We start from the raw sequence: 57,671 nt of genomic DNA on the forward strand, positions 1-57,671 counted from the left end.
CCAGTTTGAACGTTTTCATCGTGCCGAGCGTGGTAAAAACGGCCGAGGTCGTGATTGTACCGGTCATGGTGGTGAGGACTTAGTTCTCAAGGTTCCTGTTGGCACACGCGCTATCGACGAAGAAACTGAAGAGTCTCTCGGAGATTTAACTGCTCATGGTCAAAGAATGCTTGTGGCTAAAGGTGGTTTTCATGGGTTAGGTAATACTCGCTTTAAGAGTAGTACTAACCGTGCTCCAAGACAGAAAACTCTGGGAACGCCTGGTGAGGTTCGAAGCCTTAAGCTTGAGTTGATGTTGCTTGCCGATGTTGGTCTTCTTGGTATGCCTAACGCGGGTAAATCAACGTTTATCCGTTCGGTATCCAGAGCTACGCCTAAAGTCGCAGATTATCCTTTTACAACTTTAGTGCCTAACCTTGGTGTTGTTAACCCAAGACACGGTCAAAGTTTCGTTATTGCCGATATTCCTGGTTTAATCGAAGGTGCTGCAGATGGTGCGGGTCTTGGTGTTCGATTTTTGAAACACCTTGAGCGTTGTCGTGTGTTATTGCATCTTGTGGATATCGATCCGATCGATGGCAGTGATCCTGTCGAGTCGGCAAGAGCTATCGTTGGTGAGCTTGAAAAGCACTCACCAAAGCTTGCGAGCAAGCCACGCTGGTTAGTGATCAATAAAAAAGATCTGCTGCTCGAAGAGGAACTTCAGGAGCGTATCGACCATATCGTGAAAGAGTTAGAGTGGGAAGGCGAAGTCTTTACCATCTCAGCTTATAATCGTGAAGGGACCGAAGATCTTAGTTTGAAACTTGTCGACTTCATCGATTCACTTCCTGAAGAGGAAGCGGTGGATGTAGAAGCCGAAGTCGAATTCAAGTGGGATAATTATCATAAAGACAGTGATTCGTTAAACGAAGATTTTGACGATTCAGACGATGATGACTTCGATGACGATGACTATGATGTCGAAGTTATCTATCAAAGATAGTCGTTGTCTCCCTCTATCGATAATGTTTAATTGAGGCTATTTTTTTGAGACCATACTGTTCGAGATTAGTATGTACGCAGATACTCAAAATGATATAACCCGGCAGGTTGTCCGGGTTGCTCAACTCTTGTTGGCCTATGGCGCTGAATCGGAACTTGTCGAAGAGATAAGTCAGCGCTTAGGCTATGCACTGGGGCTCGCCGGTGTCGAAATATCCATCTCTTCAAACTCCCTCGTTTTAACCAGTCTGGTCCATGGTCGTTGTATTACGACGACTCGTCGTACTCGAGAGCATGGTATCAACATGACCATCGTCTGTGAGCTGCAAAGGATCTGTTTACTGACCGAAAAGGGCCTATACGGGCTCAACGAAGTCAGAAAACGTGTCTCACGCATAGAGCCCAGGACTTACCCCAAGCGTTATTTAGTGCCTATGATAGGGTTATCGTGCGCGAGTTTTTGTCACCTTTTTGGTGGCGATATAGCGGCATCTGTGATCACCTTTTTTGCTTCATCGATAGGGATGTTTGTCAGGGTCTCCATTGCTAAGCATCATTTTAACTTACTACTTAACTTTGCGGTCACGGCATTCGTTACCACCTTGATTGCTCAGCTTGGCTACCAGTTCTCTCTTACCGATACGCCTAAGCTGCCTATGGCCGCGAGTGTGCTGATGTTGGTGCCGGGCTTTCCCATGATCAATTCAATATCCGATATGGTGAAAGGGCATCTTAATGTCGGGATATCGAGATGGGGTCATGCAACGTTGTTGACTGTCTCTTCAGTGATAGGTATCACCATAGCTATGCAATTGGGGGGCTTGTTCTTATGATGGAACTTCTCTTAGCCTTACTCAACGATGCGTTTTTCTCAGCAATTCCGGCTGTGGGGTTTGCCATGGTGTTTAACGTGCCTAAACGCTTCTTGCCATACTGCGCAGTCGCCGGTGCGCTCGGCCATAGCTTTAGAACGCTTTTGTTGCATATAGGCCTACCGATAGAATGGGCGACATTCGCAGCAGCGGCTCTCGTTGGTTTAGTCACTATCGGTTTTGCTAAACGTCATTTAGCGCCACCCTTGATGTACGCCGTTGCGGCCATTATTCCTATGATCCCCGGAACCTATGCATTTAATACGGTGATAGCGCTCGTTCAGCTTACAGCTCAGTCAGAGATTAGCCCGGAATTGACCTCTGAGGTGATCAGCAATGGACTGAAAACGGTGTTTATTTTGGGGGCACTGTCTGTGGGATTAGCTATGCCGAGTCTACTCTACTTTCGTACACGCCCGGTCATTTAATCGATACCCAAACGACCTCGAAATGCAGGATTCAGCATGTCGAGAAGTGACAGAGTTCAAGGCATGAAATAGCGGGACTAGTTATTCTAATTTAATATTTTGTAACGCAGAAACATGTTGCTTCTCGCCTTGCCCTTCGGGAGTTCCCGTAGAATACCTGCACTGCGTTAGTGATATTGAAAAGGGACTAACCATTCTCTTCAATCACTACCTTGTTCACCTATCCTACGGGAGCTCTGAAACGAACATTTTGAAGTGGCTTGGGTATATACATTCAGTCTTTATTATTCTAAAAACAAAATTGGAGATATTATGAAAATTGCCATGATAGCGGCGATGGCTAACAATCGTGTTATTGGTAAAGATAATCAAATGCCCTGGCACCTTCCTGAGGACCTTAAACATTTCAAGGCGATGACATTGGGTAAACCCATTGTCATGGGACGAAAGACGTTTGAGTCAATCGGGCGTCCACTGCCTGGTCGTCATAATATTGTGATTAGCCGACAAGAGTCACTCAAAATTGAAGGGGTTACTTGTGTTTCCTCTTTTGAAGCTGCAAAAAAGGTAGCTGGTGATTGTGAAGAGCTGGTAGTTATCGGTGGGGGGCAATTGTACTCATCTTTACTCAAGGAGGCCGATAAACTGTACCTCACTGAAATAAACCTCGATGTGGACGGTGATACCTTTTTTCCACCATGGGACGATGCTAGTTGGGAGCTTCTTAGCAAAGAGACGGCAATTAATGATAAAGGGCTGGAATATAGCTTTATCAACTTGGTGAAAAGATGTTAAATTGTCGTAGTTGTTATGTTTCAATTTCAGGGTGGGGCATATAAAGATCATTGTTTGCTGCTCTACAGTATAAAAATAAATAATAATAAAGGAGTATCAGATGCGTCTGTTACCAACGACCCTTGCTGTGGTTATCGCAGCGTCTACTTTCTCTATTCCTGCACAAGCTAACGATCAGTTAGCGGCTAATATATGTAACTATGTGCAAACAAATGATAAGAACCGTTTACGTAAAAAATTAAAAGAAAACCGCGTAAAACTTCGCAATATCTATAGTGGTATCTCGTGTAATGGGGATAGCCTTCTTCGTACTGCGATGAAGAGTGGTTCAGATAAGGTAGGCACATTTGTCGCTAAACGCCTCTCTGTATCGGACTTAAAGGCAGCAGAAGCCGATGGAATGACGGTTGTGCAGTGGTCTGAGGCAAATGGACATAGCGGTAGTACGATTACGGCTGCAATTAACGAGCGTATAGCTGGCAGTTAGGCTTCAGAATTTCCATAAAAATGCCGGACTGAGTCCGGCATTTTTATGGAATAAACTTTTATGGAACAAAGAGGGTTAAACAGTAAATTCTCTCACCGAAGCTTGTAGCTCCTCGGCCAGTTGGGCCACTTGGTGACTCGATTGAGCCGTTTGTTCGGCGCCTGTTGAGGTCTCTTCAGAGATGGCTGCGATATGCTCAAGCTTCTCAGAAACCTGCTGACTGACAATGTTTTGCTCTTGTGCTGCGTGGGCGATATGAGTGCCTGAATCATGTGCTTGATGGACGGATTCACTGATGCTCTCGAGTGCAATGTTGGCCTGTTCGGTCTTATCGACACAAGAACTTGCCTGAGCACGTCCCATCTCCATGACAGAGACCGCTTCCTGAGCACCTTGCTGCAGTACCTCGATCATCTGCTGTATCTCTTGAGTAGAATCCTGAGTCCTTGAGGCTAAGCTTCTCACCTCATCTGCTACGACCGCAAACCCACGACCCTGCTCTCCGGCTCTGGCTGCTTCGATTGCCGCGTTGAGTGCCAACAGGTTAGTCTGTTCGGCAATGCCTCGAATAACATCGAGGATGGAGCCGATAGAGGCACTATCGGAGTGGACTTTATTGATCACAACCCCTGCCTTAGCGACTTCGTCGGCCAGCGCAAGAATCGTCTGTTTATTCTCATCGGCAATGGTTCGCATATGCAGCGCTTCGTCATCAGCCTGCTTAATCTGCTGCAGTGCATCATCGGCACTCGTGGTCACTTGCTGAGCACTGGAGCTTAATTCAGTCGTGGCTGTGGCGACTTGATCGACCTGACTCTTCTGCTCCTGAATACTGGCAGTCGTTTGCATTGTGATGGCTGACGTTTCTTCTGCCGCTGCGGCAAGCTGATTAGAGCGATCTAAGATCCCCTGGATCAAATTTCGTAAGCTATCAACCAATCGATTACAGTTTTTGGAGAGTTCGGCAAATTCATCATGACCGGTATCATCCAACTTATGTGTCAAGTTACCCGATGCAAGGATATTAAGGGCATTATTTACCTTGGCAAGAGATTGGGTGAGGGGACGAATAACTGCCACGCTCACAATAATAGAGACGATAATTGCCACGAGAACCAAGATTAGAGTATTGATGCTGGCAGAGTCGATATCACTAATGGCCTTAACACTCACCTCTTTAGAGACGGACTCTACTGCATCGGTTAAGGCTCTCATGTTCTGATTGAGATTTTGAGTATCTTTTTCGACTTGACTGAGCATCTGGTCTGTTGAAGACACAAAGTTCAATTGGCGTCCTTTTAAGGCTTGAATAGAGCCATTGCCTTCAAGCATCGAAAGCACTTTTTTTGCTTCGACATTGACCTCGGAAAGTAGGTCTTCGTCAATAAATTCTCCCCAATTACTCTTTAAATATTCAAGTTTATAGTCGATGTTCCTGATGAAGTAGTTTAGCTCCTGTGTGATGGTTTCATGTTGCTGCTTAGTACCACTATTCACTAAGTCGAAACTGGTACTGACAATACCACTTAAGCTATTATCAATATCACCTGCAGTTGCAGCAATTTGCTGCTCAACGGGATCTTTACTTATTTCAAGATCGATGAGATCCAATAAAAGAGAGGCCGTATCGTCAGCCGCCTCTTCAAGAGCTTCTAAATTAGAGGCTAAATTCTCTTGAGTCGCGAGCGCACTTTTCTTGGTTTGGATCATCTTCTTACCATCTGCTTCAAAACTTGAGTAGCTTTGACGCAAATCTGAAATAATCCTATTTAAATCAGTCTGTTTCTGTGCGCTTACGATATTAGATAGCGTATCTAATTCGTTGAAAAATGTTTGATTGTTTTTTGAATGCTTGGTTTCAATTGCCGGAATTTTATTCGATTTATCACTATGGTAGGCGGTTAGGAGTTGTGTCTCTTGAAGGGAAAGGCTCTCAACAAGATGGCCACTGGATTCGAGTGCCGGCAGGCTGAACTCTTGCAGTACCTGAGTACTCGTCTTGAGTTTACTATTGGTAAATAATGAAGCTCCCCCCAAAGCGATGAGTAACAGGGTGACAACACTAAACCCACCAATGACTCTAGTGGCGACATTCATTTTCATAGGGTACTCCAGTTATTATTATAATTCCTGTGCCAATCAGCTAGAGCTGTTGATCACGACTCCCTAGTAAAAAACTTTTAAAATTCAGGGCTTGGCTCTCTAGTTTGATTTTTATCGGCCAACTTCAGATTTAGTTTAACTCTTTTTTAACTTGTTTTGGGTTATTTTTTGATTGGATTCTAAATGCCAGAGAGTCAGATGCTCTCCCCAACAACAGCCCGTATCGAGAGCATGTATTGTACTTGACGGCACTTTGCCCATCACGGCGGCCCAATGTCCGAAGACTAATGTATGCGTGGAGTTAAGCAACCCTGGGTGCTCAAACCAAGGTGATAGATCGGGGTCTTCACACGCTGATGGAGGTAGCTTACAGTCAAAGTCGAGTCTCCCATCACTGTGCAGAAACCTCATTCGGGTCAGGGCATTGATGCAGTATATTTTACGCTCCAACTCAGACATGGAGTCGTGCCAGCAATTGGAACCATTAGTATACATATGACCGATAAGAGAGGTGAGGTAATCATCTGATCTGAGCGCTGCAGCGACATGATCCGCTTCCTCTCTTAAGGTTTCAAGACTCCACTGAGGAGGAACTCCCGCATGAGTCATCACCAGGTTGTGCTCAGGCAGCTCTTGGTAAAGTGGTTGCATTCGTAACCAGCCAATCAGAGAGCCAATATCGGGTGCAGTGAGTAATGGGCCGAGTTGGTCATTGGGGTTGGCTCTTTTAATTTTGGCATTAACCGCCAGAAGATGAAGGTCATGATTTCCAAGTACCACACGTCCTGAGCCTTCAAGTTCCCGAAAGTAACGTAGGGTTTCCAGCGAACCCGGGCCTCTTGCCACAAGATCCCCGACAGCCCAAAGCTGATCTGTTGATGGGTTAAAGTCGACTTTATTCAGGAGCAGCTGTAACTCTTCGAAGCATCCTTGAATATCACCAACAAAATAATGCGCCATCTATGTCGCCTCAAATAGGGTTAAAAAGTACATTTCAGTGAAGCATGCCAGGTACTGCGAGTCTGAAAGGAGGTATTTGCGCTTTAAAGCTCTCTCCTTCGCCGGTGAGCATGGTGTAGCTGCCTTGCATGATCCCCAAAGGAGTCTCCAGTACTGTGCCACTGGTATATTGATATGCACTGTCAGGTTCTATTGTTGGCGTCTCGCCAACCACACCTTCTCCACGCACTTCGCTATTATGGTTATTCGCATCGGTAATTGACCAGTAACGGCTTTTCAGTGTCACCGCTTTTTCGCCGAGATTAACGATAGTGATGGTATATCTGAACAGGTACCTTTCCTCAGTAGGGGAAGATTGATCTTCAATATATTCAGTTTTTACTTCGACCTTGATGGAGTCTTCTAGTGACGTCATGACTTTCCTTATGGCGAAAGAAAGGAGGGACTAAGCCCTCCTGAAATTTATGATTTTTAATCAATACTGATCAATAGCTATCGGCTATAGCAAGCCTATTTCCTGTCGATAACCAAGTTAGTCAGGGCTACATATTGCTGGACAGTGATCTGCTCAGGTCTGAGCGTAGCGTCGATCCCAAGATCAGCAAACTCTTCATCTGAGATCAGATGCTTGAGGTTATTGCGCAGCGTTTTACGGCGCATATTAAATGCCGTGGTTGTCAGATGTCTGAGCTGGTCGACATCTTTACATGGCCAAGGCTTTATCTTATAAGGCACGAGGCGAACCACTGCTGAGTCGACTTTTGGTGCTGGCGTGAAGCTATGTGGTGGCACTTCAAGCACTGGCATGACTTGGCAGTGATATTGCGCCATCACAGTCAAGCGTCCATAAGCTTTAGTTCCCGGGCTGGCAGACAGTCTAAGAACGACCTCTTTTTGCAACATGAAATGCATGTTTTCAATCTGTTCTGCAAACTCAAACAGGTGAAACATGAGTGGCGTGGAGATGTTATAAGGTAAGTTACCAAATACCTTCATCTGCCTGCCTTCTTCCACGAGCTGACTGAAATCAAATTTCAGTGCATCACCTTGATGGATGTCCAACTTGTGCTTCAGTGTTGGGTGCTCTTTGAGTCGCTCAACAAGATCTTTATCCAGCTCGACTACCGTTAACTTATCGATACCATTGGCTACCGGTTCGGTCAGGGCGCCGAGGCCCGGACCAATTTCAACCATCACATGATCATTATCGGGTGCAATAGCACCCACGATGCGGTTGATAACATTACCGTCGGTCAGGAAGTTTTGTCCGAAACGTTTTCTGGCTGTATGGCCTAAATGTACTTTATTACTCATTACTTATTTTCAACTACTCAGCATTGGCAGCCAAATCTATGGCTTTATTAAGTGCACAGACAAAGCTTCCAATGTCTGCTTGTCCGGTTCCGGCGAGTTCTAGTGCGGTACCGTGATCGACAGAGGTACGAATATAGGGAAGCCCTAACGTGATATTAACAGAGCTACCAAAACCTTGCGATTTAAGGACTGGCAAACCCTGATCATGATACATGGCTAAGATAACATCGGCATCTTCCAGATACTTTTTCTGGAAAATAGTATCTGCGGGCAATGGACCGACAATATTCATACCTTCGGCTCGTAATTCCTCGAGGGCCGGTATGATAGTGTCAATCTCTTCTCGCCCTAAATGTCCATCTTCACCGGCATGTGGGTTAAGCCCACAGACGTAAATTTTAGGTCGTTCAAGTGCAAACTTCTCAATTAAATCGGTATGAAGGATCTTCACGATTTGATGAAGTCTGTCGCGGGTTATTGCCTTAGATACATAGGCTAATGGAATATGGGTTGTTACTAAGGCCACATGTAAACCCGGTGCGGCCAGCATCATTACAACATCTTGGCAGTTTGCCTGATTGGCAAAAAACTCGGTATGTCCGCTAAACGGAATACCGGATTGGTTAATGATACCTTTATGCACAGGGCCTGTGACGACGGCATCAAATTCACCGTTCATGTTTTTTTCACCGGCATAGCGCAATGTTTCAACGACATAGGCACTATTTTTTTCATCAAGCTGACCGCATACCGATTCAGTGATGAGCGTAAAGGGAGCCAGTGTCAATGTGCCCGCTTCTTGAGCTTTAGGCTCCAGATTAGGCTGGTAGGGCTTTAGCTGAAGCGGAAGTCCAAGCTTTTTAGCTCTGGCGGACAAAAGTTCAGGATCGGCGCAAACAACTAGCTCAGCAGGCCAAGCCTGCTGAGCTAGTTGGATAACTAAATCTGGGCCAATTCCAGCGGGCTCTCCCGGTGTAATGGCAATTCGTTTAGTCGTCAATATGATTAACCTCGATTGAAATCAGCATCGAAAACTTCTATATACGCCTCAGATCTCATCTCATCCAGCCAGTTTTGTAGCTCTTCATTAAACTTTCGACGGAAGATAAGTTGGTGCGCCCGATTAGTATTAAATTTGTCTGTAGCATCCGTTTTTCGGCGCTCTTCGAGTTGTACTATATGCCAGCCGTGACTCGAACGGAATGGTTCACTGATCTCGCCAATTTCTAATGCATTCAAGGTTTGGGCGAATGCAGGAACATAAACGGAAGGATCGGCCCAGCCAAGTTCGCCACCTTTAGCCCCAGAACCTGGATCTTCAGAGTATTGACGGGCAAGGGCTGCAAAATCTGCATCGCCGGCACGTATCTGATCCACGAACTTATCAAGCATCGCCTTAGCTCTCTCTTCCGATAGGATTGGAGAGGGCTTAATTAGAATATGTCTTGAGCTGACTTCATCAACCTCTTTAGTTTGAAGTCCACGGGCATCTAGCACCTTGATGATATGAAAGCCTGCACCGCTTCGGATTGGACCAATGATGTCACCAGTCTTAGCACCACCCAATACTTCGGCAAAAAGCGTTGGCATTTCGTTGACGTTCATATAGTCCCAAACACCACCTTCGAGGGCCTTTGGACCTGCCGATGCGGCAATCGCAGTACGACGGAAATCATCGCCATCTTGGACACGTTTCAGTACCGTATTGGCGCGTTCACTCGCTTTTTGCAGTGCTTCACTGCTCGGGCTGCTTGGTACTTCAATCAGTATATGTCCGATTTGGAACTCAACTTGCTGCAGCCCTTGCTCTTCAATAAGTTTAACTAAGTTATTTATCTCTTGAGGTGAGACCTGAATACGGCGTTGAACCTGAATACGTTGTATCTCACCTAAGGTGATCTCTTCACGCAGCTGCTCACGGTATTGGCTCCAGCTCATTCCCTCTTCACCAATTTTCTCTCTCATCTGATCAACAGTAAGGTTTTGCTCTTTGGCAATATTACTGATGGTTTGATCCAGTTGGAGATCTCCGATATGCAAACCAATTCTGTCGGCCATTTGCATCTGTAATCGGGTCATGATCAAACGTTCAATAACCTGAGTTCTAAGCGCTTGATCTGATGGTAAAGCCTGTGCTGCTGAGCTGGCATTGGCTTTTACCGTCTTTAGCATACCGGCTATCTCACTCTCCAGTACAATACCTTCGTTTATCTGAACTGCAACACGGTCCAGGGGCTCTACTTTAGCTAGAACTGTGTGGCTCATTGCCAGGGTAAGAAAAGCAAAAATAAAATGTTTACAGGGTTTCATCAACAAAAATCCTTGGCATATTAACGTCTGGTGCGGCATTAAATGATGCCGGCTAAAATTCTATTATCAAGAGTTGGACTACAGGTCTAACTCATGGTTCATCGAAAAAGTAATTGTTTTACTAGTTTTTCAGGTAAAGCGGCTTTCGGTAATTAAACAGACCATCGTTAAGCATATCCGATACGCCTAATGGACCAGAGCCACCGAGCCCTTTTATTACAAAGTTGAGATATAAACCGCTCTCAAAAAGCTCTCTATTATCCAATACCGGATTATAATCCTCATCATAATTTGTCTTAATTCGATAATGATAACTTAAACGTATGGCCCAACAGCAGGATTCATACTGAAAGCCTGCGTAGGTTTCAACACTACGGCTCTCGTTAAGATCGTAATACCAGTTACCGACCAAGTAAAGACTATCATTCAGTGGCCATGCTCCCCGCATGCCCGCCTGTGAAATATTTACCGACTCGTTCGTGTTGCTGTTCAGCAGGTCGGGGACATAACGATAACTAAATTGTAATAGCTTGTTGGCACCCGGACGGAAGTCGAGGGTTACTTCACTCTTCTTATTCTCACGCTGCTTAGTATCATACTGAATTGCACCACTCATATACCAGTCCTGGTAGAGTTGAGTATTCAATTCGGCAGCTAATACTGAGTTTGACGTATTTTCCTGGTTAAACGTTTCACCTTGAAAAGTTGAATCCGCTATGCCGACCCGGCTCTCCTGAAAGTAAAATATCTGGCCTAAGCTGAACTTAAATTTTTCAATATTATGTTCATCAAATAGTCGTGTCGTTAGACCTAATGTCATCTGATTCGCATCGGCGACTCTATCCAGGCCTGAAAAACGTCGCTCACGAAATAACCCGAAGTAATCTTCCTGAAGCTGCGCCGTATCATAAATACCAATATTCGATTGGTCTTCATAACCCACGTAGAGGTACTGGAATTGAGGCTCTAAAGTCTGGCGATAGTTTTCGTTAAAGTAATCGGTAAATCTCTCGAAGTTGACTTGCCCATGGATCCGCACCTGTGGCAGAGTACGGGTCACGCTGCTATCGAGATCTTTATTGGCATCGATACGGGCATCATCTTGCCAATAGTAGGTTTGTAGCAGTTTTACTTCACTGGTCAACGACCCGGCTGGCCCATGAAGCGGGAACGAGATGCTAGGTTCAAAGTGAAGCCGTGTTGCCGTCGTTTGGTCACTTTCTTCATGTTCAAAATTAGTCACTTCACTCAAGAAATCAAAATCTAAGCCTTTCCAAATATCAGGAGAACGGTAGTTAAAACCAAATTGTGGCATCACCTGATAAGGTTTTTCATCTTCACCCAGCACTTTAATGTCTTGTACTCTGGCGTTGAAATCCCAGTTTTTTTCGAAATAGCTGACTTCACCAATTCGAGTCAACTGATTATCCGTTGCGCGCTGGACATCTGATTTTAAATCATTGAAATAGTTGTTATCCGATACGTCGGTGTAGTTTGCGAGTACACGCCAGTTTTCATCGATTGCACCCTGATGTTCCCAGTGGTAGAGATAACGGTTTGGTGAATTAGCTAACATATCATCGTTAGCTAAGTATTCAATATTGAGTTGCCCCTGCTGAGCATCACCGGCCAGATACCTGAAGTCGCTCTTTAAATACAGACCACGGGCAGACATATAGTGAGGCGTGAAGGTCAGATCATAGTCAGGTGCAATATTCCAGTAATAGGGGGTAGCCACTTCAACGCCATTGGTTGTACTGGTACTGAAAGTAGGAAACAGGAAGCCTGACTTACGTTTATCCGATACCGGTATCGTCATATAGGGAATATAAAGTACAGGCACATTACCTATTTTTAGTTTGGCGTCCCATAACTCGCCCCACTCCTCTTTACTGTCAATTTTTATCGTTTCAGCTTCGAGTAACCAAGAGGTATCCTCTGGAGGGCAAGTGGTAAAGTTGGTTTTGGTCAGGTGGAGATTGTTATCAGACGTGATCTCCAGCTTTTCTGCATCGCCATGGATCTGTTGGCCATGTAACCAGTATTGAGCCCCTGACAAGGTTGCACTGTTACTGCGCATCTCGGCCACGAGAGAATCGGCGGTGACGGTAAACATTTGATCCTGAAAGACCAGATTTCCATTAGCGTCTAAACGCTCCGCTTCTTGATCTAAAATAGCCTCATCGGCAGCGATATTACGCCCGCCCTGACTGAATGAGACATCACCGTTAAATTTGGCCTGTTTACCCATTTGGGCTTCTGAGCGATCAGATATGATGCGGATCTCCTGGAGATCTATCTTTCCATCGCTGTTTTCTTGCGGCGTCAAACGGGGAACCGGAGGCTCGACGATACACTGGGTATCGGAATTGGTTGTAACTGGAGTTTCTTCAGCCAAGACTAATTGGGGAAGTAGGCTTAGTGCCAATAAATAACGGATCTGCATCTTAAGTCGTTTAATATGATTTCTTAGTCTGGACAAGTATTGGTGAGAAAAGTTGCCGCTTCAATAAGACAACACAGCTAAATATCGAGATTGAGCTTATTAGCTGTTTCCATTTTGCTTTATAATAAAGCAATTTTCCCATAAGAGCCATGAGGTGCCCTTGTCAGATCCCAGATTTCTTGTTTTAAATGCATGGCTAAACCGAATTTTTGATACGCAAGTGACCCCGGAATTGATCTCCGGTGATGCCAGTTTCAGGCGCTACTTTCGGGTCCAGAGCGCTGGCAAGAGTTTTATCGTTATGGACTCACCACCAGAACTTATTCCGGTTATGCCGTTTGTTAAACTGGCAAACGCCTACCGGAATCAAGGGGTTCACACTCCTCAAGTTATTGAAATAAATGTTGAAGATGGTTTTCTTTTGTTGAGTGACTTGGGGGATGTGCAGCTGCTCTCTGAGTTAACCCCTGATAATGTTGAACGATATTACGGAAAAGCTCTGGCTCTACTGGAGAGGGTGAGTCGTGTCAGGGATAACGGTGAAATGCCATTGCCCCTGTACGACGGCGAATTTGTAAAACGAGAATTGGAAATTTTTACTGACTGGTTGATAAACCATCATCTCGACATTGAACTCGATGATGCCACGCAATCTATGTTGGATAGAACCTATTCAGTATTGATTAATAACGCCGCAGAGCAGCCCGTGGTTGGGATGCACAGGGATTATCATAGCCGTAATTTGATGCTGAAAAATGGCCAACTCAATGTTATCGATTTTCAGGATGCCGTATTAGGACCGATAACCTATGATGCGGTGTCTTTGCTCAGAGACTGTTATATTCGTTGGCCAGATGAGGTCGTGGAAAAGTTGATGTTAACGCATTTTTATCGGCTGATAGATGCCGGTGAGCTAGATAAAAACCTTCCTGTGAAGACCTATCGCAGATGGTTCGATCTTATGGGGTTACAGCGCCATATAAAGGCCGCAGGCATTTTTTCCAGGTTGAAATACAGAGATGACAAGCCTGCCTATATGGATGATATCCCGTTAACACTGGAATATATTCGCGATATTTCAGCGCGCTACCCAGAGCTGGTTTGTTTTAGTCATTGGATTGAAACTCTGATTATTCCAACTTTTGAGGAAAACAGATGAAGGCGATGATCTTAGCGGCGGGTCGGGGTGAGAGATTGCGTCCTCTCACCGACTCAGTTCCGAAACCGCTGGTCAGAGTCGATGGCAAGCCATTAATCGTCTATCACATTGAGCGTCTGGCCAAGGCGGGTATTAGCGAGGTTGTCATCAATCATGCCTGGCTCGGTGATAAGTTGGTTCAAGCATTGGGAGATGGTAGCCGATGGGGCATCAATATTCTCTACAGTGCAGAGTCCAGCGCATTAGAAACTGGTGGAGGGATAAAACAGGCCTTACCTTTGCTGGGGAATCGTCCTTTTTTGGTGATTAATGGCGATATATTTATCGACGACTTACCCGATTTTTCCGAGCTGGATGCGACTGAACGACTCAATGGCAAACTAGCCCATCTGTGGTTGGTCGATAACCCTGAGCAGCATCCCAAAGGGGACTTTCCTCTGAGAGATGGGCTGGTTTCGGCCGATATCCTTGATGATGAACCAAGATTGACGTTTTCAGGTATGGGGATTTATCACCCTTCACTTTTTGACAATACTCCGGATAATGGCTTTCCATTAGCGCCGTTATTAAGAGACAAAATGGCGTTAAGGGCGGTTTCTGGCTCACATTTTCCAGGCTTTTGGTGTGATGTCGGGACGAAGGAGCGTTTAGACAAATTAGAGCGTCGACAGCAAGAGATGAGGTAAGGTTACCGATATTGGTTATCGTCATCTCAATTTTTAATTTTTTAGTTTCAACTAATGTTATGAGTAAGGTTTATTGATGCGTATTTGGGGTAAATTTTTTGGCTTCGCTATCGGCTTCATGTTTGGTCGAATCATTGGTGGCTTGATTGGTCTCTGGTTGGGCCATCTTTATGATAAGAAAAGTGCCGAGCTTAGTGGCATCATAGGCAAAGGAGCCAATAGGCAGACACTCTTCTTTAATACCACCTTTGCCGTGATGGGGCACGTGGCGAAAGCCTCGGGTCAAGTCACCGAAAATGATATCCGTATCGCGACCTTGTTGATGGATCAGATGCAACTCAAGGGCGAGGCGAGAAAAGAAGCTCAGGTGGCGTTTAAAGAGGGTAAAGAGAGTGACTTCGATATTAAGGCTTGCCTTAAGACATTTCGACTCATCTCTATGGGACGTAAAGAGTTGTTGCAGATGTTTCTGGAGATCCAGATCCAGACGGCTTTATCTGACGCAAAACTCGATCCTAAAGAGCGCACGGTCCTATTAACCGTGGCTCAGGAGTTAGGATTTAGTGCCAGTCAGCTTGATGAACTGCTTAAGCGTTGGCAGGCTGAATTTAATTTCCACCAAGGTGGCAATAATCAGCAGACCACGATTGAAGATGCCTATGATCTACTCGGAATGTCGGAAGCGTCATCGGATCAGGAGGTCAAACGTGGCTATCGTAAATTGATGAATGAGCATCATCCCGATAAGTTGGTCGCTAAAGGTTTGCCGGAGGAGATGATGGAGTTGGCAAAAGTAAAAGCGCAGGATATTCAGGCTGCCTACGACAGAGTCAAGAGCGATAGAGGAATGCGCTAGCTAAGTGAAATAATTGATGGTACAACAGTGAAACTGATGACTGTTCAGCTGACTAGTTGGTTGACTACTGTGTGGTAACATAGGACATTATTGTCGTGATAGATTAAAAGGATTTGTTATGAAAATGAGAGACCACTTGCCGTTTTCGGTTTTAGTTGCGGCGTCTGTTTTTGTTACTACACCAGCTATGGCTGAAGTGTTTGTTGCCCCCTATGGCGGTTATAGCTTCGGGGCAAGTGAATTTACCATCTCTGCCGATAATACCAATGATCAGGGGTCGTTAAAGATCTCTGAATCAGATCATTACGGTTTCATGGCGGGGGTTACGACGAAAGACCCGGGAAATATCTATTTCCTCTATAGTCATCAAGGCACAGAGCTGAGGTCGGGGGGCAATTTCAGTCCAAATATTATCACTGACTTAAATGTGGATTATTTTCACCTCGGTGGTTCACTGTTCTTCCCTAATGGCAATTTTAAGCCCTATGTAACGGCAAGTCTTGGTCTGACTCAGATGCGTCCGGGTGATAATTACTCGACCGAATCACGATTTTCAATGGGTTTCGGCGCCGGTATCGAATACCAGATGACCGATGCCTTCTCATTGTTTGCCGACGCCAGAGGTTATGCCACATTCGTCAATAGTAGCAGCGCCCTGTTTTGCGATGGAGGCAATTGTCTCTGGTCTATCAGCTCCGATATCATGTGGCAGGGACAGGCGAATCTCGGCGTTAAGCTCAAGTTCTAGATTCTAGATTCTAGATTCTAGATTCTAGACTCTAGGTCCTAAGTATTAAGGTGAGAAATGAATATAATCGTACTCGATGGTTATACGTTAAATCCCGGCGATCTTGACTGGCAACCTTTGGCTAATATTGCCAAACAGGATGGTGAGGGACAATTTCACTGTTACGACAGAACCTCTGAGGCTGAACTTATCGGCCGGGCATCGAATGCCGATATCATCTTCACCAATAAAACGCCTATAACTGCTGAAGTTCTATCTCAACTGCCGAGCCTTAAATACATAGGCGTGTTGGCTACAGGCACGAATGTGGTCGACCTGAACTGCGCAAGAGAGCGGGGCGTAGCGGTGACTAATGTGCCCGGCTACGGCCCCGACGCCGTGGCGCAGATGGTGTTCGCTCATATCTTGCACCATACCCAGAGAGTGAGTATTCATCATCGTGCCGTGTCAGAGGGGAAATGGACTGACTGTGAAGACTTCTGTTTCACCTTGGCGCCGCTGCAATCCTTGCAGGGGAAAACCTTAGGATTGATGGGGTATGGCGCTATCGGCAGGCAGGTTGCGAACATCGCTTTAGCCTTCGGCATGAAGGTATTAGTCAATACGCGCACAGAACCCCTCGACTTGCCACCCGGTGTAAAATGGGCTGCTTTCGATTCTATGATACCTCAGGTCGATATCCTCTCTCTGCATTGTCCCTTGACCGAGGCGACAGATAAGATGATCAACCGCACTGTGCTTGAGAAGATGCGCTCGAGTGCCATCTTGATCAATACTGCTCGCGGGGGATTAATCGATGAGGCGGCGTTGAAACAGGCCTTAGATGAAGGGGAGATCGCAGCCGCTGGTGTCGATGTGCTCTCGACCGAGCCGCCACAGGCGGACAACCCACTGCTTAACGCCGTCAATATCAGCATCAGTCCCCATAACTCCTGGGCCACACGTGAGGCCAGACAGAACCTACTGAATATTGCGATAGGTAACTTGCAGGCTTTTTTATCCGAAAAGCCGCGAAATAGAGTGAACTAACAGTCCCCGGGCGACTTTGTCTGGGAAAACCATCCGGGAACCCTTGCGTGCATAAATCGACTTTTCTATAAGATAACTTCAACCTTACCGGCGCAAACCAGCGCCTTATCTATGGCGTTATCGATGCTTTCCCCGCGGGCCAAGGCGACACCCAAACGGCGACGTCCATCGATCTCAGGTTTGGCGAATAGACGTAACTGGGTGTCCGGGGCCTCCAGCGCCGCAGCCATGCCCTGATAGCGAATATTGTGAGATTGTCCCTCTGCCAGGATCACTGCCGAAGCGCTAGGACCATGCTGGGCAATATTGGAGATGGGTAGACCAAGAATAGCGCGTGCATGCAGGGAAAATTCAGATAGGTCCTGGCTGATTAAGGTTACCAGCCCGGTATCGTGTGGACGGGGAGAGACTTCAGAGAAATAGACCTCATCTCCCTTAATAAACAGTTCGACGCCGAATAAACCATAACCTCCCAATGCTTCGACAACCTTACGACCTATCTCTTGTGACTTGGCCAATACCTGAGCCGACATGGCCTGAGGCTGCCAGGATTCACGATAGTCACCATCTTCCTGCCGGTGACCTATGGGATCGCAAAAATGGATGCCATTAACCGCGCTTATGGTGAGCAGAGTTATCTCGTAATCGAAGGGGACAAAGCCTTCGACAATGACTCGACCGCCACCTGCACGGCCTCCCTCTTGAGCATAGTTCCATGCGGTGAGCACTTGGCCGGCCTCTTTGATGACACTCTGTCCTTTACCCGATGAGCTCATCACAGGTTTTACAACGCAGGGCATACCAATGTTTTCGATGGCCAGCTCGAACTCGGCTTGTGTATCGCAAAAAAAGTAGGGTGAGGTCGGCAGGCCCAAGGTTTCAGCTGCCAGACGTCTTATGCCTTCCCTGTCCATGGTCAGCTTGGTGGCTTTAGCGGTAGGCACGATATTGACACCTTCCGCTTCCATCTCAACTAAGGTTTGAGTGGCTATGGCCTCAATTTCAGGAATAACCAGATGGGGTTGCTCCTGTTCAATAATGTTTCTCAGCGCATCACCATCGAGCATATTGATAACATGAAATCTGTGGGCGACTTGCATTGCAGGAGCGTTAGGGTATCGGTCGACACCGATCACCTCGACTCCCATGCGCTGTAGTTCGATTGCCACCTCTTTACCGAGTTCGCCGCAGCCGAGAAGCATGGCGCGAAGTGCGTCATTTGAATGTGGTGTTCCTATCATTGTGGGTACCTTATTCTTTTTATACAGGTATTAGCTGTTAAGGCTAAGTTAGTTTTTTTCTGTTTTTGAGCTTATGTTTGCCCTTTTATCCACTATATTACATTGATGGCTGAATATAGTGGAAACAAGGGCTACAAGTGTGTAGTGGATCACTTTAGGGCCTCGGAATACTGTGTTTCTGCTTAAAATACCACTGGTATTGCTAATGAAATGTTGAGAGAATGTTTCTGAGGTTGGGGCTGTCTTAACCAATAAAAACAAACACCTAAATATGACCGATGACGGTGGATATACGGGTGTAAGGAGCGAGTAGTGTTTCTGGATTACTTTGCATTAGGTGTGATTTTATTTGTCGCAATTTTCATTTTTTACGGTGTTATCGTCATTCATGATATTCCCTACGAAATTGCCAAGAAGCGTAACCACCCGCAGCAGGATGCACTGCATGTAGCCGGTTGGGTGAGCCTGTTTACCCTGCATGCCATCTGGCCATTTCTCTGGATCTGGGCCACCTTGTATCGAGAGGATCGAGGGTGGGGGTTCAATTCTGTTATCGAACGCGAGTTGGCCCTGGAAGGTGAGGTGAAGCTGCTTAGTGATACCGTGGCTCAGCTGGAGTTACGTTTGCAATCTATCGAGCAGTCTGGTGAACAGCCGATTATCACCGCCGAATCACAAACCGATGTCGGTGAACACTCAACAAGTAAGACGGAGGTATAAGATGGATCTATTACTGATTCTTACTTACACGGCGATCTGTATTGCCATTTTTAAGGTTTTTAAAATTCCACTAACCAAGTGGACTGTTCCAACAGCAATTTTGGGCGGTATTTTTATTGTCGGTGCCTTGATTCTACTGATGAACTACAACCACCCCTATACGCCATTTGCGAAAGAGGTATTTGTTACTGTACCGATTAACCCTGCCGTACGTGGAATAGTGACGGAAGTTGAAGTTAAACCTAATGTCCCTATCAAGAAAGGGGATGTGCTATTTCGCATCGATCCACGTCCCTTTGAGGCTGTGGTTAAGCAGAAACGTGCGGCGTTAGTCTCTGCAGAGCAAGAGGTGCCACAGCTCGAAGCTGCATGGCAGGCAGCACTGGCCAGTGTCGAGCGAGCGACAGCGGACAAAGACAGGACTAAGTCGGCATTCGAACGTTATGCCAAAGGTAAGAAAAAAGGTGGTGCTAACTCACCATTTACAGAATTGGAACTCGATAATAAACGTCAACTCTATCTGGCATCTGAAGCAAGCCTCTCCGCGGTTAAAGCAGAAGAGCTAAGAGTCCGGCTCGCGTTCCAATCGAATGTCGATGGCGTCAATACTAAGGTTGCAGGGATCCAGGGAGAGCTCGAGAAAGCGCTGTTCGATCTGGAGATGACGGTTGTCAGAGCGCCGAGCGATGGCATGGTCACTCAGATGGCGCTGCGTCCCGGTATTGTGGCGGTACCTATGCCACTGCGCTCATTGGTGAGCTTTATTCCCGATGAGGAGCGGTATTTTGCCGGCGCTTTCTGGCAGAATTCATTATTACGCTTAAAAGAGGGAGATGAGGCCGAAGTGATCTTGGATGCGGCCCCAGGTGTCGTGTTTAAGGGACGAGTTGCCAAAATTTTACCCGCAATGGCCGAGGGGGAGCTACAATCGCGCGGTGTATTGATCTCCTCTATGGTATTAATGCCAAGGGGGAGGGCCATAGTCTTGATTGAGCTTGACGATCATGATGTGAAGGATGCATTCCCAGCAGGTGTGGCGGGTCAGGCGGCCATCTATACCGAGCATTTCTCTCATGTTGCTGTAATGCGTAAAGTGATACTGAGAATGCTAGGCTGGCTCAACTACCTGTTTCATTAGTAGCATTGGTTTACCCGCCTATTAACCTGGGCTTTCGACAATATAAAGGGCTGAAGATGATAATCTTTAGCCCTTTTTATCTGCTGCTTCTTAGCTGCGATTGAGATTACCAGCCAGACATGAAGAACTCTCTATATCTGTCTCTGTCTACATGGCCACAGGCGATCATCTCATCACAGGTTCGACCCGGTATATTGGTACCGGTTCCTTTTACCGCGTCCGGTGACATCAGATCCAGCCGTGCTAGCTGATAATCAAATATCTCAGAAAGATCGGGGCCTGTTACGACAATCGTTTCCATCTCACCTTCTGGTCTGGTACCGGTGTCACTAGCTGAGTAAGTGGGATCTTTGACAAGGGCCGCAGCCAGCTTTAGCTGCTGTTTTTGATCACTTTGCTCTGTATTATCAAGGTGGCTGAAAAAGTTGATGGTATCTTGATGGCCTAATTTCACTGCATGGCTAAAATATTCATCTGCAAGTTTTAGATCTTGTTCGGTAAGTTGTCCTTCAAAGTAGACCAGTCCCAAAAGGTGAGATGCTTCTGCTGCACCGTTTCTGTCCGCACCTCTTAGATACTTAAGGCCGCGTTCTCTGTCTTGATACTCACCCTCTCTCAGGTAGAGGACCCCCGCCTTATATTGCGCATCAGCATTTTCGAATTTTGCCGCTTTGCGATACCACTTAAGTGCTGACGATAAGTTTTTTTCAGTACCATAACCTCGGTAATAGAGTTCAGCCAGGGTGTACATCGCATCTGAATAACCACGACGGGTATACATTCGATATTGCTGAAAGTACTTGATACATTCGGCTTGCTGGCATTCAGGTACAAGCCCGTTTTTATCGGGGGAGGCATTGCTCTGCTGTGGTATTAAAAAAGCGATAGTGATGATCGTTGCGAGTGTGAATCCTTTCATTGTTTTTCCTTAATTTGCGGCTTATCCATAGAGCCTAGGTGAGTAATTAATAGCCTAAAAAGATAACCTGGTCAATGGGTGCCTAAATTAGTGAGATCTGTTTACATAAGCTGCTTACATGGAAGAACATGTATGCTGATCTAGGAGCGTTGAGTTGATTATTTTACAAAGGGACATGAGATTACCCTTTACTTTTTTAACGATTCCATACCAAAATGGAATGCCAAAGAAGCTCCCACTGAATGAACCGCTAATTAACGAAATTGGTATTAAAGATGCAAGATATCAGAGATTTAACAGCCGTATTAAGATCCAATACTCCGATTGTGGTTATCGAAACTTATGAAGAATATCGGGTCGTCGACCTGCTGAAAAAAGTCTCCTCCATTCTCTATCAACCCTTGTTTACCTGGAGCATTACTCAAGGCCTGACTCGCGTCGACCGCGCTATCGGGACTCAAAAGTTTAATAGCGAACCTGCCGATATCTTAGGGCAGATAAAATCGACCGAGCAGCAGGGGATCTATGTCCTGTGTGACTTTCATCCGTTCGTCGAAAATGCACCGAAAAATGTTCGCCTGCTGAAAGAGATCGCGCTCGAATATGAGTCTTTAAAACATACCATAGTGCTGGTGAGCCATGCCTTCGAGATCCCGCCGGAAATTAAGCGCTATTGCGCCCATTTTCGTATATCCCTGCCTAATACGGCTCAGTTACAAAATCTTATCTATGAACAGATAGAGCAAGTTAAGAGTGAAGGGCTTGTGCTGAATGTCGATGACTCCGCGGTATCTAAACTCGCCGATAACTTAAGAGGGCTGACATTTGATGATGCCAGACGCCTTGCCCATAAGGCTATTGTCGATGACGGGGCGATCACCCACTCAGATGTCGATATGGTGAACCGGGGCAAGTTTGAGTTGCTGGATATGAAAGGTGTGTTGCAGTTTGAATACGATACCAGCGACTTCTCTCAGGTGGCGGGTCTGCATAACCTGAAGAAGTGGTTACAACACAGAGCGCCTTCGAGTAAAACACAGACCCTTGAAGATCAGCCCAAAGGGATACTGCTGCTTGGAGTGCAGGGCAGTGGTAAGAGTCTGGCGGCAAAAGCCGTTGCAGGCATGTGGCAGCGTCCCCTGCTGAGAATGGATATGTCGGCCCTATATAACAAGTATATCGGTGAGACCGAGAAGAACCTGCGTCATGCACTAGAGCTGGCCGATCTTATGTCCCCCTGCGTACTGTGGATCGATGAGATAGAGAAAGGGTTAAGCAGCGGCAGTAGTGATGATGGAACCTCGAAACGAATTTTAGGCACTATCTTGACCTGGATGTCTGAGCGCAAATCTAATGTCTTTATGGTGGCCACTGCAAACGATATATCGGCACTACCACCCGAATTGATGCGAAAAGGCCGTATGGATGAGATCTTCTTCGTCGATCTGCCCGATGATGAGGTACGTCAGGCGATATTTCTTATACATGTCAGGCGCCGCCAGTTAGATCCGAACCGTTTCGACTTCGCTCAACTCTCTAAGGTGAGCCAGGGATTTTCCGGGGCGGAGATAGAGCAGGCGATCATCTCCGCCATCTATACGGCAAAGGCATCGGACAGAGAGGTGGAGCAGAACCTGCTCATCGAAGAGCTAATGAAAACCCGGCCTCTTTCTGTGGTGATGCGAGAGAAGTTACAGGCACTCAGAGATTGGGCTTCAGGACGAACTGTAAATGCGCATCAATAGAAACTCATAATATCTATTTAAGCTCTATTGTTATCGATTTTGTATCGTTTTTTTCTTCATCTATTGATGCTAACTTTTTCAGCATTGTTTTGTGAGTTATTATCTGTACAAATGGATTTATGACCTTTTTATACTGTTCGGTATTATAAACATAAGGATAATGAAATGAATGGAACTCAGCTTATATTCGGCCGATTGCTATTAAGCGGTCTGGCATTTACGTCACTTTCGGGGTGTGGTGTAAATAATAGTGAGCAGTTAGAAAGAGAGCTTTTAGTGAGCAAGGGGGTGAAGCAATATCCCTCTAGGTGCACACGAGTTGATGAGTATCAGTTTGAGCATTATGAGTACAACCATCACCTAGCTAGGACTAAAATCGTTCGTGAGCCTATCTATCCCGATAGTGCTAAAAGGCTTGGAGTAGAGGGGCATGTATCGATGGAGTTTGATCTCTCTGTTGATGGAAAGCCTATCAATATCACTCTGTTAGAATCATCTCCAGCTGGTGTTTTCGATCAAGCTGGGATTGAAGCACTATCGACTTGGGTCTATCAGGGGGAGATGTTGCCATGTCATGCAGTATCGCTTAGTTTTACCCTGCCTCCAGCGTGATGATTTTAATCTGTGATTACTGCGGGTATTTACACCAACGCTGAATGAAATTAGGGAGTTACATTTAAATTTAACTCCCGGTAGTGTTTTTTAAATTATTTAGTCTGCTTTTGAGGCGGAAATTGAGAAAGAATTTTTGACACTGTGTTGTGAGTATCTTCGGCTTTTTCTGCCCCGCCCGCATCGAAGTTAAACTTGTCTGTGCCGCGCCATATGAGCTTATTGCTCTGTGTGTCTATCACATCTATCTGTATGGTCTGGATCTTGGCTGAATCGCTGCCGATAGGCACTCCCACACTCGTACCTATGCTAATACCCCCATTGCTTCCCCAAGTTCCTGTCCCCAGCCCTATCGATACGCCGGAGTCTTTAGGCTTGTTCTCTACCTTAAAGGCGTAAGTGACCTTGAAACTGGGGTGATCTATACTCCTGACAAACCCTTTAGCCGTTAACGCATCGGTGATGGCATCGATGATTCTGGCCGAGCTGATGGGATCGTTAGTTTGAGTCGGTGAGAACTCGATAAATGTGCTTAGTTGGCTAAAGTCGTAACCTACATCATAGTCACTCTTTGGCTTAGCGGCGCAGGCAGACAATAATAAACCCGAAAGGAGTAAAGCGGATAAACGACTAAGTTTCATGTTAATTTCTCAGTGTAAGGGACTGATCCATTCAATGTGATATTAATGGATTCATTAATCATATCAGTTTTATACCAATCGGTATAAAGATGTGATCGCTCAGCGAGAATGTAGCGCTTCTGAGGCAAGGTCATTAATTGCTCCTGCATAAATGACATTTGCAACATCCGTGTTGTTCGCAGCGAGTGAAGAACATAGTTATTCTACGTTTTAGCTCGTTAGCACAGCATCATAAGTGCTAAAACTCGCCTTTTAGGAGTGTTTTTTGGCTGCCTACTTCTGCGTTGAATGACTTCAGAAGGGAGCACCATTCCCTCATCCATTCGCCTTGAATTAGTTTGCCAAAAAAACTCTGAGTAGATCACTTTCTTATACCGATTGGTATTAAGTGAATAAAACTTAGCCAGTTGAATAGTTATCAGTTATGTTTAAGGTATTACCTATTTTGATAATCAAAGGGTTTCGGCATAGTTTGGGTATGGAACAGTTAGAGTTTTTTGAGATCCCCAGCCCCTGTATCGGTATCTGTCAGACCGATGCGAGAGGTTATTGTAAGGGCTGTTTGCGCAATAGAGATGAGCGCTTTAACTGGCTCGAATTTTCTGATGCAAAAAAATATGATGTGATCCGTCTATGCAAACATCGTAGGCGTCGCAGGCAGCTTGCGATATTAAAGGCGAAAAAAGCCCAACTGGTACAGCAAAGAGCAGTGATAAACTCATCACTGGATTTTGGCGTCGGCGAGGAGATTGAACCCGGATCACCAATCGATGGTTTAACTTCGGATTGAGCCTATCTTAATATCTCAGGGTGATCCGGTGCGGTAAGCGTTAGCTAAGGCTGCTCTGGAGACCGGCTATTGAATCGATTTTGTTTAATTCACTTATGTTTTATCTGTTTCTTATTCTTAGCCTGGGCCGGTGTGGGCCAGAGGAGCGTGAAGCAGGTGTATCCTTCCCGGCTCTCCAGAGTCACTTTACCCTTGTGCCGTTCCATTATCCGCTTGATGATTGCCAGGCCTAACCCGTGGCCTTTATTACCATTTTGTACTGACTGACTGCGATAGAAGGGCTCAAATATTTTGCATTGGTCTTCAAGGGGGATTCCCTGGCCATCGTCTGTAACCGACAGTGATACCAGCGCTTGAGTCTGCTTTATCTCAACCTGAATGGATTGACGCCCGAATCGTTGGGCATTGGTGATCAGATTTTGTATCGCCCTTTCGATAAGAGAGGGGTCACCCATGAGATAGACTGGGGTATCGCTGTTTTCAAACACAATCGGGGCCGTGATGGTTGACGATAGCCTATCGACAGTTTGTTTTGTTAATACGCTGAGGTCACAATATTCGAGTTGAACCTCTTTACGTTGTGACTCAAGGCTCGCGTAGGTTAAGAGCTCCTGGAGCAGATTCTCCATCTCTTTCACATCTTGCTGCATATCGTTCAAAAAATCTGTTCTTCGCTGTTCATCTGAGTCGGGCTTGCAATATTGCGGCATTAAGGCCAAGGCAAACTTCAGTCTGGCAAGTGGGGTACGGATCTCATGGGAAACGGCGTTCGAAAGATGTTTCTGATTCTCGATAAGGGTACTGATCTGCTGTGCCATCTCGTTAAAGGTGATAGCCAGAGGCAGCACCTGAGAGCGAGATGATAAGGTTATCTGGGTGTCCCAATTTGCCTGACCAAACTCCTTAGTCGCATTTCTCAGAGTCTTAATATCCCTCGATAGTGGCCAAACCCAGATTAAGGCTATAAAGGCTAAAGAGAGGTAGAAGAATAGGGTGAATAACCCACGTAATCTCTTTCTGGGGTCTATCTCGATGGGACCGGCGACTAAGATCTGATCGTTTACTTTTACGAAATGCAGCTCATGGTCATCGTCTTGTTCGGTGATAAGCACACTGTTTGCTGTGAGTGAGCTTTGGTCTGATATCGCTATTTGACTGGCATCAATCAGCTTAATGGGGTAGTCGGGGTTTTGTTTTAACTCTTGGAGATAAAAATGGCGCTGCTCTTCGGGGAGCTTAGCCAGCAGCTGTGCCAAAGCGATAAGTGGTGCATCTAATGCACCACTCTCTTCGACATTATTCTGCCATATGCTATCGAGTGTCCAACCTATACCTAAAACACTGAGGCTTAGCAGTAGGTAAAGACTGATAAAAAGTCGTTTCAATTATTTTTCCATAATCAATATGTTGAACGATGTCTCGATAAGTCGTCCGGATAAATTCCTCTAGTTAGTCCAAGCTTCAGGGGCAAATAGATATCCTTGACCCCAAACGGTCTTGATCCTAAATGGCGTCTCGATATTATCGCCCAATTTCTTTCTCAGACGGGAGACCCTGACATCGATTTTTCTATCCTTACCGTCAAAATCAATATTGAGCAGATACTGATAGATATATTGGCGGCTCAATACCTGTCCTGCCTGTGAAGCCAATAACCAAAGCAGTTCAAACTCATGGCTGGTTAGATCGACTTCAATATCACCGAGCCTGATTGCCTGTGTGTGTGGGTCGATACTTAATTTACCAAAGCTCAGGCAGTGAGATTCAACCTTAGGTGGCTTAGCGTTGCGGCGTAACAGATTGTTAATTCTGGCGACTAGCAGCGCAGGATCGACAGGTTTAACTACGTAGTCATCGGCACCTAACTCCAGACCTTTGATCTGATCCTCATTTGAGCCAAGCGCACTCATGAGTAGAATGGGGCCGGCAAAGTAGTCGGGTAACTTTTCACACAGTGTCAGACCATCCATTCCGGGTAACATGATATCCAATAGAATAATATCAGGCTTGTAGCTGATTAACCGAGTTAGAACCGTATCTCCCCGGCGCTCAACTTCTACGTGCATTCCATGCGACTTTAAATAATCGACAATCAGGTTCGCGAGACGAATGTCATCTTCTACCAGTAAAACTCTATGGGTCGATTGAGGCTCTGTCATTAGAATAAACTCCATGGGTTGCGATAGCGTCGTCGAACTTTCGGCTCGGAAGCCGGTGTAACTTTAAGTTTGACTCCAGCTAATGTTTGGTGTGTTTCTTTATCGATCATTACAAATTGAATATCGTCAGTTGCTTTGATATTCAAGGTTAAGGAGTGGAGCTGCGCCGACTCGGCGCACCACTTTGTCATCTCTTTATAGTCAGATAAGATGCATATGGGCCTAAAAGGTTCATTCTCCCACTCGAGTACCACTGTGAGATCACAGGTCAATTCATCTTCTGAAGTGATGCAAAATTCGGGTGTCATCTTAAGTGTATAGCCTGATGTATCGTACTCATCTGCGGCCACGGCAAAGCTGCTCGCTAAGGCGAGGCTAATGCACCCAAAAAATATAAATCTAAATATCGACAATAACACCCGTCTTAAAACCTGTAGGCTGCGCCGACAAAAAAGGTACTGGTATAGTCTTCATTTAGCAGGGGACTTGCAACAATTTCGTCGCCGATATGTGTGTATCTGGCTAAAAGAAGCAGATCCCAATGCTCTGTTATTACATAATGACTCGTAAATTCGATTCCGGTATTGAGTGCTGACTTGGCTTGATAGGCCTGACTCCAGTAGCGACTCTCGCCGGGTCTGATACCATAGTAATAATCTACAAGCTCTTCACTCTTCCAATCAAAAGTGAGGGCCATTTCAAATTTCCAATCTTCAATCGCCAGGTTGTAAAGCCATTTGAGCTTAGCTTCCGTTCCCTGATGCACATTTAACAGATCATGGGCCAATGAGAGATTAATCGTGCCAGCACGGGTGTAGAAAAAAGCCTCTACACCACCAAAGTAGGTAAAGTGTCGCTTCTCTAATTCACCAACCTCAGGTTCCTGCGCCGCTTTTAATATCGTCGGTGAAGTTGCCGTCGAGGACAATAATGTTCTTGGCTCAAACTTATTGGTGCCGGCGATAAAGATATTTGAAGGGTCCCAGCGATGGAAATAGGCACTATCGCTGCTGAAACTTGTAGTCAGGTTTATCGTGAACTTCTCCTGTTCGGAGAGTGTGTAACCAAAATTCCCATTTTCGAAGAACCAAGAGTCTCCGTAATAAGCAAAGGTTGGAACTAAATAGATAGGTATATCGTCATAATCTTTAAGGGGATTGGTTCTGTTACCATAGCCAAGTGCGATGCCTACATCCCATCTGCCAATTTCGATACATTCAACCTTTTCCCCACAGGAGTCCACCACATCGGCCCAGGCCAATATGGGTAAAAGGATGCAGCTTAGCAGAAGCACTTTTAGCTTTTTCATGACGCCGTTTATATACTCATCACACAATTAACATAATGGGTCACAGAGTATCACTTCAAAGAAGAATAGGCAGTGATTTAATCAATTTTGATGCAAACTGATACAGCGTGGCACAGAGTGTTCTTAACTTGTGTTTGTTGTGTTTTTATTGTGATCTTTGCTTGTGTGTTTTTGTCGCTACTCTGTTTACATACAGATGACGATCCGTTTATTTTTATTACAATTATGCTTAAGCAAGGGCCTGTTGACCTTTCATGGTTTTTTTTGCAGCGAGTTGTTGACCTTTACTCTTAATCTATGAGAGTTAGGCGGAGCTTGTGTGGTGTAGTTACTCTACCTTCTGCATCCATGCTGTCGTACATAAATAAGCGATAACGTAGTAATTCTTGTTAAAAATGGCGGTCAACAAACGCTGCCCTAAGGGCTCATCTCAATGGCCTTATTGCTGCGTTACGAGCTTTTCGCTTAATCCATTAGGCATCATCGCTTGATGCCTTGCACTAAACCCATTGAGATTGAGCAAAATTCAAGCTCGAAAGATAAACAGGCCCTAGCAGTCTCATAGAGTATTTATCAATAAACCCGTTTCATCATAACTGGTTATAGTCTCAAGAAAGGATAATCTAATGGCACGAGTGCATTTTGACTGGGCAGATCCCCTGCAGTTTAACGCTCTACTCTCCCAAGAGGAGAGGATGGTTCGTGATAGCGTTTATGACTACGCTCAGGACAAACTCATGAGCCGGATATTGATGGCTAACCGAAATGAACATTTCGATCGTGACATCATGAACGAACTCGGTGAAATGGGCTTACTGGGCGCGACTCTGCCAGAGAAGTATGGTTGCTCAAACGTCAACTATGTGAGCTATGGCCTGATAGCTCGCGAAATTGAACGGGTCGATAGTGGCTATCGCTCGGCAATGAGTGTGCAGTCCTCTCTCGTGATGCATCCAATTCATGCCTATGGCACGGAAGAGCAAAGGGGCAAGTATCTGCCAAAGCTTGCCAGCGGCGAATGGATCGGTTGTTTCGGGTTAACAGAGCCCGATGCAGGTTCAGATCCCGGGGGAATGAAGACCAGAGCCGAACGCATAGAGGGTGGCTACCGAATTAATGGGGCCAAAATGTGGATAACCAATTCACCCATTGCCGATATTTTCATTGTATGGGCCAAACTTGAGGGCAAGATCCGTGGTTTTATTCTCGAGAAAGGGATGCCTGGGCTGAGTGCGCCGAAAATTGAGGGTAAATTTTCACTCCGAGCCTCTATTACGGGGGAGATTGTTATGGACAATGTCGAAGTGCCTGAAACGGCTCTGATGCCAAATGTGAAAGGATTGAAGGGGCCATTTGGCTGCTTGAATAAGGCTCGTTATGGTATCGCCTGGGGGGCATTAGGTGCCGCCGAATTTTGCTGGCATGCTGCTCGTCAATATACACTGGATCGGATCCAATTTAATCGGCCCTTAGCGTCGAATCAGTTGATCCAAAAGAAATTGGTCGATATGCAAACTGAGATAAGTCTGGGTCTCTTTGCGTGCTTGCAGGCGGGACGCCTAATGGATAATGATGCATTGGCTGTCGAAGCCATCTCTATGATTAAACGCAACTCCTGTGGTAAAGCCCTGGGTATTGCCCGTATGTCTCGCGATATGCATGGCGGTAACGGTATCTCCGATGAGTTTCATATTATTCGTCACGTTATGAATCTGGAGGCGGTAAACACCTATGAGGGGACCCATGATATTCATGCATTGATCTTAGGCCGGGCCCAGACAGGCATTCAAGCATTCTGTTGAGCCAGTGGTGAAACTTAGGCTTCTTTCCTCTGAGAGTGGATTCACCTAAGCGGAGAGGAGCCAAAAGGTAACCCGATTATGGGTCTAGCTTATCAAAAAGGATTCGAAGGCCACTTTCATAGTGGCAATTCGTTCGTCTTGATTGTCGATATTTAGATCCAAACTCAATGAACTCACTGCTGCTAGTTAATGACTTTGTTAACGGCTTCGAGTATCTCATTTCTCGTCGATGGTTTGAGAATATAGCCTTTTAATCCTTGCTCTGCCCAGGTCTTTATTAACTCTTTATTTTTGTTCCCGGTTAGCGCGATTATTGGCAACTCTTTTCCGCCTGATACCGATTTGATCTGTATGGTCGTATTGATGCCATCCAGGTTGGGCATAAACAGATCCATTAACACCAGAGCATATTGGTTGCTTCGAATCTTCTGAAGTGCATTTAAGCCATCTTCTGCCTCATCCACCAGAAAGTTTTCTTTAGCTAATACCCTGACTAACATGTCTCGGTATATTTGATTGTCTTCTACGACCAGAATTTTTTTAGGTTTTTGTATTTCCACATGTTCAATTTTAGAGGTGAGCATCGATGATTCAGATAGTGCCTCCGATACTGTTTGACGATCGGGTGGCAGCACTCTGGATAGATCGGCTAACTTAGCCTCCAATACCTCTATACCGACCTGCTTCGAGAGTAGCTGTTGTATCATACTATCCAGACTGGATTTTATGTTATCTTCCAGTTCGGCAAGGAGGGGCTCGACATGGGTCTTGTTAATATTTTCCATTAGTTTTTTCGAAGATAAATTTGTATCAAGTTCTTTATCTACGACTAAGTTTTGAGGCTCCTTCAGGCTCTTCTTACATATGGCTATAGAACCGAGCAGTGATTGCTTACATTCACTGCTTTTATCTATGAGTGAGACTAGCTCCTGGCCAATATTTTCGAGTTGCTCCTCATGTAATCCAGCATAATGGCTCGTTGCTTGACTGATGAGTAAGCCACTATGCACGATCATTTTTAAACGAAATTTTTCATATAGAGGCTGATAGACAAAATAGTTGTCGAAAATGTCTTTAATGCAACAACGAAATGCGGTAGCTGACTCACGATTTTTACACAGTAAGATACTGTAATGAGGGTAATCCAGGAATTTGTCTGAAATGAGCTTTGTATATAATTCGATGCTCTTCTGTACGGTTGTGAGCGCAAACAGTATCACAGAAGGTTTAAGGTTTTTTACCTTGTCACCAATTTCAACGTTTACCAGAATCGTACGATATTCCTCTACCTGATCGGCAATGATACTGGCCGCACCCAGAACATCTTCCTCATTTTCATAGATCATGATTACTTTTGGGTTACGGCATGCTAGGTGAGATTGTTTTGTCATTGACTATCACTCCATGTACTCGTTGCAATGCTTCTTTGACTCGTAAAATCAAATCCTTGCACTTAGCTTTATCCTGATCTAACCCTGACTGTTCCAGGGCTTGAAGTAGGTATGATGTTTGTTCTGCTCCAACCGCTTTTGCGGAAGTTTTTAGAAAGTGAGCTTCCTCTTTAATCTCTAAAATTCTGCTGTCGTTATACATGGTAACGATATTTCTAAGAGAGACTTTGGCCTGTTTTAAGAAATCGATCTCAAATTGCCTGATCATATCCGGCTCATTACCAATGAGTTCAATCATCACGTTTCTATTTAAAATCTGCAGCTGCTTTTCAGTCATTGCTGTACCACTTATCCATAATTTTTTTGAGATCCTTTAATAGTATGGGTTTACTGACAAAGTCACTCATTCCTGTTGAGTAACAATACTCAGCATCCCCACTCATGGCGGCACCGGTCACAGCTACGATTGGGATCGCTTTCTTATTATGCTCTTGTTCCAGATTTCGGATCTCTTTTGTCATATCGTAACCATCAAGATTGGGCATATGGCAATCAGTTAAGATCAACTTGTAGTCGATATTTTTCCAATGCTGTATACCATCGATGCCGTCTTCGGCAAGATCGCACCGATAACCTAATGTAGATAATTGTTCCAAGATTAATTTTTGATTGAGTGGGTTGTCTTCAACGACTAAGACGTCGGCTTGTAATGTCGATATTGTGTTCATGCTTGAGTTAACACTGAGCGGGTTAATATCCAGTTCATCCAAGTCTAAGCATAGTTCATTCTCGATAATATTTTGGACCGATGATATGAGTTGTATCTTAGTCATAGGTTTGGTTGGTAATATTGAAACCTGGGGGATTATTTTTCGTATCTTGCTCATCTCTTTTCGTGGAACGGCCAGAAGCAAGTTTGATTTGTTTATGTCTGATTGGGCTAGCGTTTGTAGTATTTTTTGTGAGGCAGAAAGAGACGGAATGAGTAGTAATACGACGTCATAGCAGGGCAGTGCAGCTTTAATACTCTCAGCCTTAGTACTTTCAGTTTCAATATTCTCAACTTCAATAAGTTCAGCCTCATAACTTGCAGCTTCTACAGTTTCTACGGCTGCACCTTCTGCTTGCAGATGTTTAACTATTACACGTTGAGAGGTGTTGTCGTCAGAGATATTAATAAGGGCGATGGAGGTCTTATCTAGCTTAGCGTGTAGCTGTGTAGTATCAGTTTTTGAGCGCCAGAAGGGCAACTCAACTGTAAAGGTTGAGCCTTGGTCAGGTGTGCTGTCTAGCTTAATCTCCCCCCCCATCATACTGGTTAAGTTGCCACTGATCGCTAAGCCCAGGCCTGTTCCACCGTATTTTCTGGTCGTTGAGCGTTGGGCTTGCATGAAAGGGGTGAATAATCTTTTTTGTGTTTCTTTGTCGATACCAATTCCGTTATCGATAATAGAGAAGCTTATTTTATAGATAATGTCGTTGTGTTCTGCAACGTTTGTGATTAAACGTATCTCTCCGGGTTTGCCCTCCACTGTGTGGGTGAACTTTATCGCATTACCCAGCAGATTAAACAATATTTGACGAACTTTCACTGCGTCGCCTTCGAGCAGACTGGGTAGCTGTGGGTCTTCGTAGATGTGCAGGTTGAGTCGCTTCTTATGGGCTAGAGGCAAGAAGACTTGAACCACGTTATCGATCACCTCTGTTAGCGAAAAGTCGCGCTGTTCTAGTTGCATCTTTCCAGATTCAATTTTATTTATATCCAGAATGTCATTGAGAATATAGATCAGGTTGGTCGCAGAGGTCGTTGCCGTTTCTATTAAGGACATGGATTCTGGATTTTGTTTTGAGAGGGTGAGTAGATCTAAGGAGCCGATAACTGCGTTCATCGGGGTTCGCAGCTCATGGCTCATCATAGACAGGAATTCGCTTTTGGCTTGACTGGCCCGTTCGGCCCGTACTTTGGCCTGTTGAAATTCTTGAGTGCGTTGTGTCACTCTCGCCTCTAGCTCATCGTTGGCTTTTTGTAGTTCGGCTTGAATTTTAAAGATCGGAGATTGATCGATGCAGATCCCATCGATTCGGCAATTCTGCTTGTCTCTGTTCTGCCCAACCTTGCCTTTTGCGTGTACGTAGATTACCTCGCCATTGGGTAAAATGGAGCGGTATTGCTGATCGAATAGCTCTCCGGTGGTTAAAGAGTGATCGACCGCGGCCATGATTCGATCCACATCTTCAGGGTGGAGTCTCTCCGCCCATTTTTCCAAATTTCCAATGTCGTCAGGATGCAGTGCAAACATATTATTTGCTCGACTATCCCAGTCCCACACCCAGTTATTCTCACTATCAATTTCTGCCCGCCAGTTACCGATATTTCCCACATCAAGAGCGATATTCTTACTCTCATTGGCGTCGTGTAATGCAAAAAGCGTCTCTTTGGCTTCGGTGCAATCGATTAACGAACCCGTATGTGTATAGCTATTATCTTTCGATAAAATGGCTTCGCTACTCAGTTCAAACCATCGCTCTTTTCCATCTGTCTGTGCTCTGAATTCGAGGCAAAACCGGGTTCCCGGTTCAAAAATGTCATCCAGATAGACATCGAGTTTATGTTGATCCCTTGGATCGAGCATACTTTTGAAGTGCAGCCAACCGAGGGATGTGTCCGCATCTAAGCCAATAAGCTCTTTGAATTTCAGTGAGAAATAGCAAAACCTTGAATGTGGGCTATATTCCCATATTCCAATATTCGCGCCTTTAATGGCATGGTTTAGCCTTTCCAGCTTATGCTTTGCCTGATATCTTTTAGCTCGGCACTCACCGCACCGGTTGACGATTAGCCAGTACTCCCCGGGAGTTAATGGGCTCTCATTGATACTGACATTGACACAAATATTTTGGCTATTAACTGAGAAAGTGGAGAAAAACTGTTTTTTTTCAATTAAATGATGAATGAAAATTGAACTGTTTGTAATACAGAGGTCTTTAAACAGATTAAAATATCGGTAGGCTACTTCTCCTGAGACCATCTCATTTGAAACTTTGAATTCATGTTGAAAACTGGAGTTTACAGATAGAATGGTGCCTTCTTTGCTGCAAACCATGATGGGAAATGGGGTGAGGTCCGTTGATGAAGTTGCGTACATAGTCCATTTGTACTCGTGCGAGTTAAATCCTATTGATAAGAATAGCAGTTATTGTCTTTTTAGCCTGATGAAGCATAAAAATTTTCAGTTTGTGGATCTCATATATATATCTATAAATGCTGCATTCAGCTTGATGCAGGCTTGATTGCGAAAATATCGCAGTTAAGCTGATCTATGATGTGCTCACTGGTGTGTCCTTTAAATTGGCTGAATAACCCATGATGTTCTCCGGCGCCAAGGATGACGATGTTGGCTCCATATTTTTCTGCCATATGGGGGATGATGTGATCCGGTAGCCCCTCTTCCAGATGTAAGTGGCTGTTTTCAATCTGATGAGTTCTGACGGAATCGACTAAGTCTATCCAGTGACGACTCTGATTATTCTGACGATGATGTTTCACCTTGGGGGGGGTTATCGTCATACTGATATTTTGCTCTAGAAAGCAATTTACAAGGTGAATGTCGCTACTGAGAAGGCTGGCAATATGCTCGGTTTCATCGAGTAGCTTTTGATTGAAGCTATTGTGTTGATGACTCGCATCGTCTGTCTCTATCGCGGTAAGGATATGGCCATTCTCCCTCCACTCATTTGCTCCAACCAGCATCACGGCAACGTCACTTTCTCTGAGTAGTCGCCATTCATCGGCAAATGAAAACTCATGAAAGAGAGGGTGATGGTGCTTATAGTTGAGAATGACGAGATCGTATTGTTCCTGCTCGAGCTCCTCCAATATCGCTTTGGAGACGCTGTTATTGAGACGAGTCTTGCTCTCTATTTTGATTCCTTGAGCACGGTATTGATCAATAGACTTTTTATGAATGAAAAACGGGTTGATGCTTGAACTTGAATGGGTCAGCCGGGAGAGTAGAGTATTCTTAGGAGTGACTTCCAGTAAAGTTAACTTCGCATGAGTTTTATCAACTAAAATTAGAGCCTTATGCAGAGCGTCTTGCGTCGATGAGCGAGTGTCGACTACGGCTAAGATATGTCTGTATGCAATCATAAATATGCTCATCTTATTTAGGAACCCTTGATAAACTGTAGACGAAACATCAGAAAATGAAGCGCGGTAAATAAGAATGATTTTAACTAAGATTACTCTTTTATAGTGCCCAATCGTCTAGATTTTTTAATAGACTGTTTGTATGGGATTTTTACTTTTGTTTTTAAAGAATATTCGGGCCTGTCGATAGACAAGCCCTGCAGTAATTCGATGAATAATGGAGGTGGGAAGACCGAGATCCTGAGCTCTTACTTAAGAGATCACGCTTTACTCTTGATGAATTCGATGGCCGCAGTATCCAGAGAGCGATTAGAGATATAACTCACGCCATTGGTATTTTTAATAAGAAAGCCTTTGTTGGTTATGGTGAGTTCACTGATATCACCCCACAAAATAGTGCTATCAACATAGAGTGACTCGCTGCTAATGCCTTGCTCATCGATAGTTAGTTTGACTTCATTACTCGCGGCCTTGCTCATCATCTGTCGCCATAACCACCAGGTCTTTTTGAACTTAACACTTAAGGCCTCTAAAGCACCTAGTCCTACAAGAAAGAGAGAAGCATAGGCATTCGCGCCAGTGAGCAATAACGCCGTTCCGACTAAAACAAATCCAATAGCCTTGTAATAAGCCCTGAGAGATGTATCGACAGTTACCGACTCATCGAAGCATTCACTGAAATAGGTTTTATCGAGAATATAATGACTGGTAAAACTAAAAGGAGAGTTCATTGGTATCGGCTTGATTGAGTTTGGCGTTAGTTTAACCGCAACCAATCTCAATTCAAATCTTGTATTAGTTACAAAGGTGCATCTAAACTCAATTGATAAGCGCAAACCAGCTAAGGCATAACGATGTCATTCGTTCCTAAGGGCTATGTTAATTACCAATCGACCTGTGTTTTTACCAGAACAAATGTGCCTAAGGTATTGCTGGAGCCACACTATACAAAGGTGGGTGTCTATGGCCAGCTCCATGTACTTTGTGGTGAGTTAAAGTTTTATGGTTATGCCGATAAAAGGGGAGAACCCGAGAAAGTAGTGCTGGTAAAGGCCAATGAAACGGCAATATCGCATCCTGAGTATTGGCATCGAGTCGAGCCTTTAACTGATGACACAGAGTTCGAGATCCGTTTCTTTGCTCACAAGGATTCACCGTTAGTTAGTAATATTGAGGCAAAGAAAAGTTGATGACTTATATTCATGGTCATCATGCTCAGTACTCTTAATGGGACGATAGAGGCATTAAGAGCCTGAGCAAGCGAATGTCGATTCTGAAGCGAGGTCGCCGGCGTACGTTAAGAGTTAAAAAGTTGCTTGAGCTGTTGGCATTTTTCCGATCGATTATCGACTGTACTGCCTCCCCAATCGGCTTCAACTTGATGAATGAGCATTTTTATCACCCGCTCGACTCTCTGCCCTCCCTCTTCAACCGTTAATGCGAAGTCCTCTGCACCATGGTTTATGCTGGTCTGATTTTTTTTCTGCCATGATTTAAAGTCACCCTGAAAAGAGAGATCACTATTTTCACGGTTACAAAATTTGGCCAATGGCTGGTACATGACTGATTGAATAAAAACCATCTCATCTGCAGAATAACTCGGCTGTACCTTCTCTGCGGCGATGGTTTGAAAAGTGCTGGCGACCAGAATTATTGCTAATAAAGACTTCATTCCCTTTTCCTTATATGCGATTTAATTTCTTATTATTTAAGATCTAATTTTGTGATGACTTTTAACATTTGAAACGTGAGTGTGGGCTAAATTGGAGAGGGGAACAATGATTGAGATCAATAACAAATAAAATGAATATTTTTAATGCATCTTAAGGGGTTACCTCGAGTGCAGACTCTGAAAGCTTGCTTATTTCCCATGATATATTATTTAAGATGATTACCCAGCCTGATTGAAATAGATTTAGTTTTTTGTTAAACCTGCAGTTAACAAAAGTTAACATGACATTTACACGTCAAATCGTTAGAGTGGTACTGTGTCATTTTCGACATAAGTGTTGAGTGAGATGATGAGTAAGGAGAGGGCATGTTGTTAGGAAACATAGCTGAACTATTTTTCTGGTTTTTCTGGGAGTTTTTGCTCTCATTCATCTTATATACGACGGGTGCAGTGGTCTTAGGTGTGCTCTCTTTCGGTCGCATACAAAAACCACTTTATTTCCCCGGCGTCTTCAATAGTGAAAAGCGTCTCGCGAAGAATGATTTCTTTTCTGTCTATATCTCGGGGTTCTTTTTCTATCTCATCCTGCTTACCTTGATTATCTGGTTAGGCTAGCTTCCTCATTCCTCATTCCTCATTCCTCATTCCTCGTTCCTCAATCCTTGTGTTAATCGTATCTATTTCGCTCAGACGGGATATCACTCAGATACTGTACAAACTCAACTTCATAGCCATTTGGATCTATGTAGTAAACATTGCGCCTGAAATCATCTTCAGCACCCTCTTTATCAATCGTATATCCTGCTGTATCCAACCGTTCGATGATGGCATCCAGATTATCGGTGACAAATGCGAAATGAGCTAACCCAATTTGATGACCCGTTAGATCGCGGTTTTCACCGACACCATCATTGTTGAAGGCTAAGTATTGGTAGTCGTCACCGAAATGTACCCAATCTCTGGGTTTACCGTGCCAGATTCCTTTACCACCTCCCCGAACCTGCCAGTGTGGGAATGCCGTTTGATAAAAGTGAAGGGTTTTAGGTATATCTTCAACGACTAAGTTTACGTGTTCGAGGTGTATCATGACTTGCTCCTTATGGATTGTATTTTTGTTAAATTGGTAGCCTCAATTTCATTAATCTTGTTTACTCGCCAGGGCGGATTTAAACGGTTTTCTCCAGCCCAGTAGAGCTTGATTTTGTTGCAACTGGGGTCGTGCAATACGGCTTCACGCCAAAGATATGTTTGCTCGGTTGGCATCTGGTCGAATACGAAGCCGCGTTCGATTAATTGCTGAACAAGTTCATCAAGCTGTTCATGTTCAAAGTATATAGTGCTGGTATTTTTCTCGCTTTTTTCCTGTAAAGAGAGCGAAAAACTGGCGTTGCCATCCAGACAGTGAAACCTCGCATAATGCGGGGTATCGACAATCAATTCGAAACCCATATTTTTGTAAAATTCGGTTGCAGCTTTCATCTCATATACCGGGAAAGTGACTTGATTCATCCTCATTACTCTGACCTCTTTAAAGGGTAACTTTAAATGGAAACTTTAATTGGGAAGACTACATGCCGTAGCAATATTCCTGTTGCTTGGGGTAGGGAGTCGACTCATGCCTCTTTCGGATCCCAATTAAAGCGCCACTGTATTGATTGAGCATATGTAAGCTGTAACCTATGCGCGCCCTTAAATCTATTTCACGTTGATCTTCAATGTTGTGCTTACAATTAAGGGAGGCGCTATCGAGAGAGGTATTAGTGTTGAGAACTTCATTCACATTTCGAATAATCAGATGGTCAGGGAGTGCAACCATTTTATTGTTTTTAAGTGCATTCATTCTGAGTTCTGCAATCGGGTAGGCACCGCTTATTCCACTGACAACCGAAACCAATAGGGCTGGCTTATGGGCAGTATCTTGGTTATCACACATCAATAGGAAGTTTTTCAGAAGTGGGGAAGCCATACCACCCCACTCAGGAGTGATTAGGATCAGCGCATCGGCTCGACGAACTTTATGACTAATCATGGTCCATGGGCTACCCTCTGTGGATTTACTTTCCGGCTCACCATCCCAAAATGGCAGATCGAAACGACACAGTTCAATATGGCTCACTTCTGAATAACCTGTCGCTGCCGAACTCATGTATTTCGCGACTTTAGCGCTCTGTGACTGAGCTCTTTGGCTGCCACTGACAATAAGTAATCTCATTTAAATAAACCTTTTTATTTACTAATTGTTTTATAATGTAGGTGCTTTACTAAATATTGTAAAGGGCCTACAAGATAAAAAGTAAATAAAAAAGTTTACTTAATGTCTGGATAAGTAATAATAGCGGTAAGGTAGAGAGGAAAGTGTTATGAAAACCAGTGAAAAGATCATTCAGCTACTTAAGACTCAAGGCCCGCTTACCGCTAAGGTGCTTGCCAGTGAGTTGTCTCTCACGACAATGGGCGTGCGTCAGCATATGCAAGCATTAGAGGATGAGGGAGATATCTGCTCTGAAGATAAAAAAGCGCCCCGGGGACGTCCTACCCGATACTGGTCTTTAACGCCAAAAAGCAATAGCCATTTTTCCGATCGACATGAAGAACTCTCAGTTCAGCTGATCGATTCCGTAATCAAGGTATTTGGCGATAGTGGGCTGGATAAGCTGATTTCACACCGAGAGCAAAGCGCCCTTGAGCTCTACCAACAGAGGTTAGCCGGGGAAGATACGCTTAACGATCAGCTCTGTGCCTTGGCCGAACTGAGATCGAGTGAAGGATATATGGCAACGGTTAACAAAGAGGGTAATGACTTTTGGCTGTTGGAGAATCATTGCCCTATCTGCGCCGCGGCGAGTCAATGCCTTAACTTCTGCCGCTCAGAGTTAAACCTGTTTCAAACCTTGTTAAAGGAAGAGGCAGAAGTGAGTCGTGAAGAGCATATTATCGAGGGCGCACGTCGCTGTGCTTACAAGATAACGCCGATTAAATAGTGGTAAATTATTAGATGGAATCGAAGCGCGCCAGATTAGACCGGTTTATCAGCGTCAATACAGGTATTAACCGTAAACATGTTCGGCTTATGTTGGCCAAAGGCCGTGTTAAGGTTGATGGTGAATTTGCCCGTGATATCGACCAAATCGTGGATGAATTTTCTCATATTTGTTTAGACGATATAGTGCTACAAGCTAACGAGGCCAGCTATGTCATGTTGCATAAGCCCGTTGGAGTGGTGAGTGCGACGATAGACGATATACATAGAACTGTGATCGATCTGTTAGAGCGAGATGATAAGGAGAGCCTGCATATAGTAGGGAGACTGGATCTCAACACTTCCGGTCTCCTGTTACTCACTAACGATGGGCGTTGGTCGAAGCAGTTAATGGATCCTGAGCATAAGGTTGGCAAACTTTATCGTGTTCATCTGCAGAACCCTCTGACTCCTGAGTATATTTCCGGATTTGCTAAAGGAATGTATTTTGAGTTTGAAGATGTTACCACCTTGCCGGCAGAACTTGAAATTATAGATAGCTATACAGCATTGGTGACTCTTTATGAGGGACGCTACCACCAGATTAAGCGCATGTTCGGTCGCTTTCGCAATCCGGTCATTGGGTTACATCGAATTTCAGTGGGCAACATAGTACTCGATGAAAGCTTAGAACCTGGGCAGAGCAGAGAACTTACACCTGTCGAAATAGCTATGTAGTCAAGTCAGTTAGCATTAGAACAATAATGTTTCGCGAGTGAAATTATCGAGATGATTTAAGGTTCAGTTAATCCAGATCATTCATTTAACATACATGATGTGCTATACCTATCAGCATGAATAGATAAATCCAATAAAAAATGACTAATCATGCACTCAAGAAGATCAGTGAACTCGATGTATTTTGTTTATTGGTATTTAAAATTATTTTTCAAACCGGTCATGCAAATACAGCAGCAAAAGAGCTGAATGTCTCGGCGCCTAAAATCAGTCGCTGCCTGACCATGTTACGGGCGACGTTTGATGATGAGCTATTCTATCGTCGTCAATTAGGCTTGAAACCAACCCCATTAGCCGAACATCTGTATGAGCCCATATGTCGATTTTGCGACTCGGTGGCTAAAATCGAACAGGTGGCGTTTGAAGTAAACCATTACGACTCAACTCCCACTCTTAATATCGCGGTCACGCCGGGCATCATGGCGAGTCTCTCTCTGATCTTATCCAATAATGATTCTCTTAATAGCATTGGTAAGATTCGGCTCCATCCCTGGAAAGATGACTCAGCCGAGTTAATTCACAGCGGAGGATTAGACTTAGGGGTGGCCTTCGATACCTCTTGTCACCATGATCTTAATTTTGAACACTTAGGTACCTTAGACTCAGTTTATCTGGCGGGAAATACCAGACATCCCATATGGGAGAGGCTTCCTCATTTGACCTTAGATGACATCTGTAAGCACCCTTTTCTCTATCTGGAAGGCAAAGGGTTCAATGACAAGGTGGACCCCCTGGAAGTCTATAGCCGCCAGTCGGGAATAGAGCTTCTAAGTGTCGAAAAGGTCAAAGGTAAGGAGCAGTGGTACAGCAACTTATTGACCATGGGGAGCCTGGCTTTTGCTCCAGCGGTAGAGGCTGAAATTTGTAAAAATATGCCTGGGATCCGTATCGAGCAGTTACCCGAAGAGGAGGTAGAGAAGCTTCATGGTAATATGCTGGCCCCACAATACTATTTAATAGAGAAACCGGCTTCCCACCGCCGATACACAGTTGAAAATAGAGAAATGATAATCAATATTATTAAGGGGTTACTGACTTCTTCATGATTATCGACTTCAATTCTACTTATCGAAATTACCTTTTGCAGATATTGAAATTACGATAACCGAATCTTTAAATGTCGGTCACAAGTTGATCACCGAGTTGCAACATTCCTTTCTAGTTCTTTTATATTTGATGTACTGCGATAGCAGGAAAAACTTATATAGGGACTGATGATGAAAAAATATAATAGCTCCTTACTGGCAATGGCACTGATTAGTGTCGTTGGCCTTACCGCGTGTGGTGATGGCGATGATGGTAAAGATGGTGCTCCGGGAGATCCTGGAACACCGGGTACACCTGGAACACCGGGTTTACCAGCGGGTTCATTTACTGACACTGTAAACTCAGCAGCTGATTTCGTACTGACCTTAGCGCCAGCCGATATCGTTGTTGTAGGAACTGAAGATTTCGCACTTAAATTCACCGTTACCGGTAAAAATAGCAAGGGTGACGCTGTCCCCTTTGTTGGTTTAGATAAAGTCGCGCTATATGTGACGAATCAGACCGTAAATACCACAGATACAGGTGCGCCAATGTTATGGGGCAATAATGCCCTAACCAATGAATTTGGCTCAAGCATGTACTGTACGCCTACAGGTATGGCAACGGCGCGTGGTGGAGCAGAAGTCGAGGCATGTACTCTGGTTGAAGACACTGAAAACCCAGGTACCTATACCGGCTCTTGGGTGCATGACGGTAATGCGCCTGTCGTATTGGCCGCTGGCGAGCCTAACTCGCTCTATCGGGTCATGATCCGCTCTTACAATGTGGTCGATAGTGAAGGTGAGGGAGTTGCCGATAAGTTACTTTCAACGCCTATGGACTTTAACCCGTCGACCGGAGCGCTCGCTGTCTCGGCTAAAGATATCGTTTCCAGCGCGGCCTGCATCAAGTGTCACACACAAATGGAAGGCTATGCTGAAGGTGATGTACGTATCGCCAATATCGGTGCTCACCATAACTATCAAAAAGTTGAAAACTGTATTGCCTGTCATAACCCAGCGTACGCTGGTGGACAAGACGATCCCGAGAAAGGCTTTAACGCCAACTTCAATGCGATGATCCATACGATTCATGCCGGTCACCACCTCGCAGATGAGCTAACAGGTGATGCATTAGAAGAGTTTGGCGAGATTGGTTTCCCAGCAGAGCTTAATGAATGTATGACTTGTCACGATGGCGCATCCGGCTGGAATGATAATGTCTACGCCGAAGCGTGTCAGGGATGTCATATGGATGTTGACTTCACCACAGGTGAAAATCATCTGGGCATTATTCCCGGAAGTGATGCAGCCTGTTCCGGTTGTCATGGTGCCGGTATCCTGAGTCCTGTGATAGCGCATAATGTTGGTGATAGAGATAAAGTCGCTGAAAAATTTGTGATTGATATCCAATCAGCTGTGATTGAAGCTTCGCCAACACTCGATAAGAGCTATTTGACCGTTACCTCTAAAGTGACCATGAATGGTGCGCTTGTAGATGCAACAATTTACGCAGCTATTACCGACTATATGACAAATGCTGGTCGTGGCTTCTTAATCGGTCGTCTTAATCCAGAGACTGGTGCTGTTGCCCATGGTTATGGCTCCGCAGGTAGCTTCAAAATGCCATTTACCGGTGGTGTAATGTCTGCTGGTATGCTGGTTAATAAGACTGAATTTGACACCGTAGATTTAGTTGGTCCTATCTATGCGACTGCAGAAGTACAATTATGCTCAGCAGACGATATGATTGTCGAATGTACTGCTAATGAACTCGCCGTTGCTAACAGTGCGCCAGTTCAATATTTTAACCTTTCAGACTCTGGAGCCACTGAGGTTACAGCGCGTATTGCCGACGCAGATAGAACGACTATCAGCGAAGCTAAGTGTAATACATGTCATGGAAATTTAACTCACGTTAAAGGATCGCATGGTGTTACAGAGTTTACCCAATGTATGGCTTGCCATAGTGAAAATCGTGGTGCCGTAGCTTCATATCACCCGATTGTTACGTTCAAGACCGACGAAGTCGATGCCGATGGTGATGCGATTTGGGAGACTGTAGAGGGGTTAACATTTGCTAACCGTGATTTAGTAACGGTTGCTCATAGATTCCACAGCGGTAATTGGGATGGTACACCTGCAATCTACCGCGACGCCGATGGTGAACTGCACGGTTATCCAGCAGTACAAACTAACTGTAGTGAGTGTCATAAAGATGGTGCAGAGCTCTTTGCCGCAGACGGTGGTCTGACTTCCGGTAAACGTTCTGTCCAAATTAGTGATACCGGGTTTATTACACCTGTCGCCGAAGCCTGCCGTAGTTGTCACGCTCACTCTGGAGCGGCTGCATTAGCTCACTTCAAGAGCAACGGTGCTTATGTTGAGGGCGACGAGGGTAGCATTGCTGATCTTCCAGTCGAGTCTTGCTCAACTTGTCATGGCGAAGGTAAGACCTATGGTATCGACAAGATGCATGCGGGGGTTGCTCACTAGATAGTAACTATAATATTTCACCCTCTGTGGGAGCTTCCCTGCTTCCCACAGTTTCCTTGCAATTTTTGGGACCTTCGGGTCCCTTTTTTAATTCATTATTCTACCTGTGCCCATCCATGTGCTCGTACCACATATATCCATTTAGTCGTATATCGAAAGTATCCAACGCAGCATGAAATGTTTTGCCCTTTGCTTTAAGCATCAGTCGCACTATGTGAGACTCTTCGTTTCAGATTGAAAGTCGGTGGGTTTCACTCAATGATGATTTTTCTTTATCATTCCGTGATGCTGGTCGCAATATTTCTGCATTTGAGATCCTTGTATTGGTAGCTGGCCGTTTCGATTGTTTAGGGGGTTCGAATATTGTGTTGAATCCCCCCTTGGTGGGCGCAAGATCTTGTTTATGGCTCGTTATGTGATCCGGTTCGTACTGGGGCGCTTGCTGCTTTTCAGGCTCAAGGTTGGTTCTTATTTAAGTGTGTGAAATTAATGGTTTTTTTTGCTCTCTGGCTATTTGCCTTTTAGGGCGAAACTTAGGTTTAAAACTGGTTTGTTTATATTTAAATAGCTTTAAATTCAGACGATTAGTTCATTGTCATCCTCTTTTATCTACGAGCTCATCGATTATTGTTTTTGAAAATCAAACACCTGTTTACTCGTTTGATATGTTAAATCCCTTCCACTAGAATGCGCCGCGCATGATCTATACCCAAACCACTTCAAGATTTTGGCTTGAGAAAATCGATAAGTGGCTTGGGTGTATTTAAATCAATTTAATTCTGTTGGAAAATTCCTGTAGGGGAAATCAATGTCGACGAAACTAGCTAACCCAGCACCATTAGGCCTTATGGGCTTTGGTATGACTACCATACTGTTAAATATTCATAATGCGGGCTTCTTCCCGATCGATTCAATGATTCTCGCGATGGGAATATTCTATGGCGGTATCGGTCAGGTCATCGTCGGTGGCATGTGCTTTAAGCGTGGCGATACATTTGGTACAACAGCATTCACCTCATATGGTTTGTTCTGGCTGACATTAGTAGGCCTGATAGTCTTACCTAAGATGGGACTGGCTTCTGCAAGTCCTGCGGGATTCATGGGCTGGTACTTGACGCTATGGGGTATCTTTACAGCGTTTATGTTTGTCGGCTCACTACGTTACCCACGTGCTAAGCAGGTAGTATTCGGTTCATTAACTATTCTGTTCTTCCTTCTGGCTGCCAGAGATTTTACCGGCAGCGAGCTGATCGGCACTATTGCCGGCTTCGAAGGTATCTTCTGTGGTGCCAGCGCAATCTACTTTGCCATGGCCCAGGTGCTCAATGCAGAGTATGGCCGTACTATATTACCGGTTGGTGAGTTAACGGCGAAATCGACTAACTCTTCTCAAGTAGAAGCTCAGCTAAAAGCCGCTTAATAAGCAGCTATTTAGCTCGGCTTCACTCGAAAAAAAAAGGCTGACATTTGATGTCAGCCTTTTTTATTTGAGCTAAATACTGAGATTAAGCTCGCTGCAATTTCAGTAACCATTTGCCATATAGGTAGATCCCCACGGCAGATATGGTGCCAATGGCGGCAATGATGTACCAAGCCATACCTATGTTATGGGTGTTATATAACAAGGTTGTTAGCGCTTGAGCCGGCTCGCCCGTATAGGCAACCAATGTGCTGAAGGCTTCACCCTGCGGGATGGCGCTCACCTCTGTGGCACTCATGCCACGCTCTGACAATAGATCCAGAGAGAAGATCTCTTTCGAGGCGTACATCTCATAGAGTTTAGGACCAAAATAGCCTTCAAGTGTCCAACCGATGCCTTGGGGTAACATGACAAATCCCAGATACATGGCTTTCTTGCCTTCCGGCGCTATGTTACCCATAAACTCATTCTTCTTGGGGCTTATCATCATCTCACCAAAAGAGAACATGGCAATGGCCAATACTATCATCCAAGCTGCATTGGTCGCACCCACTAACACGAAGGCGAAAATACTCAGCAAGCAGCCACCAAGCATAGCCGTCGTAATGCGGTATTTAGCGGTCAACGCCGCGACCAGGAAGCAGGTCGTCATGATCATACCCGCATTGAGGTTGAGCATGCCTTCCGGCATCACCCTAGTTCCGGTGTTGTCCAGTCCCAACCAAAATTGGAAGAAGCCATTTGAGGTGCCCTCCGGACCAAATAGGGAGGTGACAATGACGCTGGTGTCGACCCATTCGGCGATATGGATTGGCAGTACATCGAAGAGTGAATTAAACAGGAACCAGAAACCGGCAAACACCAGCATGTAGTAGATAACCACCGGTTTTTTAAGCTCATGCAGTGCATCTCTCCACAGTGCCTGTTGGTGAATTTCACCAGACTTGATTTTGCGGTTGCGTTCCAATCGCTCCTCTTTTCCCGGCTCTTTATAGGCGAGTAGAAAGAGGAAGTTGAAGGAGATAATCGCCGCACAGGCGTAAAAGACATTATCCCAGGAGAGTTGGCGCATATGCACCGCAACCAGAGGGCCAAGGAAGCCACCAATATTGACCACCTGATAGAAGATCCCCCAAGCCATGGAGGTGTTCTGTCTGCCGGTGGAAAGTACCAGAGTTCCCTGAATACCGGGTTTAAAAATACCGGTACCTCCAGCGAGTAATATGGCACCGAACAGGAAGCCATAGAAGCTAGGGAAGAATGCCATCACCAAATAGCCGCAGATCTTAATTATGGTGGAGGCAAAGATGGTCTCTTTATAACCGACTCTATCGGAGATCCCGCCGGTAAATACCGGGACAAAGGTCTGCATCATGGCCCAGAGAGCGATAATGATACCGTAGTCGTTCAGGCTTATTCCTAAGCCTCCTTCAGAAACTGGCGCCTTCGCATAAAGACCGGCACTGGCTTTTACGCCGTAGTAGGCAATTCGCTCAACGAGCTCCATGCCACCGACAATCCAGAAAATGTAACTTAAGCTGGCAATGGAGGCCCACATACCCAGCTGCTTGACTTCTCGCAGGTCATTACCTGCGTAAGCATCTTTGGAGTCGCTCATACCCTTCCTTCAAATTTTATATTATTTATAATTATTGGTTTAATTTTAATTGTTCGTGGTAATAGCGATGATTCAGATTACCGGAACGTTAATGATTGCTGCCGACACTTTACCTAATTTGATGAAAAACACCAAAGTGAATATAGATATTTAAACAGAGTTCATGTTTCATAACTTTTATCGTTTTTGTCTTAGCGCCGCAGGAGGTGCTCAAATATTGCAGGTTATGAGCCATACAGACCCGTTTAAATTGAAAAGTGTTCGTTCCTCTTTATGGTGTAGGAGTTATTTTTCAGTTAGCTTAACTGATTGTATTAATGCTGTTTATTTATTTACTGTTAGCTTTTTATGACTTTGGTGATTAACTTGGGAACATCTTGAATATGATGTATGTTTGATCTGTATATGAGAAATTGAACCAAAATCAATCGATGAGAAGGTATCTCAATTTGGCTCAGCGTGATTAACTTAGAGGAAAGATTAAACGATGGAAGAGACCAAGGTTGAAATTCGCCTCATTGTGGAGCGGGACCTCGAGCAATTCTTTGCCTACCTGAGTGAACAGTTAGCTGAAAACGGACGGGGAGCTAACCCGCTTTTCCAGCCCCAGTCACCAGACTCGGACGGGTTAACAAAAGAGATGGAGCAGCGCTTCACGTCAGGAATGATTGTCGATTTCCCGCAATCTGGCTGGCGACGAGTGTGGGGAGCGTTCGATAAGCATGGCGTCATCATGGGTCATATCGATCTTCGTGGTCATCCAGAGGCCCATACGCAGCACAGGGCCTTGCTTGGCATGGGCGTACATCGAGATGCCAGACGCATGGGATTGGGCCACAAACTGATAAGAAGCGTCAAGCAATGGGCTATCGATGAGGCTGAAATCGAGTGGATCGATCTCTGGGTGTTATCTGAAAACTTGCCAGCTATCGGCCTCTATCAAGCGGCGGGTTTTATCAAAAATGGTGAGCTTGAAGATATGTTCAGGATAGATGCCCGCTCCTATGCATATACCCGAATGAGCTGTTCGTTAAAGTGAACCGCTCACTAAAGTGTACTATTCATTAAAGCACCCTATTTAACAAAGTGCTTTATTCACGAATGTACTCTATTCACGAAAGTGCTCTACGGTAAATAACTCGACCTGCATATCATCGGACCAATGGTCGGAGGCCCAGCCTCCTTTACGTTTTAACTCTCTGATAAATTCATCAGGTTGGGGCAGTTGCTCCCATACCTGAGGAAGATAGACAGAGCGGTGAAAGGCATCGCTCAATACCACGCCGTATGGATGTTCTGCCAGGTAACGAAGCAGTGCATCCTCATCCCTGATCTTTAACGGGCTGAGAGGGGAGAGCACTGAGAGCTCAACCGTGAGCCGCTCCATTTGTGATGCGAGCAGAGGAAGAAATCGATTATCTTTAAAAGCGCTGCAACGCGCTAACTCGGGAATGCTCTTTGACAGGGGTCGACTCCCTTCGATATCTCCCATACAGCCACAGAGCTTTCCATCTAGAAATAGGGTGACAAAACAACCTGCATGGCGCGACAAGAGAGCATCTTGTGTCTGGCTCTCGATGTCTGATTGCTGTGGAATAAAATAATCAACCAGGGTCTGTCTGGCCAAGGCCAACAGCGTCTGTTTATCCTCTGTGGTGAGATTAATACAGGGCGAAGCTGGCATAACCTACCACCTTACTCTTATCTCCGGCGCTGTCGCCGGAGTTTAGGTAACATACTTGGTCAATGGCCAAGTCGTGCCGCTTAGCGTACATGTTCAGCCCATTTAGAGCATAGCAGCCACAAGCCTGAAGAGATGAGAGTTGCGTACTTAAGTTCAATATTTGCTCACAGGTCTGCCTGTCTATCCTGCAGGCCTCGTCATAGGAGTGGTAATGGCTGAGATCTGAGCTCACCACGATTAAGGTATTTTCCCGTTGGCTAAACAGCTCCAGAATATCGGCCACTACCGAGGGGGAACATTCACCCACCACGATAGGAAGCAAACTGAATCGTTCCAAACAGAGCTGCAGAAATGGTAGCTGTACCTCCAGACAATGCTCATCGAGGTGTGGTTGATCGGAGATGATCACACCGTCTAAGGCACTTAACGCCTCATAGTCTTGCTGCTCAATGGTTATTTTACCTAAGGGGGTCGCAAAGGTGTTGGCCTCTGGGAGGGCGCAACCTTGGAGGTAGACTCGGTGTGCCGGTCCCAGTAAGACCACCGTCTCTATCTTATTATCGTCAAGGAGCTGAGCGAAAGCGCGTCCGGCTACGGCGCCGGAATAGATATATCCCGCATGGGGAACGATAAGTGCCTTAGGTCGCGGCTTGTCGCTGGGATTCACTCCCAGCTCACGGCTATTTTTGTTAGTCGCGCAGAGGAATTGTTTGACTTGAGTCGTCAGTTCGGCGGGATCTGCTGGGTAGAAAAGGTCGGCCACGGCGGCTTGGCGTATCGAGCTTAACATTTGAACCTTCTTGAAGCATCTCGAAGCTTAGTAAACAAATTTAAACTAGGCTTTAAGTATAGATGATGTAGGAGGTCTGCGGTGAGTGCCGAAACCAATGTCATGAATAACGGTAGCAACATTGTCCCCACTAAGTATTGGCATCGATTAGACGATGGGCGTATCCAGTGTGATCTCTGTCCACGAGAGTGTCAGCTGCGTGATGGTAAACGGGGAGTGTGTTTCGTACGCCAGAATCTCGATGGCATGATCAAGCTGACCACCTATGGACGTTCGAGTGGTTTCTGTATCGATCCCATAGAGAAAAAGCCACTGAATCACTTTTATCCCGGAAGCTCAGTACTCTCATTTGGTACGGCCGGTTGTAATCTCTGCTGTAAGTTTTGCCAAAACTGGGACATCAGTAAATCACGTGAGTTCGATACCCTCAGCGCCAGTGCGAGCCCGGAGGCTCTGGCCCTCACGGCCGCGCGAATGGGCTGTAAGAGCATCGCGTTTACCTATAATGACCCGGTTATTTTTCTCGAGTATGCCGTCGATGTGGCACAAGCTTGTCATGAACATCAGATTCAAACCGTTGCCGTCACCGCGGGGTATATTAACCCCGAACCACGGATCGATTTTTTCAGGCATATGGATGCTGCCAATATTGACCTTAAGGGGTTTACAGAGCAGTTCTATCATAAGATCTGCTCAGGTCACCTCAGTGACGTGCTCGATACCTTGCTCTATGTTCGCCATGAAACACAGGTTTGGTTCGAAATCACCACCCTGCTTATCCCCGGTGAGAACGATAGCTCCACTGAGTTGGAGCAGCAGTGCCGATGGATCCATGACAATCTGGGGGCGGATGTTCCCCTGCACTTTAGTGCCTTTCACCCAGATTTTCATATGTTAGATAAACCTCGGACATCAGCCGATACCTTGAATCGAGCAAGAAATATCGCCCTTCAACAGGGGCTCAACCATGTCTATACCGGCAATGTATTCGATGTCGAAGGTGGCAGTACCTACTGTCCTGGATGCAAGAAGCAGGTGATAAACAGAGATTGGTATGAGCTGGGAGAATATCATCTAAACGCAGAGGGTAAATGTATCTATTGCGGGACTCAACTGCCCGGACGTTTCTCTGGTGCCCCGGGTCATTTTGGACGTAACAGGATCCCGATCACAATCGCTTAAGGTTTTGCGTTATTGGCTCTACTCTTCGTGTTGCTCATATGTGACGCGGCTCAACAATTTATACTTCCGTTTAACCTTTACCTATCCAATTAGAGGTATTGCTCTATGCTGGTCGCTATATGCGTACTTTTAAAAAATACGTACTGTTAAAAACAAACAAATAAAAACAAAAATCAAAGCTCTTAAATATTCTGAAAGGATCTTTTAAGGGGATAACGGGAGTCATTATGTCTGCGGCAGAACACCTCACAGGGAATGTTAGAGTTCAACACTCCAATACTCAAGCGACCGGATTGATGGATAAAATAAAATCGGTTAGATTTCAGCAAAAGTTAATAGCATTTCTCACTGTCATCTCATTTTTATTCCTTGGTTACCAAGGCGTGACGGCAATGCAGCAGGCGGGCTCATCGATAGAGAGTCTATACAATCAGGAGATGCAGCAGAGCATTCGTGCGACGAAAGTCCTTGAGGAGTTAAACGGTGCCCGTAGCGGTTTGCTACTCGCGTTTCAGCATGATCCTACCAACCCTTTCTCCGAGATGCATAATCATGAAGTCGATAAACATATCGGTGATACTGAGTCCTTCATTCGCCAACTTCATCAGATTATAGATAATGAGATATTGAAGTCGCCATTGGCCGGAGATGAACTGGCCAAGATAAAGGAGTTAGAACGATTGCTCGATAAGATTACTAATACAGGTTTTAATCCGGCTTTGGATGCACTGAGACAGGGGGATTACCTGGGATCGAATCGAATCTTACTGACACAGATTAATCCTCTGTTTAAAGAGATCACTGCCGAGACAGAGGCTTTCCTGACGTTAGAGACAGAAAAAGCGAAGATTAAGTTTGATGAATCCCAAGCGAGTGTCGCCACATTCATCCCTATGGTCATCCTCTTCTCCACTTTCAGTATCTTAGTCATTACACTCTCATCAACTTTACTGATCCGCAGGGTCAGTAAAGCGGTTGTCGGCCTGGAAAATACCGCGGTCGATATCGCTAATGGCGATCTGACCAAACGCATAGAGCTGGGCGGAGACGATGAGTTTTCACACATTGCAGAGTATGTGAATCAAATTGCCTACAGGTTTCAGCATGCGGTGCAAAATACCCATGATTCGACATCCAGATTGGCGAGCTCGGCCGAACAAAATTCTGTGGTATCGAATCAGACCCAACGAAATGTGGTCGATCAGCAGCAACAGACTCAGCTGATCGCAACGGCAATTCATCAGTTTACCGCGACGGTACGTGAGGTCGCTCAGAGTGCCGCTGCCGCCGCAACAACGTCGGAAGAAGCCAATGGCGCCGCCAGTAATGGTCAGAGTATTGTCGATGAGAGCATTAAGGTCATAGAAACTCTCTCTAAAGAGATGGACAGTGCGACCGAATCGATGAAACTCTTGTCGCAACATTCAGATGAAATTGGCTCTGTGGTCGATGTTATTCAGGGGATCTCCGAACAGACAAACCTGTTAGCACTCAATGCTGCCATCGAGGCCGCTCGCGCCGGCGAGCAGGGACGAGGCTTTGCGGTCGTGGCCGATGAGGTTCGTAATTTAGCCAAGCGGACTCAGGACTCCACGGAAGAGATCCAGAAGATGATCCAGCGACTACAGCAAGGTGCTCGTGACTCTATGGTGATGATGGAACGTGGCACCGAGCAGGCGAAGGTGAGTGTCGACAAATCACAGCAAGCCGGTGATGCACTGCAGCAAATTATGGCCAGTATCGAACAGATCAACGCCCTTAATGCGCAGATCGCGACGGCTTCCGAAGAGCAGAGCTCGGTAACCGAAGAGATAAATAAAAACATCAACAACATCAGCGATATCTCAGATCAGACCGCTGCGGGGGCCGAGCAGAGTAATGTGGCTACCCAGGAGTTAGCAGACCTGGCCGAGTCCATGCAAAAAGAGATCGCCCAGTACAGGGTGTAGCGTTATTTGAGCTGGAATTGAGAACATAGAAAGGGCTGTCGCAATGACAGCCTTTTTTTATATTGAGTGCGAGGTGCGAGGTGCGAGGTTGATATGACCCCGATATTCTTTATGTAGGAGCGGCTTTAGCCGTGAATGTTTCAGGTCAAAGAGTCGTAAGTTTTAAGTGGTAAGTAAAGCTAGTACCTTTCTTTGCTCTGTCTTTAGCTTCTTTAGCAACATCCCTAAGGCGCAGCCTTTCCAGTTCCAGTAAGACCGCCTCTACCTTATTATTGTGTGATAAGAGACATACATTTTTAAGATGTGATAAGGCTCAACTATTTTTACATTCCTTTTACTCTAAGCTACTTAATTGTAGGTAATGTACTAAGCTGATATCTATATTTGTATACCTAAAAATAATTATTATAAGTGCCAATATTTAGCTGGACTGTCTTAGATATTAATAGGGAATCATTATGTCTGCTTTAATCGCTCAATCAGGGAATGGAAGTGTTCAAAACTCCATCACATCGGGGTCTGGCCTTATGCAGCAGATAAGATCAGTTAGGTTTCAACTCAAGTTAATTGTATTTCTTACGGTTATCTCTTTTATACTTTTGGGGTATAAGGGGATCACAGGCATGCAGGGTGCGGGAGACTCTATCGAGAATCTCTACAGTCAGGGCATGCAGCACAGTATCAGGGCTGGTAAGGTGCTCAATGAGCTCGCAAGTGCACGCAGTGGGCTTTTGCTGGCATTTCAACACGACCCGAGTAGCAAATTTTCAGAGATGCATAATCATCCGCTGGAAAAGCACATCAAGGAAACTCAAGCCTCTATCAAGCTGCTGCATCACATCGTTGATAATGAGATTTTAAGCTCTCCTCTGGAAGCTGAGGAACGTGAGCAAATTAATCGATTAATTGAGCTGCTGGATAAGGTCACCATTTCAGGTTTCGAGCCCGCACTCGATGCGTTAGGAAGGGGAGAGTATGAGGAATCGAATCAGATATTACTGACTCAAATTAACCCTTTGTTTAAGAGTATCACCACAGAAGCTCAGTCATTTTTGGATCTGCAGATAGCCGAAGGGAAAGAGAGTTTTGAACAGTCTCAGGAGAATATGGCTTTCTTCATCCTGTTAGTCGCTATGCTTTCCTGCATCAGTACGCTGGTTATCAGTATCTGTTCTATTATGATTGTCAGGCGAGTTAACCAGGCGGTGACGCAACTTGAAAATACTGCGGTCGATATCACTAACGGCGATCTGACCAAGCGTATCAACCTCGGTGGAGATGATGAGTTTTCACATATTGCAGAGTTCGTGAATCATATTACTTCCAGATTTCAAAGCGCGGTGCTAAATACCCATGATTCGACATCCAGGCTGGCGAGTTCGGCCGAAGAAAACTCAGTGGTATCGACTCAGACTCAACGAAATGTGGTCGATCAACAACAGCAGACTCAGCTGATCGCAACGGCAATTCATCAATTTACGGCAACGGTGCGTGAGGTGGCTCAGAACGCTGCAGCCGCTGCAACGACGTCGGAAGAAGCGAATAACGCTGCCATTAATGGTCAGAGTATTGTCGATGAGAGCATTAAGGTCATAGAAACCCTCTCAAAAGAGATGGACAGTGCGACCGAGGCGATGAAGTTATTATCGCAACACTCAGATGAAATTGGCTCTGTGGTCGATGTTATTCAGGGGATCTCCGAACAGACTAACCTGTTAGCACTCAATGCTGCCATCGAGGCTGCTCGCGCCGGCGAGCAAGGACGAGGCTTTGCGGTCGTGGCCGATGAGGTTCGTAATTTAGCCAAGCGGACTCAGGACTCCACGGAAGAGATCCAGAAGATGATCCAGCGACTACAGCTGGGGGCCCGTGACTCTATGGTGATGATGGAGCGAGGCACCGAGCAGGCGAAGTTGAGTGTCGACAAATCACAGCAAGCCGGTGATGCACTGCAGCAGATTATGGCCAGTATCGAACAGATCAACTCTTTGAATGCGCAGATCGCGACGGCTTCCGAAGAGCAGAGCTCGGTAACCGAAGAGATAAATAAAAATATCATCAATATCAGCGATATCTCAGATCAGACCGCAGCAGGGGCCGAGCAGAGTAATGTGGCTACCCAGGAGTTAGCTAACTTGGCTGAGTCTATGCAGCAGGAGATCGCCCAGTATCGGGTGTAGCGTTATTTGAGCTGGAATTGAGAACATAAAAAGGGCTGTCGCAATGACAGCCTTTTTTTATATTGGGTACGAGCTGCGAGGGTGATATGACCCTACATTCTTTATGTAGGAGCGGCTTTAGCCGCGAATGTTTCAGGTCAAAGAGTTGTAAGTTTCTGGTCCGTCATCCTGAATTCATTTCAGGATCCAGCTTTGATGCTTAGAGAAAGTTGTAAGCGGTAAGTTATAAGTAAAGCTAGTACCTAGCTTTAGGCATTAAAAAAGGCAGCCTAATGGCTACCTCTCTTTGTTCTGTCTTGAACCTAAGGTTTATAAGTCAGGGCTTAAAACTCGAAGGCCATAAATGTTCCCTACATTGATTGGCATTTCCTTCATCCCTGTAGGTCACTTACAACTTCTTTTAGCTTTTAGCTTTTAGCTTTTAGCTTTTAGCTTTTAGCTTTTAGCTTTTAGCTTTTAGCTTTTAGCTTTTAGCTTTCAGCTTTCAGCTTCTAACTTCGCGAGTTCCGCTTTCTGCTCAGTTAGCTTCTCGATATCGCGCTGGTACTCGGCTTGCTTAGCACGCTCTTTCTCAATCACGGCAGCAGGTGCTTTCGCAACGAAGCCTTGGTTAGAAAGCTTACCTTCTATACGCTTAAACTCACCGGCCGCTTTCTCGAGTAGCTTGTCGATGCGGGCCACTTCTTTAGCCACATCGATAAGACCTGCCATAGGAATAAGCAGCTCCATATCACCAATCAATTGAGTGGTAGACATAGGGGCTGTTTCACCGTCGGCAAGAATCGTCATCGACTCAAGTTTCGCTAGCGTCTTGAAGAAGGTTTGGTTCGCCTCAAGGCGCGCCCTGTCCTGCTCACTCACGCCGCGTAGAAGGGCATTAAGCGGCTTAGATGGGGCAATGTTCAGCTCGGCGCGAATGTTACGTACCGCAGTGATCACTTGCTTCACCCACTCAAGATCTTCCATCGCCTGAGCATCGACCTTATCGGCTTGATATTCAGGGAACTCGGCTAACATCAGCGTGTCACCCTCGATGCCAGCGAGTGGCTGTACACGCTTCCAGATAGTCTCTGTTAGGTACGGCATCATTGGGTGCATCAGGCGTTGCATCTTCTCGAGTACAGTCACAAGAGTATGACGTGTACCACGAAGCTGAGCTTCTGTGCCACTTTGCATGACAGGTTTAGTCAGCTCTAAGTACCAGTCACAGAACTGGTTCCAGGTGAACTCATAGATGGTATTTGCCGCTAAGTCGAAACGGTAGTTTTCCATATGCTCGTCGTAGGCTTTAACCGTTTCGTTGAACAGACCGATAATCCAGCGATCCGCAAGGGATAGCTCCATTTCGCCCGGCTTGCCGTCAACTAAGATTTGACCGCAATCTAATGGCTCACCAGCTTTTTCGCTGTCTTGATCATCAGACTGAACTTCAGTGTTCATTAATACATAACGAGACGCGTTCCAGATCTTGTTACAGAAGCTGCGGTAACCATCGAGACGCTTCATGTCCCAGTTGATATCACGACCGGTCGATGCCATAGAGGCTAAGGTAAAGCGCAGTGCATCGGTACCGTGGGCTTCGATGCCATCGGCAAATTCTTTACGAGTGCTCTTCTCAATTTTTGCTGCAAGCTTAGGCTGCATCATGTTACCGGTACGCTTAGTGACCAGTGTCTCAAGATCGATACCGTCAATCATGTCGAGTGGGTCGAGTACGTTACCCTTAGACTTAGACATCTTATTACCGGCTTCATCACGGATAAGACCCGTAACGTAAACCGTCTTGAATGGTACCTGCGGCTTGCCGTTTTCATCTTTGATGAAGTGCATGGTCATCATGATCATGCGGGCAACCCAGAAGAAGATGATGTCAAAACCCGTCACCAACACATCGGTCGGGTGGAAGGCTTTAAGCTCTTCAGTATTCTTTGGCCAGCCCAGTGTAGAGAAAGTCCACAACGCAGAGCTGAACCAGGTATCGAGTACGTCGTTATCCTGGCTAAGCACCACTGAGTCGTCAAGCTTATGCTTGGCGCGAACCTCGGCTTCATCACGGCCAACATAGACTTTACCGGCTTCGTCATACCAAGCCGGGATACGATGT

Annotated in this window: 54 protein-coding genes (2 of these 54 running past the window's edge); 27 read left to right on the forward strand and 27 right to left on the reverse strand. The window is 45.4% G+C overall.

From position 1 onward, the window contains the following. The 5 genes from cgtA to EKG38_RS02795 form a co-directional block, all read left to right on the forward strand. A protein-coding gene (cgtA, locus tag EKG38_RS02775; RefSeq protein WP_126518432.1) for an Obg family GTPase CgtA crosses the window boundary here: on the forward strand, positions 1 to 985 show its 3' portion. Its footprint begins 176 nt before the window's first position; only the last 985 of its 1,161 coding nucleotides appear in the window; its start codon lies beyond the left edge, outside the window; it ends in the stop codon at positions 983 to 985. 70 nt (positions 986 to 1,055) lie between these two features. Further along, positions 1,056 to 1,817, forward strand: a complete 762-nt coding sequence (locus tag EKG38_RS02780) for a threonine/serine exporter family protein (RefSeq protein ID WP_126518434.1) — start codon at positions 1,056 to 1,058, stop codon at positions 1,815 to 1,817. Continuing rightward, positions 1,814 to 2,284, forward strand: a complete 471-nt coding sequence (locus EKG38_RS02785; RefSeq protein ID WP_126518435.1) for a threonine/serine exporter family protein — start codon at positions 1,814 to 1,816, stop codon at positions 2,282 to 2,284. Before EKG38_RS02780 ends, EKG38_RS02785 begins: the two co-directional genes overlap by 4 nt. A 312-nt stretch (positions 2,285 to 2,596) precedes the next feature. Next, positions 2,597 to 3,079, forward strand: a complete 483-nt coding sequence (gene folA / locus EKG38_RS02790; RefSeq protein WP_126518437.1) for a type 3 dihydrofolate reductase — start codon at positions 2,597 to 2,599, stop codon at positions 3,077 to 3,079. 100 nt (positions 3,080 to 3,179) lie between these two features. After that, positions 3,180 to 3,566, forward strand: a complete 387-nt coding sequence (locus tag EKG38_RS02795) for a DUF3718 domain-containing protein (RefSeq protein WP_126518439.1) — start codon at positions 3,180 to 3,182, stop codon at positions 3,564 to 3,566. A 75-nt stretch (positions 3,567 to 3,641) separates the two neighbouring features. Here the strand turns inward: EKG38_RS02795 and EKG38_RS02800 are convergent, their stop codons facing one another. The 7 genes from EKG38_RS02800 to lptD all read right to left on the reverse strand — a co-directional run bounded on the left by EKG38_RS02800 (position 3,642) and on the right by lptD (position 12,699). Beyond that, positions 3,642 to 5,669: a methyl-accepting chemotaxis protein gene (locus EKG38_RS02800; protein WP_126518441.1), complete on the reverse strand. Its 2,028-nt coding sequence runs from the start codon at positions 5,667 to 5,669 to the stop codon at positions 3,642 to 3,644. 135 nt (positions 5,670 to 5,804) lie between these two features. After that, positions 5,805 to 6,629 (reverse strand): symmetrical bis(5'-nucleosyl)-tetraphosphatase, encoded by an 825-nt coding sequence (locus tag EKG38_RS02805; protein WP_126518443.1) that lies wholly within the window; start codon positions 6,627 to 6,629, stop codon positions 5,805 to 5,807. A gap of 34 nt (positions 6,630 to 6,663) precedes the next feature. Continuing rightward, the gene (gene apaG, locus EKG38_RS02810) at positions 6,664 to 7,044 is read right to left on the reverse strand and encodes a Co2+/Mg2+ efflux facilitator ApaG/CorD (protein ID WP_126518446.1); all 381 of its coding nucleotides are present in this window, start codon (positions 7,042 to 7,044) and stop codon (positions 6,664 to 6,666) included. Between the two features lie 95 nt (positions 7,045 to 7,139). Next, entirely contained in the window at positions 7,140 to 7,943 is an 804-nt protein-coding gene (gene rsmA, locus EKG38_RS02815; RefSeq protein ID WP_126518448.1) for a 16S rRNA (adenine(1518)-N(6)/adenine(1519)-N(6))-dimethyltransferase RsmA, read from the reverse strand. Positions 7,944 to 7,956: 13 nt separating this feature from the next. Continuing rightward, on the reverse strand, positions 7,957 to 8,943 hold the full coding sequence (gene pdxA / locus EKG38_RS02820; protein ID WP_012141312.1) for a 4-hydroxythreonine-4-phosphate dehydrogenase PdxA: 987 nt from the start codon (positions 8,941 to 8,943) through the stop codon (positions 7,957 to 7,959). Positions 8,944 to 8,948: 5 nt separating this feature from the next. Beyond that, on the reverse strand, positions 8,949 to 10,253 hold the full coding sequence (gene surA, locus EKG38_RS02825) for a peptidylprolyl isomerase SurA (RefSeq protein WP_126518449.1): 1,305 nt from the start codon (positions 10,251 to 10,253) through the stop codon (positions 8,949 to 8,951). A 121-nt stretch (positions 10,254 to 10,374) separates the two neighbouring features. Then, positions 10,375 to 12,699: an LPS assembly protein LptD gene (lptD, locus tag EKG38_RS02830; protein WP_126518451.1), complete on the reverse strand. Its 2,325-nt coding sequence runs from the start codon at positions 12,697 to 12,699 to the stop codon at positions 10,375 to 10,377. A gap of 154 nt (positions 12,700 to 12,853) precedes the next feature. On the opposite strand from lptD, the gene EKG38_RS02835 reads away from it, so the two are divergent. The 5 genes from EKG38_RS02835 (at position 12,854) to EKG38_RS02855 (ending at position 17,177) form a co-directional block, all read left to right on the forward strand. Continuing rightward, positions 12,854 to 13,858: an aminoglycoside phosphotransferase family protein gene (locus tag EKG38_RS02835; RefSeq protein WP_126518453.1), complete on the forward strand. Its 1,005-nt coding sequence runs from the start codon at positions 12,854 to 12,856 to the stop codon at positions 13,856 to 13,858. After that, positions 13,855 to 14,544: an N-acetylmuramate alpha-1-phosphate uridylyltransferase MurU gene (gene murU, locus EKG38_RS02840; protein ID WP_126518455.1), complete on the forward strand. Its 690-nt coding sequence runs from the start codon at positions 13,855 to 13,857 to the stop codon at positions 14,542 to 14,544. The genes EKG38_RS02835 and murU overlap by 4 nt, the downstream gene beginning before the upstream one ends. Before the next feature lie 76 nt (positions 14,545 to 14,620). Continuing rightward, positions 14,621 to 15,400, forward strand: a complete 780-nt coding sequence (gene djlA, locus EKG38_RS02845) for a co-chaperone DjlA (RefSeq protein ID WP_126518457.1) — start codon at positions 14,621 to 14,623, stop codon at positions 15,398 to 15,400. A gap of 118 nt (positions 15,401 to 15,518) precedes the next feature. Continuing rightward, positions 15,519 to 16,148, forward strand: coding sequence for an outer membrane beta-barrel protein (locus EKG38_RS02850; RefSeq protein WP_126518459.1), 630 nt, complete (start codon positions 15,519 to 15,521; stop codon positions 16,146 to 16,148). Positions 16,149 to 16,205: 57 nt separating this feature from the next. Further along, the gene (locus EKG38_RS02855) at positions 16,206 to 17,177 is read left to right on the forward strand and encodes a D-2-hydroxyacid dehydrogenase (RefSeq protein ID WP_126518461.1); all 972 of its coding nucleotides are present in this window, start codon (positions 16,206 to 16,208) and stop codon (positions 17,175 to 17,177) included. Between the two features lie 65 nt (positions 17,178 to 17,242). Here EKG38_RS02855 and purT read toward each other — a convergent pair whose 3' ends face one another. Then, a complete protein-coding gene (gene purT, locus EKG38_RS02860) occupies positions 17,243 to 18,418 on the reverse strand; it encodes a formate-dependent phosphoribosylglycinamide formyltransferase (RefSeq protein ID WP_126518463.1) in 1,176 nt (391 codons plus the stop codon). Between the two features lie 312 nt (positions 18,419 to 18,730). Between purT and EKG38_RS02865 the strand changes: the two genes are divergently transcribed. Next, positions 18,731 to 19,138, forward strand: a complete 408-nt coding sequence (locus EKG38_RS02865) for a DUF3302 domain-containing protein (protein ID WP_126518465.1) — start codon at positions 18,731 to 18,733, stop codon at positions 19,136 to 19,138. Between the two features lies 1 nt (position 19,139). Beyond that, positions 19,140 to 20,276, forward strand: a complete 1,137-nt coding sequence (locus EKG38_RS02870) for an HlyD family secretion protein (RefSeq protein WP_126518466.1) — start codon at positions 19,140 to 19,142, stop codon at positions 20,274 to 20,276. A gap of 106 nt (positions 20,277 to 20,382) precedes the next feature. Here EKG38_RS02870 and EKG38_RS02875 read toward each other — a convergent pair whose 3' ends face one another. After that, positions 20,383 to 21,195 carry a tetratricopeptide repeat protein gene (locus EKG38_RS02875; protein WP_126518468.1) on the reverse strand — a complete coding sequence of 271 codons (813 nt, stop codon included), beginning with the start codon at positions 21,193 to 21,195 and terminating at the stop codon, positions 20,383 to 20,385. Between the two features lie 275 nt (positions 21,196 to 21,470). On the opposite strand from EKG38_RS02875, the gene EKG38_RS02880 reads away from it, so the two are divergent. Continuing rightward, on the forward strand, positions 21,471 to 22,940 hold the full coding sequence (locus EKG38_RS02880; protein ID WP_126518470.1) for an AAA family ATPase: 1,470 nt from the start codon (positions 21,471 to 21,473) through the stop codon (positions 22,938 to 22,940). Between the two features lie 165 nt (positions 22,941 to 23,105). Next, a complete protein-coding gene (locus EKG38_RS02885) occupies positions 23,106 to 23,552 on the forward strand; it encodes an energy transducer TonB (protein WP_126518472.1) in 447 nt (148 codons plus the stop codon). 95 nt (positions 23,553 to 23,647) lie between these two features. Here the strand turns inward: EKG38_RS02885 and EKG38_RS02890 are convergent, their stop codons facing one another. Further along, positions 23,648 to 24,193 carry a DUF4136 domain-containing protein gene (locus EKG38_RS02890; RefSeq protein WP_126518474.1) on the reverse strand — a complete coding sequence of 182 codons (546 nt, stop codon included), beginning with the start codon at positions 24,191 to 24,193 and terminating at the stop codon, positions 23,648 to 23,650. A gap of 478 nt (positions 24,194 to 24,671) precedes the next feature. Here EKG38_RS02890 and EKG38_RS02900 point away from each other — a divergent pair, with 478 nt between their 5' ends. Then, positions 24,672 to 24,983 carry a DUF1289 domain-containing protein gene (locus tag EKG38_RS02900; RefSeq protein ID WP_126518477.1) on the forward strand — a complete coding sequence of 104 codons (312 nt, stop codon included), beginning with the start codon at positions 24,672 to 24,674 and terminating at the stop codon, positions 24,981 to 24,983. Between the two features lie 89 nt (positions 24,984 to 25,072). Here EKG38_RS02900 and EKG38_RS02905 read toward each other — a convergent pair whose 3' ends face one another. Genes EKG38_RS02905 through EKG38_RS02920 form a run of 4 tightly spaced genes read right to left on the reverse strand, consistent with a single transcriptional unit; the run spans position 25,073 to position 28,451 of the window. Further along, positions 25,073 to 26,368 carry an ATP-binding protein gene (locus tag EKG38_RS02905; protein WP_126518479.1) on the reverse strand — a complete coding sequence of 432 codons (1,296 nt, stop codon included), beginning with the start codon at positions 26,366 to 26,368 and terminating at the stop codon, positions 25,073 to 25,075. 60 nt (positions 26,369 to 26,428) lie between these two features. After that, positions 26,429 to 27,142 (reverse strand): response regulator, encoded by a 714-nt coding sequence (locus EKG38_RS02910; protein WP_126518481.1) that lies wholly within the window; start codon positions 27,140 to 27,142, stop codon positions 26,429 to 26,431. Continuing rightward, positions 27,142 to 27,561, reverse strand: a complete 420-nt coding sequence (locus EKG38_RS02915; RefSeq protein WP_126518483.1) for a DUF3019 domain-containing protein — start codon at positions 27,559 to 27,561, stop codon at positions 27,142 to 27,144. The genes EKG38_RS02910 and EKG38_RS02915 overlap by 1 nt, the downstream gene beginning before the upstream one ends. A 5-nt stretch (positions 27,562 to 27,566) precedes the next feature. After that, positions 27,567 to 28,451: a MipA/OmpV family protein gene (locus EKG38_RS02920; protein WP_126518485.1), complete on the reverse strand. Its 885-nt coding sequence runs from the start codon at positions 28,449 to 28,451 to the stop codon at positions 27,567 to 27,569. A gap of 626 nt (positions 28,452 to 29,077) precedes the next feature. Here EKG38_RS02920 and EKG38_RS02925 point away from each other — a divergent pair. Beyond that, positions 29,078 to 30,253 carry an acyl-CoA dehydrogenase gene (locus EKG38_RS02925; protein WP_126518486.1) on the forward strand — a complete coding sequence of 392 codons (1,176 nt, stop codon included), beginning with the start codon at positions 29,078 to 29,080 and terminating at the stop codon, positions 30,251 to 30,253. A gap of 182 nt (positions 30,254 to 30,435) precedes the next feature. On the opposite strand, the gene EKG38_RS02930 is transcribed toward EKG38_RS02925, so the two are convergent. The 5 genes from EKG38_RS02930 to EKG38_RS02950 form a co-directional block, all read right to left on the reverse strand. Beyond that, a complete protein-coding gene (locus EKG38_RS02930) occupies positions 30,436 to 31,644 on the reverse strand; it encodes a response regulator (RefSeq protein ID WP_126518488.1) in 1,209 nt (402 codons plus the stop codon). After that, complete coding sequence (locus EKG38_RS02935; RefSeq protein WP_126518490.1) at positions 31,613 to 31,981, reverse strand: Hpt domain-containing protein; 369 nt, start codon at positions 31,979 to 31,981, stop codon at positions 31,613 to 31,615. Before EKG38_RS02935 ends, EKG38_RS02930 begins: the two co-directional genes overlap by 32 nt. After that, a complete protein-coding gene (locus EKG38_RS02940) occupies positions 31,974 to 34,790 on the reverse strand; it encodes an ATP-binding protein (protein ID WP_126518492.1) in 2,817 nt (938 codons plus the stop codon). Before EKG38_RS02940 ends, EKG38_RS02935 begins: the two co-directional genes overlap by 8 nt. Positions 34,791 to 34,915: 125 nt before the next feature. After that, complete coding sequence (locus EKG38_RS02945; protein ID WP_246033059.1) at positions 34,916 to 35,794, reverse strand: universal stress protein; 879 nt, start codon at positions 35,792 to 35,794, stop codon at positions 34,916 to 34,918. Positions 35,795 to 36,054: 260 nt separating this feature from the next. Further along, on the reverse strand, positions 36,055 to 36,525 hold the full coding sequence (locus tag EKG38_RS02950; RefSeq protein ID WP_126518495.1) for a YcxB family protein: 471 nt from the start codon (positions 36,523 to 36,525) through the stop codon (positions 36,055 to 36,057). Positions 36,526 to 36,648: 123 nt separating this feature from the next. Between EKG38_RS02950 and EKG38_RS02955 the strand changes: the two genes are divergently transcribed. After that, positions 36,649 to 36,984 (forward strand): TehB-like domain-containing protein, encoded by a 336-nt coding sequence (locus tag EKG38_RS02955; RefSeq protein WP_126518496.1) that lies wholly within the window; start codon positions 36,649 to 36,651, stop codon positions 36,982 to 36,984. A gap of 107 nt (positions 36,985 to 37,091) precedes the next feature. Here the strand turns inward: EKG38_RS02955 and EKG38_RS02960 are convergent, their stop codons facing one another. Further along, the gene (locus EKG38_RS02960; RefSeq protein ID WP_126518499.1) at positions 37,092 to 37,466 is read right to left on the reverse strand and encodes a hypothetical protein; all 375 of its coding nucleotides are present in this window, start codon (positions 37,464 to 37,466) and stop codon (positions 37,092 to 37,094) included. Positions 37,467 to 37,832: 366 nt separating this feature from the next. Between EKG38_RS02960 and EKG38_RS02965 the strand changes: the two genes are divergently transcribed. Then, positions 37,833 to 38,081, forward strand: a complete 249-nt coding sequence (locus tag EKG38_RS02965) for a hypothetical protein (RefSeq protein ID WP_126518501.1) — start codon at positions 37,833 to 37,835, stop codon at positions 38,079 to 38,081. A gap of 52 nt (positions 38,082 to 38,133) precedes the next feature. On the opposite strand, the gene EKG38_RS02970 is transcribed toward EKG38_RS02965, so the two are convergent. The 3 genes from EKG38_RS02970 to EKG38_RS02980 are packed head-to-tail and all read right to left on the reverse strand — an operon-like array spanning position 38,134 to position 39,678. Next, positions 38,134 to 38,553, reverse strand: coding sequence for a VOC family protein (locus EKG38_RS02970; RefSeq protein ID WP_126518503.1), 420 nt, complete (start codon positions 38,551 to 38,553; stop codon positions 38,134 to 38,136). Further along, positions 38,550 to 38,981: a VOC family protein gene (locus EKG38_RS02975; protein WP_126518505.1), complete on the reverse strand. Its 432-nt coding sequence runs from the start codon at positions 38,979 to 38,981 to the stop codon at positions 38,550 to 38,552. Before EKG38_RS02975 ends, EKG38_RS02970 begins: the two co-directional genes overlap by 4 nt. Positions 38,982 to 39,033: 52 nt before the next feature. Next, entirely contained in the window at positions 39,034 to 39,678 is a 645-nt protein-coding gene (locus EKG38_RS02980; protein WP_126518507.1) for an NAD(P)H-dependent oxidoreductase, read from the reverse strand. A 148-nt stretch (positions 39,679 to 39,826) separates the two neighbouring features. Here EKG38_RS02980 and EKG38_RS02985 point away from each other — a divergent pair, with 148 nt between their 5' ends. The 5 genes from EKG38_RS02985 to EKG38_RS03005 all read left to right on the forward strand — a co-directional run bounded on the left by EKG38_RS02985 (position 39,827) and on the right by EKG38_RS03005 (position 46,164). Continuing rightward, positions 39,827 to 40,447 carry a helix-turn-helix transcriptional regulator gene (locus tag EKG38_RS02985; RefSeq protein WP_126518509.1) on the forward strand — a complete coding sequence of 207 codons (621 nt, stop codon included), beginning with the start codon at positions 39,827 to 39,829 and terminating at the stop codon, positions 40,445 to 40,447. 14 nt (positions 40,448 to 40,461) lie between these two features. Continuing rightward, positions 40,462 to 41,163, forward strand: coding sequence for a pseudouridine synthase (locus EKG38_RS02990; protein WP_126518511.1), 702 nt, complete (start codon positions 40,462 to 40,464; stop codon positions 41,161 to 41,163). A 140-nt stretch (positions 41,164 to 41,303) separates the two neighbouring features. Next, on the forward strand, positions 41,304 to 42,269 hold the full coding sequence (locus EKG38_RS02995; RefSeq protein WP_126518513.1) for a LysR family transcriptional regulator: 966 nt from the start codon (positions 41,304 to 41,306) through the stop codon (positions 42,267 to 42,269). A 171-nt stretch (positions 42,270 to 42,440) separates the two neighbouring features. Then, on the forward strand, positions 42,441 to 44,744 hold the full coding sequence (locus EKG38_RS03000) for an OmcA/MtrC family decaheme c-type cytochrome (RefSeq protein WP_126518760.1): 2,304 nt from the start codon (positions 42,441 to 42,443) through the stop codon (positions 44,742 to 44,744). Between the two features lie 808 nt (positions 44,745 to 45,552). Next, positions 45,553 to 46,164 (forward strand): acetate uptake transporter, encoded by a 612-nt coding sequence (locus tag EKG38_RS03005; protein ID WP_126518515.1) that lies wholly within the window; start codon positions 45,553 to 45,555, stop codon positions 46,162 to 46,164. A gap of 85 nt (positions 46,165 to 46,249) precedes the next feature. On the opposite strand, the gene EKG38_RS03010 is transcribed toward EKG38_RS03005, so the two are convergent. Next, positions 46,250 to 47,782, reverse strand: coding sequence for an MFS transporter (locus tag EKG38_RS03010; protein WP_126518517.1), 1,533 nt, complete (start codon positions 47,780 to 47,782; stop codon positions 46,250 to 46,252). 487 nt (positions 47,783 to 48,269) lie between these two features. Between EKG38_RS03010 and EKG38_RS03015 the strand changes: the two genes are divergently transcribed. Continuing rightward, positions 48,270 to 48,821 (forward strand): GNAT family N-acetyltransferase, encoded by a 552-nt coding sequence (locus tag EKG38_RS03015; protein WP_126518519.1) that lies wholly within the window; start codon positions 48,270 to 48,272, stop codon positions 48,819 to 48,821. 69 nt (positions 48,822 to 48,890) lie between these two features. Here EKG38_RS03015 and amrA read toward each other — a convergent pair whose 3' ends face one another. Both amrA and amrB read right to left on the reverse strand, forming a co-directional pair. Continuing rightward, entirely contained in the window at positions 48,891 to 49,466 is a 576-nt protein-coding gene (amrA, locus tag EKG38_RS03020; RefSeq protein ID WP_126518521.1) for an AmmeMemoRadiSam system protein A, read from the reverse strand. Then, complete coding sequence (gene amrB, locus EKG38_RS03025) at positions 49,444 to 50,256, reverse strand: AmmeMemoRadiSam system protein B (protein WP_126518523.1); 813 nt, start codon at positions 50,254 to 50,256, stop codon at positions 49,444 to 49,446. Before amrB ends, amrA begins: the two co-directional genes overlap by 23 nt. 102 nt (positions 50,257 to 50,358) lie before the next feature. Here amrB and amrS point away from each other — a divergent pair, with 102 nt between their 5' ends. From amrS to EKG38_RS03040, 3 genes are all read left to right on the forward strand, one after another. Continuing rightward, complete coding sequence (amrS, locus tag EKG38_RS03030; RefSeq protein WP_126518762.1) at positions 50,359 to 51,438, forward strand: AmmeMemoRadiSam system radical SAM enzyme; 1,080 nt, start codon at positions 50,359 to 50,361, stop codon at positions 51,436 to 51,438. A 227-nt stretch (positions 51,439 to 51,665) separates the two neighbouring features. Next, on the forward strand, positions 51,666 to 53,387 hold the full coding sequence (locus EKG38_RS03035) for a methyl-accepting chemotaxis protein (protein WP_126518525.1): 1,722 nt from the start codon (positions 51,666 to 51,668) through the stop codon (positions 53,385 to 53,387). 458 nt (positions 53,388 to 53,845) lie between these two features. After that, complete coding sequence (locus tag EKG38_RS03040; RefSeq protein WP_126518527.1) at positions 53,846 to 55,567, forward strand: methyl-accepting chemotaxis protein; 1,722 nt, start codon at positions 53,846 to 53,848, stop codon at positions 55,565 to 55,567. A gap of 477 nt (positions 55,568 to 56,044) precedes the next feature. Here the strand turns inward: EKG38_RS03040 and EKG38_RS03045 are convergent, their stop codons facing one another. Beyond that, positions 56,045 to 57,671: the 3' portion of a valine--tRNA ligase gene (locus EKG38_RS03045; protein ID WP_126518529.1), read on the reverse strand. It continues 1,295 nt past the right edge of the window; the window shows 1,627 of its 2,922 coding nt (coding positions 1,296-2,922); its start codon lies beyond the right edge, outside the window; its stop codon occupies positions 56,045 to 56,047.

The sequence above is a fragment of the Shewanella canadensis genome (assembly GCF_003966225.1).
Lineage (GTDB): Bacteria > Pseudomonadota > Gammaproteobacteria > Enterobacterales > Shewanellaceae > Shewanella > Shewanella canadensis.

Bases quoted from the DNA above. Each gene is read 5' to 3' on its own strand.
- EKG38_RS02780 (WP_126518434.1), top strand. From the start codon at position 1,056: ATGTACGCAGATACTCAAAATGATATAACCCGGCAGGTTGTCCGGGTT.
- EKG38_RS02785 (WP_126518435.1), top strand. From the start codon at position 1,814: ATGATGGAACTTCTCTTAGCCTTACTCAACGATGCGTTTTTCTCAGCA.
- folA (WP_126518437.1), top strand. From the start codon at position 2,597: ATGAAAATTGCCATGATAGCGGCGATGGCTAACAATCGTGTTATTGGT.
- EKG38_RS02795 (WP_126518439.1), top strand. From the start codon at position 3,180: ATGCGTCTGTTACCAACGACCCTTGCTGTGGTTATCGCAGCGTCTACT.
- EKG38_RS02800 (WP_126518441.1), bottom strand. From the start codon at position 5,669: ATGAAAATGAATGTCGCCACTAGAGTCATTGGTGGGTTTAGTGTTGTC.
- EKG38_RS02805 (WP_126518443.1), bottom strand. From the start codon at position 6,629: ATGGCGCATTATTTTGTTGGTGATATTCAAGGATGCTTCGAAGAGTTA.
- apaG (WP_126518446.1), bottom strand. From the start codon at position 7,044: ATGACGTCACTAGAAGACTCCATCAAGGTCGAAGTAAAAACTGAATAT.
- rsmA (WP_126518448.1), bottom strand. From the start codon at position 7,943: ATGAGTAATAAAGTACATTTAGGCCATACAGCCAGAAAACGTTTCGGA.
- surA (WP_126518449.1), bottom strand. From the start codon at position 10,253: ATGAAACCCTGTAAACATTTTATTTTTGCTTTTCTTACCCTGGCAATG.
- lptD (WP_126518451.1), bottom strand. From the start codon at position 12,699: ATGCAGATCCGTTATTTATTGGCACTAAGCCTACTTCCCCAATTAGTC.
- murU (WP_126518455.1), top strand. From the start codon at position 13,855: ATGAAGGCGATGATCTTAGCGGCGGGTCGGGGTGAGAGATTGCGTCCT.
- djlA (WP_126518457.1), top strand. From the start codon at position 14,621: ATGCGTATTTGGGGTAAATTTTTTGGCTTCGCTATCGGCTTCATGTTT.
- EKG38_RS02850 (WP_126518459.1), top strand. From the start codon at position 15,519: ATGAAAATGAGAGACCACTTGCCGTTTTCGGTTTTAGTTGCGGCGTCT.
- EKG38_RS02855 (WP_126518461.1), top strand. From the start codon at position 16,206: ATGAATATAATCGTACTCGATGGTTATACGTTAAATCCCGGCGATCTT.
- purT (WP_126518463.1), bottom strand. From the start codon at position 18,418: ATGATAGGAACACCACATTCAAATGACGCACTTCGCGCCATGCTTCTC.
- EKG38_RS02870 (WP_126518466.1), top strand. From the start codon at position 19,140: ATGGATCTATTACTGATTCTTACTTACACGGCGATCTGTATTGCCATT.
- EKG38_RS02875 (WP_126518468.1), bottom strand. From the start codon at position 21,195: ATGAAAGGATTCACACTCGCAACGATCATCACTATCGCTTTTTTAATA.
- EKG38_RS02880 (WP_126518470.1), top strand. From the start codon at position 21,471: ATGCAAGATATCAGAGATTTAACAGCCGTATTAAGATCCAATACTCCG.
- EKG38_RS02885 (WP_126518472.1), top strand. From the start codon at position 23,106: ATGAATGGAACTCAGCTTATATTCGGCCGATTGCTATTAAGCGGTCTG.
- EKG38_RS02890 (WP_126518474.1), bottom strand. From the start codon at position 24,193: ATGAAACTTAGTCGTTTATCCGCTTTACTCCTTTCGGGTTTATTATTG.
- EKG38_RS02900 (WP_126518477.1), top strand. From the start codon at position 24,672: ATGGAACAGTTAGAGTTTTTTGAGATCCCCAGCCCCTGTATCGGTATC.
- EKG38_RS02910 (WP_126518481.1), bottom strand. From the start codon at position 27,142: ATGACAGAGCCTCAATCGACCCATAGAGTTTTACTGGTAGAAGATGAC.
- EKG38_RS02920 (WP_126518485.1), bottom strand. From the start codon at position 28,451: ATGAAAAAGCTAAAAGTGCTTCTGCTAAGCTGCATCCTTTTACCCATA.
- EKG38_RS02925 (WP_126518486.1), top strand. From the start codon at position 29,078: ATGGCACGAGTGCATTTTGACTGGGCAGATCCCCTGCAGTTTAACGCT.
- EKG38_RS02930 (WP_126518488.1), bottom strand. From the start codon at position 31,644: ATGACAAAACAATCTCACCTAGCATGCCGTAACCCAAAAGTAATCATG.
- EKG38_RS02935 (WP_126518490.1), bottom strand. From the start codon at position 31,981: ATGACTGAAAAGCAGCTGCAGATTTTAAATAGAAACGTGATGATTGAA.
- EKG38_RS02940 (WP_126518492.1), bottom strand. From the start codon at position 34,790: ATGTACGCAACTTCATCAACGGACCTCACCCCATTTCCCATCATGGTT.
- EKG38_RS02945 (WP_246033059.1), bottom strand. From the start codon at position 35,794: ATGATTGCATACAGACATATCTTAGCCGTAGTCGACACTCGCTCATCG.
- EKG38_RS02950 (WP_126518495.1), bottom strand. From the start codon at position 36,525: ATGAACTCTCCTTTTAGTTTTACCAGTCATTATATTCTCGATAAAACC.
- EKG38_RS02955 (WP_126518496.1), top strand. From the start codon at position 36,649: ATGTCATTCGTTCCTAAGGGCTATGTTAATTACCAATCGACCTGTGTT.
- EKG38_RS02960 (WP_126518499.1), bottom strand. From the start codon at position 37,466: ATGAAGTCTTTATTAGCAATAATTCTGGTCGCCAGCACTTTTCAAACC.
- EKG38_RS02965 (WP_126518501.1), top strand. From the start codon at position 37,833: ATGTTGTTAGGAAACATAGCTGAACTATTTTTCTGGTTTTTCTGGGAG.
- EKG38_RS02970 (WP_126518503.1), bottom strand. From the start codon at position 38,553: ATGATACACCTCGAACACGTAAACTTAGTCGTTGAAGATATACCTAAA.
- EKG38_RS02975 (WP_126518505.1), bottom strand. From the start codon at position 38,981: ATGAGGATGAATCAAGTCACTTTCCCGGTATATGAGATGAAAGCTGCA.
- EKG38_RS02980 (WP_126518507.1), bottom strand. From the start codon at position 39,678: ATGAGATTACTTATTGTCAGTGGCAGCCAAAGAGCTCAGTCACAGAGC.
- EKG38_RS02985 (WP_126518509.1), top strand. From the start codon at position 39,827: ATGAAAACCAGTGAAAAGATCATTCAGCTACTTAAGACTCAAGGCCCG.
- EKG38_RS02990 (WP_126518511.1), top strand. From the start codon at position 40,462: ATGGAATCGAAGCGCGCCAGATTAGACCGGTTTATCAGCGTCAATACA.
- EKG38_RS02995 (WP_126518513.1), top strand. From the start codon at position 41,304: ATGACTAATCATGCACTCAAGAAGATCAGTGAACTCGATGTATTTTGT.
- EKG38_RS03000 (WP_126518760.1), top strand. From the start codon at position 42,441: ATGAAAAAATATAATAGCTCCTTACTGGCAATGGCACTGATTAGTGTC.
- EKG38_RS03005 (WP_126518515.1), top strand. From the start codon at position 45,553: ATGTCGACGAAACTAGCTAACCCAGCACCATTAGGCCTTATGGGCTTT.
- EKG38_RS03010 (WP_126518517.1), bottom strand. From the start codon at position 47,782: ATGAGCGACTCCAAAGATGCTTACGCAGGTAATGACCTGCGAGAAGTC.
- EKG38_RS03015 (WP_126518519.1), top strand. From the start codon at position 48,270: ATGGAAGAGACCAAGGTTGAAATTCGCCTCATTGTGGAGCGGGACCTC.
- amrA (WP_126518521.1), bottom strand. From the start codon at position 49,466: ATGCCAGCTTCGCCCTGTATTAATCTCACCACAGAGGATAAACAGACG.
- amrB (WP_126518523.1), bottom strand. From the start codon at position 50,256: ATGTTAAGCTCGATACGCCAAGCCGCCGTGGCCGACCTTTTCTACCCA.
- amrS (WP_126518762.1), top strand. From the start codon at position 50,359: ATGAATAACGGTAGCAACATTGTCCCCACTAAGTATTGGCATCGATTA.
- EKG38_RS03035 (WP_126518525.1), top strand. From the start codon at position 51,666: ATGTCTGCGGCAGAACACCTCACAGGGAATGTTAGAGTTCAACACTCC.
- EKG38_RS03040 (WP_126518527.1), top strand. From the start codon at position 53,846: ATGTCTGCTTTAATCGCTCAATCAGGGAATGGAAGTGTTCAAAACTCC.